This window comes from Streptomyces sp. NPDC007983, assembly GCF_042958345.1.
GTDB lineage: Bacteria > Actinomycetota > Actinomycetes > Streptomycetales > Streptomycetaceae > Streptomyces.
Map to the genome: position 1 here is coordinate 1 of NZ_JBIBJI010000041.1, position 45,650 is coordinate 45,650.

Genomic DNA, 45,650 nt, shown 5'->3' on the forward strand with positions numbered 1-45,650 from the left:
TACGGCTCGATGAACTCCCATTGCTCGTCGCTGAGTTGCCTACGTGTCACACCCAGCGTCCTACCAGGTCCTGCCCCCGCAAGGGACCAAAACCCCGAGATTGATCACGACCTCACACAGGCCCTAGCGGCAGTGGCTTTGGCCGGTGGCCCCGATCGCGTGCATCCGTTGGAAAGAAGCGGAAGGTCACCCGGGGAGATCGATCCAGGTGGTCGCCAGGTCGTCGGCCTGCGCCCCTGATACCGCCTCAGCTCTTCACCATGCTCCGGCAGCACCTCGACACCTTCGACACGGCTGATGGTGGGCGGTTGTTCACCAATGAATGCGGGGGAGTGGTCGGCTCGTTCACGTTCTACCGCGTTTGGCAGGAGGCCCGTGCGCTGGCGCTCCCGCCAGCGGGGATTGCTTCTCGGCCATACGACCTCCGGTGCTCGGTCGCTGTTGACCTGGCTCGACCCCGGAGTAGACCGAGCTGAGGTCGTCGAGCGCACGCCTCGGCTTCCGCGTCCTTCGATTAGGCGGAGTACTTCGTGAGGTTGACGGCGATGTCTACACAAGTCTTGCCGAATTTGAAATCTGTGCCCATGAAGGCCTCGCGGGCCCTCGGCGCGGTCACGGGGTAGAGCTTGCGCATGAAGCTATGCGCCTGTTCCTCCGCCTCCATACCGCTGAGCTTGTCATCCAGCGGTTCGGAGACGTGGGCCCTGATCAAAGTGTGGTACCAGCGGTTCATCGCCCCGATGTGCTGGTTCAAACGAGCCCACGGATCGGCGCTATAGCCGATCTTGATGTGCGGGTGGCTGCCAGCGACCTCCAGGACATAGAGACGATGTTCACGGAATCCGTCTTCGCTGAGGAAGTCCCGGACTCTCTCACGGGCTCGGTCTTGGACGCGCAGCGCCAGAGCAGGCAACGGCCCATCCCCAGCGTTGCGCATGAGCCGGCGGACGATACCGTGAGGGTTTTTGATCAGTACCACCCTGCGTGGTGGTACAGGGGGAGGCACGGGCGGAGGGAAAGTGTTCACTGGCAGGCTCCGCGGACTCTGAGATTGGGTCGGATTGCCGTCAGGCAGGCACATCGCGAGTATGTCCCAACTTGCCGCCGCGGAGGGCCAGTTCGTACGAACGCGGTCCAGCGCCTGCTGCTGAGCAGGTTTCGGCTTGAGATCCTTGCGATCGGCCGGGAGCGCTGTGCACTTCCCGCGGTCTGACTTGGGCAGACGCTCCAAGATCCTTTCCACAAGTAGTGCACAGACCCCGTCAGAGGATCGCTCGGCGCTGCATCCGCCGCACATACGCGAAGACCCCGCACTCAGCGTCTCGGCTGATGGCGGGGTCTGCTGGCACCTACGGCGAGGTGCCCCCCGGCGAAGGACCCAGCACGTGGGGACGAACCGAACCATCGATGCATGGTGAGCTGGTGATTCAGATGACCGTCCCGGTGCCAATGCCCCGAGCGCGCACGTAACCGACCGGCACTCCGACCGCAGTGGACGGGGCCCGCCCCCAGCGCATCAGCGGCGGACCGGACGACCGGCGCCGTGTCGGCTCTCGCCTGGCGCACGTTCGGCAGGGCGTGAGGGGTGTGCCGTCAGATCTTGATGACGGTGACGTGTCCGCCGCACAGCGCCGTGAGGTCTTCGGGGTCGGAGGTGAGCACTGTGGCGGGCCCGGGGGCGGCGAGGGCGGTGGCGCTGAGCATGGCGTCGATGGCGTACTTGTGCCCGTGCAGGCCGGTGTCGGCCAGGAGGGTGGCGGCATGGCGGGCGACGGCGTCGGCGTCGGTGACCGGTTCGATGACGGTGCGGGAGAGGGGTCACTCCAGCGCCGGCCGGTTGATCCGGGGATGGACGGCTTCCACGAGGGTGGCGGCGCTGATGATCACTCGGAGGTCGTCGGCGCGGGCCAGGCGAGCCATCGGGTGACCCCGCGGTCCCCGCAGTACGGCCTTGGCGAGTCCCTCGCTGTCGAGGACCAGGGATCCGCCGGGTACGGCAGCGGATGATCGCGTCACGCCGCGTTCGCTCCCCCGGGTGTCTGCTGCTTACGGGCCTGCTGGAGTTGGTCCCGGAGCCCTTGGACCTCCTCGTCGGTGATCGGTCCGTGTTCGGCCTCGGCCACAGTGGTGAGCTCGTTGAGGTTGTCGCGCTCGATCTGGCGGGCCACGGCCGCGGCGACGTATGCGGACGGGCCGGACGGCCCGCTGCGAGCGCGAGCGGCTTCGGCGATATCCCGTGGCATCGTGATCGAGTACTTCTGGGTGGGCTCGGACATGCTCCTTACGTTACTGCGCATGCTCCGAGCGATCCCGTGAGTTGTCAGGGTGCGAGGTCGGTCAGGAGATCGTCGAGGACGGTTTCCTCCTCGACGCGTACGCCGAATTCGCTGAGGGCGGCCCGCAGGTCCGGGTCCCAGGGAGCGGTGGCAGGTGTGCCCGTCAGGGATGGTGTCAGGGGGCTTCTGCCGGCGGCGGCGCGGTAGTCGACGGTGGTGTAGCGCCAGGGGCGCCAGGGCACGCGCTGCAGCAGGGCGGCGGCGATGCGTATGCCGCCCCAGTCGAAGTCGCCGTGGTAGAGCAGCTTCGCCCGGTGGGAGTGCAGGTGGCGCAGGAGGGTGAGGGCGGCGGCCGAGGGCTGGCCCTGGAGGCAGACCAGGGGCGGGCAGGCGGGGCCGTAGGTGTCGGCCGCGGTGGCGAGCACGGCCGGGTTCTCGCAGACGCGCACCACCGGGGGCGTCGCGCGGGGAGGGGTGCGGGTGAGCTGGCGCAGGGTGAGCACGGCGGGTTCCCCGGTGCCGGTGGCCCAGTCGAGCGCGGGTGTGCCGCGCAGGCCCAGGGTCAGGACGGTGGAGGACAGGGCGTCCTTGAGGAGGCCCGCGGAGGCCCATGCTTCGCGGCGCCACTCGGCTCCGGTGCCGTCGGGGAAGCCGGTCAGGGCGCGGATGCCGGAGTGGACGAGGGTGGCGAGCGGGGTGCCGTCGTCGAGGGCGTGGGCGTCGCCGAGGGTGCGGGCGGCGAAGGCCGGGAGGGAGACGGCCGGATCCGTGGGCAGGCTCCGCAGCGCCGTCGCGGTGGAGGTGAGCAGGGCCCTGGCGGTCTCCGGGTCGCGTGCGAGGCGGCGGACGAGGCCGCTCACGCGTAGGTGCTCGCCCCAGTCGGTCAGTTCGGGCCGCTCGGAGCACAAACCGGTGAGCGGGGTGTACGCGTCCTGCCAGGCGTCCGCCTCCCGCCGGCGCGCGTCGCTGAGGAGGGTGACGGGTCCGGTGAGGGCGATGACGGCGGTGGCGAGGCCGTCGGGGCTGACGCCGGAGCGGCGCAGGATGGTGTCGACGGCGTCGAGCCGGATGCTCAGCGAGCGCCCGCCGCCGGGGGCCCGGCCCAGCAGGCGCTCGGCGGCGGCCCGCTCGCCGTCGGTGGGCGCGGCCAGGATGACCGGGCCGGTGAGTGGCTCGGCGCGTTCCATGCGGCGGCGTATCCGGTCCAGCAGCCAGGCACAGCCCGGGTCGCCGAGGAGGCGGGTGAGGCGGTCGCGGTCGACGCGCCCGGCGGGGGCATCGGATGCGCTCATTTGGGGGTCGTCCCCCTTCCTCGCCACGGTGGGTCCTTCCCTTCCACGGTCGGTCCCGCCTCCCTGCCTCAGGCCCACAGGGCGTTCTGGCCGGACGCGGGGGCCTCGGCGGGGGCCGGGCCGGGTTCCCCCGGAGAGTGCGCCGGTGCGGGGACGGTCGCCGTGCGCCGGTCGGGTTCGGGGGCCCGCGCCCGCTCGGCGCCGTCCCACTGCCAGCGGGTCACCAGGACCGCGTCGATGTCGTCGACGCGGGAGAGCTGGGCGATGGCGATGCCGGGTACTTGTGGGTAGCACGCCCATTCACGCTCGCTGGTCATCACCACGTCCAGGTCGAAGGCGTGGAGCAGGCCCAGGCACTTGGCGCGGGAGTCGTCGTCGACGCCGGCGAAGGCTTCGTCCAGGGTGACCAGGCGCGGGGCGTGGGGAGCGGCGGTGGCGTAGTGAGCGGAGGCGGCGGCGAACAGGGGTACGGAGACGGCCAGGACGCGTTCGCCGCCGGATGCGGGCCCGGTGGCGGGTACCCAAGCGCCGTGCTGGTGGCGTTCGATGCCGAATTCGTGCCAGGCGCGGTAGTCGAGCGCGGTGGTGAGCACTTCCAGCCAGCTGCCGGTGGCGTTCTCGGCCTGCGCGCGGGCGATCTGGGCTTGCAGGAACGCGCCGACCGCCGCCCGGTCCTCGGCCGCCCAGGCGTCGGCGGACTGGCGCAGCCGTGTCCGCGCCTGAGCCAGGCCGGCCGGTGCCTTGCGGGAGGGCCGCCACATCAGGCGCAGCGTCATTCCGGTGGAGGTGGGCCGCTGCTCAAGTTCGGTGTTCATGGCGTGTACCTGGCGCTCGGCTGTGCCGATCAGCTCTTGCAGGGTGCCGGCGACCTCGGTCAGCAGGTGGGTCTCCAGGATTTCGCGTTCGTGCGCCGACAGAATGCGGGACAGTTCCTCGACCTCGGTGGCCAGGGCCCCGGCCAGCTCGGGCACCGCCCGCTCGCGGCCCTGGTAGACGAGGTCGACGATCATCCCGTCCTCGGTCATGCGCGCCGTGGCGCGGTGGCCGCCCCGGGAGAGGACGTCCTGGAGCTTCTTGTACTCCTCGCTGAGCCGCTTCTGCACGCGTTCCCAGGCGCCGTCGGAGTCGTCCGTGCCGGACAGGGCCGCCTCGACCGCCCGGGAGAGCGCGATCGCCGGGGTGGCGGCCCAGACGTCGCCGTCCAGCGGTGGCACGGGAGCCTCGGGCAGGGCGACGGTCAGCAGGCCGGTGGCCGCGAACCGCTGGAGCGCGGCGATGGCCTCGGCGCGTGTGGCCGCCGCTTCGTGGACGTCCTTGTCCAACTGTTCGATGCGGCCCTCGGCACGGCCGGCCTGGCGGTCCGCGGCGGAGTACGCGTCACGGGCCTGCTTCTGGTCCCGCTCGCATGAGGCGAGGGCATCCGCGGTTTCGGTCAGACGGCGCTCCAGATCGGCGACGGCCGCGCCGACGGTCGAGCGGAGCGTGGTGTGGTGTTCGTCCGCGGCGGCGGCGAGCCGGGCCGCCTCGGCCGTACGCCGGTCCAGTTCGGCCACCCGTTCCCCGGTCCGGTCGGCTTCCGCCCGCTCGTCGGTGACAGCGCGTCGCGCCTCGGCGCGGTCGCGGAGGGATGGCCACAGGGCGGCGAGGGCGGCTGTGTGGTCGGCCAGGGACCGGCGGACGGCCGTGAGGGACGGCCGGTCGGCGGGCAGGTTCACGGCGTCGGCCGTCTCGGTCAGCGCGGTGACCGCTCCGGCCTCGCGGTGGGCCGCCTCGGTGAGTTCGTCCGCGCGCTCCTCCTGGCGGGTACCGGCCCGGTGGGCGGCGTCCGCCGCCGCGGCGGCCACCGCGTGGGCGTGGCGCAGGGGAGCGTCGTCGGGGACGGCGGCGAGTTCGGCGTCCAGGGTGCGCCGGCGTGCGGCCACCGTGGCGCGTTCGGCTTCTTGGCGTGCCGTGCTGTCGGCCAGGGCGTCCAGTTCGCCGCGCAGGGTGGCGATCCGGGCGCGGCGTGCTTCCTCGCGAGCGCCTTCACCCACGTACACGGCTGCTTCCTTCGACCAGCTGCCGGTCAGCGCGCCGATGCGGAAGTGACCGTCCGCCGCCACCCAGGTGCCGGGCGCACCGGTATCCCCGAGACCGATGGCCGCCAGGAGAGCGGACACGGCCGGTTCACCGACCTGCGTGGCCCGGGGATCGCCGTGGTCGACGGCGGGCCGCAGTGCGTCGGCGAGCACGGCGCCTGCCCGCGACGCGTGCGAAGGCAGCGGGGACAGCAGCACGTCGTGCCCGCTCGCCTCCAGCATGGTGCCGTCCGGGCACACCCACGCGTCCAGGAGCCCGGACGCCTCCAGCGCGGCCTCCAGCCCGGCCCGTTCGTCCGCAGTGACGTGCTCGTGGAAGTCGACCAGCCTCCACAGAGGGGCCCCGGGAGTCCGGTCGCGCAGGCCCGGGGTACGGGTGTGGGGTGCCTCCGGCCCGTGCTGACCACCGGCCTCCAGCTCCGCCAGCTCCCTTCTCGCCTCGGTGCGCCGCCCGGCCAGTTCGGCCAGCCGCTGGCCGAGTGCGGCGGCCTGGTCGGCCAGGTCTGCGGCCTGCCCGCGGTGGGCCGCCGCGGCCTGTTCCCGGGCGGGGCCGGGGCCGTGCAGATGCGTGGCCCAGTCGTGCAAGGCGTCCAGGAGCCCCGTCGGATCGGGAAGACTCAGCTCCGTGCACCGGTCGAGGTGTTCGCGTACGGCACCCACCAGGTCCCGGCCCGCCTGTGCGGCGGACGCCTCCGCCTGGGCCTGGCGTTCGGCGGTGTGGGCGGCCTCGGCCTGGGCCTCGTCCAGGCGGCGGGCGGCGGCCCGCCGTTCACCGGCGGCCTGTTCGGCTTGCCCGGCCAGCTCCTCCACGTGGTCGAGGGTGCGCCTCCGGCGTGCCACCGACTCCTCGGCCGCGTGGCGCAGTTCCGCCTCCGGGACCGCGTCGTGGGGCCCCAGTACGTCGTCGAGCCGGGCCGCCCGGGCCGTCTCCCGCGCCTGCCGCAGCGTGGTCCCGACCTGCTGCTCGGCCGCCGCCAGCCGCCCTTCGGCACTCGTCAGGCGGCCGAGGGCCCGGGAGTTCGCCTGGGCGGCCTGGTCCCGGTCCGCCTCCGCACGGGCCCGCTCGCCGGCGGTGCGCCGTGCGTCGGCCGCCGCCTGCTCCAGCTCCCGGGCGCTGCGCATCTCCGGCCCCGCGCGCAGCGCGGTGTCCTGGGCCGCCAGCCGCACGGCCGTCTCCTCCAGCCGGGCGATCCGCTCCGCGGCCTCGGCCCGCTGCCGCTCGGCCTCTTCCCGTTCGGTCCGCGCCTGGGACAGGTCACGGTGCAGCTGTTCGTAGCGAGCGTGTTCGCTGCGCGGCAGCCGGGCCCGTCGGCGAGTGGCCACGCGGGCGTAGCGGCGGTAGTGGTCGAGGAAGGCGGAGGCGGCCCGTTCGGCCTCACTCGCCGCCCGCAGTTCCTCCTTCTCCTCGTCCAGGGAGCGGAACGCCTCGGCCACATCGGCGATCACCGCCTGGTCCATGGGCGGCAGCGCCTCGGTCAGCGCGCGGGACAGCGCCGTCTCATTGGGGCGCTTGGACAGCTGGGGCTGGCGCAGCTGGATGAGCAGGTCGACCAGGGCGGCGTAGCGCCGTTCGCCGAGCCCGAACAGCGCCTCGTCGACCGCCCTGCGGTACGCCTTCGCCTGGTCGTGGACCACGCCGCGGCCGGCGACGGCCTCGGCCAGGCGGTCCCGCGACAGCGCGGTGCCGGTGGCGTCGAGCAGGGTCAGCTCCTCGCCGACGCGCTGGTCGGTGACCGCGTACCAGTGGCGGGCGATGCCGCGGCCCGTTACCGCCTTCAGCCCGCACAGCAGCGTGCGGAAGTGCGCCCGGCCCGAGTCCTGGTCGCGGCGGCCGAATTCGATCCAGGTGTAGCCGAGCCGCTCCGGGTGCGGGTGCCGGCCGCCGAGCAGCAGGTTCCACTCCATGCGCTTGCCCGGGTCGGCGTCGGGTTCCACCCGGCGCGCGGACAGGTCGCCGTCCAGGAGGAAGGGCAGGGTCAGGGCGAGCACCTTGGACTTGCCGGTGCCGTTGTTGCCGCGCAGCAGCAGGCGGCCGTCACGGAACCAGAACTCCTCCGCGTCGTAGTGGAAGAGGTCGACCAGGCCGATGCGCAGCGGCTGCCACCGGCCGGGTGTCGGGTCGGGCAGGGCGGTCACGACTGCGGTGCCTTTCGCTTGGGTGTGCGGGGCGTGCGAGGAGCACGGGGTGTGCGGGAGGATGCCTGTCCCGGTTCCGTCACGACGGTCTCGCCGACCGCGTACCGCGCGAGCGCGGGCAGCGGGACGATGCCCTTCGGGGTGGCCGCGACCAGGCCGAGCGCGGTGAGCCTCTCCAGCGCCCGGCCGACCAGCTCCGCCTCCGCGCCGGGCTGCTTGGCGCTCTTCGACCAGAACGCACCGTGTTCTGCGGCCAGCTCCTGAACCTTGCGTTCGAGGTCGGCGCGGCTCACTTCGCCGTCCGTGGCCGCCAGGTGTTCGGCGAGCAGCAGGGTGACGTGCCCGTGCGTGCCCTGCTCCGGCATCCGTACGTCGGTCAGATCGTCGTGCGGGTCCACCATGGCGATGCCTTCGGCCCGCACTTCGGCGACCAGGCCGGTCAGTTCGGTGATGCGAGCGGTGAGGAAGGCGCGCTGGCGGGTCAGGTAGGCGAGTTCCTCGTCGGTCAGCTCGTCGTAGTACAGCACCGGGTCGTCCAGCAGCCTTCGGGTCAGCCGCTGGCGGATCGCGCGGAAGCGGAGCTCGTCGCTGTCCAGCGCGCTCTCGGCGGTCAGCTCGGCCAGCCGGTCCTCGAACTCCTCGGCGATGATCGTCGACGGGCCCCGGCGGGTGGCCAGGAGCCCGGCTAGGACGCGCCGCTGCACGTCGTAGAGCACGTCGCCGCTGCCGCTGACGTACGCCTCCTCCTCGCCGGCCACCCGCCGCAGCACCCCATGGCGCAGCAGCAGCCGCACGACCGCCGCCAGGTCCAGGCGTTCGTCGCGGCGCTCCATGGTGAACTCCACCCCGGCGGCGGCCAGATGGGGATCGGCGGCGTCCAGCACCACCTGCTCGGCCAGCCGGCCCAGGGCGATCTGCGCCTCACCCCGCTCCAGCGCGGCCAGGGCCAGACACAGCAGCACATACCGGCGGCGTGTGAACGCGGCGCGGCCGCGGGACGCCTCGCGCGCCGGATGGGTGGGATCGCCCAGGGTGCCGGGCATCCGGGCCAGCCGGGCGGCCTCCGCGTCCACCCGCAGCGACCAGCCCGTGTTGCGGTCGAACCAGTCACGCAGCTCGGAAGCGTGCTGCCGCACCAGCCGGAACTCGTCCGCGTGCGGACCCCGCGCCAGTAACAGCGGCTCCTTCAACAGCATCCGGGCCGCCTTGTGCACCTCGGCCGTGCGCCGGCCGTCCAGCACCTCGCCCAGGGGCGTGGTCATGGCTCCCCCTCAATGGTCTCGGCCGGTGTGTGGCCGTCCCGCGCGGCCGGGCCGGTGAGGTCGGTGATCCCGACCAGGTGGTCGGGGCCGCGGAAGGTCCCGCCCGGCGTGCGGATGTCGGCTGTCGTCCCGTCGGCGAGCGCCGTCAGCCGGATCTCCATCGAGCCGTCGTTGCTGGTCGCCACGGTGCTCGTCATACCGGGCCGCCACGTGGCCAGGGCATCGCCGAGCAGCTGGAGGAACAGCCCGAAGGCCACCGGGTCGAGCTCTCCCAGCGCGGACAGCCGCGTGGTGCCGTCCGTCGCGAGCCGGGCCCGAGCGGCGGCGATCTCCTCGGCCTGCCTGGCGGCGATCTCGGCGAGCCGGTGTCGCTGCTCGGAGCGGTCCCGCACCCGGCGGGCCCGGCCGCGGCGCTCGTAGCTGCCGGTACGGCGCAGTTGCGGGCTGATCCGCAGCGGCTCGGCCTCGGCCCACGGCGTGGACGCGGGCACCGGGCGGGCCGTGCGCTCGGCCAGCGTATCGGCGTCCACGGTCAGATGACGCGCGGAGTACAGGCCGAAGGCGGCGCGCCACAGCCGGTGCCGCGCCCCGTCGTCCGGGGCCTCGGCGAACCAGCGGGCCAGGGTACGGAAGTCCGCGGACCGGTCCGAACGCCCGGCCCGCCGCTCGTTCAACTGCCTGACCACCGCCAGGAGCTGCGGGATCGCCCCGAGGGCCCGCCCGCGCAGCAGCCGGGCCTGCGACTCACGGCCGTCCGCCGAGACGAACCAGGCGGTGAGCCCCGACCACTTCGCCGCCCACCGCTCGTACGCCTGCTCCTCGGCGCTTTCGGCGTCCTCGGGCGCGGCGTCGGCCGCCTCACGGGCCGCCGCCAGCCGCAGCAGCACACCGGCCCGCCCGTCCTGCTCCAGCTCGCCGATGAGCACCGCGATCCGCCCGCCCAGCGTGATCAGGTCCTGGATGAACCGCTCCAGGTACTGGATCAGCCGGTCCTTGTAGGCGAGGAACACCTCGACCTCCACACCGTGCAGATCCATGGTGCGCTGCAGCGACCCCATGAACGCCCGCGCGTTCTCCGCCAGCGCCTCGAACCGGCCCGTCAGCGCCGACAGCGCCAGATGCGCCTTCGCCGCGTCCGGCCCGCCCTCCTCCCGCTCGGCCGCGATCACCAGAAGGGCCCGCAGCTGCGTGATGATGTCGTGCAGCGCCACCGCCTGCAGCGCACCGCGCCGCCCCAGCGCCTCGTCGTACACCGACAACGCCTGCTCGGCGGCCTCCCCGGCCTGCGTGAGCTGGTAGATGAACCGCTTGCGGTAGAAGTCCTCGACCGCGGTGACCCGGGAGGTGTCCGGATCCGCCCGCAGATTGCCCCACTCCACGAGACGGTCCAGCGCCTGCACCACCGCGTCCAGATCGGTCGGCCGGTGCTCCGGCAGCAGTGCGGCGTACACGTCCTCGGGCCGCAGATGCACCGCGAACCGCTCCTTCGCCGCGAGGAACGCACACATCACCTGACGGTACAAAGCCGCGTTCGGCACGGTCAGATGGATGAACGGCGCGTGCTCGCTGTCGCGCGGACCGGAAGCTGGTGACGTCATCGTCCCGGCATTCTTCCCGACACGTACACCAGGGCGGAAATCCCCGCCGCGGGTATTGACAGGATGCCCTGCCGCTTACATGTCACCACACTGACCCCCACCGAGAGCACGACGACGCGACGTACCGCTTCGACAGCCGGCTCCACCCGAGGGACGTCACCGACCACGAAGAAGACCGTACGACGCACCACTGACAGACGACGGAGAGCGGGTCTGGGGCGACGCGTCGATCTCTCCAGTCATCGCCCGCAGTCGCCCAGAAGAAGTAAGCTTGCATCTAAGTAAGATTCAATCTACGTAAAATCAAAACTATGTTTGATAGGGAGAGGCGGGGTCGGGATGGAGTTCAAGGGCAGGGTCGCTGACCTCGACCTGCTGACCAGGCAGCTGGGCCTCGTGACCGGGGGCGCGGGGGCCACCCGGGGCCAGGCTGTGATCATGACGGGGCGGCGTCGGGTGGGGAAGTCTCGCCTGGTCCAGGAGTTCTGTGACCGGTCCGGCGTTCCGTATGTGGTCTTCCAGGCGACCCGGGGCCGTAACGCCGTCGCCGAGCGGGCGGACTTCTCCGCGGCGCTCGCGCAGTCCCCGCTGCCCGGTGCGGAACTGGTGGCCGGACTGCACGCTGCGGACTGGAACCAGGCGCTGCGTTCCCTGGCCGTCGCCGTCCCGGACGATGCCCCGAGTGTCGCGGTGATCGACGAAGTGCCGTGGCTGGTGGAGCAGGACCAGGAATTCGAAGGGGCGCTGCAGACGGTCTGGGACCGCCACCTGTCTGCCAAGCCGGTCCTGCTGATCCTGGTGGGCAGCGATATGTCAGTGATGGAGGCGCTGCAGTCCTACGGCCGTCCGTTCTTCGGCCGGGCCGCGAAGATGACCGTACGGCCGCTGCACCTGGCCGACGTGCAGGTGATGACGGGCCTGGACGCGGCGGACGCCGTGGACGCCCTGCTGATCACCGGAGGCTTCCCCGAGATCGTCCAGTCGTGGCGGCCTGGGATGGGGCGTACGGACTTCCTACGCGAGGCCGTGGCCAGCCCGCTGTCCCCGCTGCTGGTAGCGGGCGAACTGTCGCTGCTGGGGGAGTTCCCTTCAGGCTCGCACGCGCGGGCGGTGCTGGAGGCGGTCGGCAGTGGCGAGCGGACCTTCTCCACCATCGCCGCGCAGGCCGGCGGCGCTGGCGCGCTGCCCTCGGGGACGCTGTCCCCGTTGCTGCAGACCCTGCAGGCCAAGCGCGTCCTCGCCACCGACCTGCCGCTGTCGGCCAAGGCCGACACCAAGAACAAGCGCTACCGCATTGCTGACCCCTACCTCCGCTTCTGGCTGGCCTTCCTGCAACGGGGAATCCCGCTGATCGAACGCGGCCGCGGGGATCTCGCCCTGGAGCGCATCGAGCGCTCGTGGACCACCTGGCGAGGACGTGCGGTCGAGCCGGTCATCCGTGAGTCGCTGCTGCGCCTGCTCCCCGATGACAGATGGCCCCACACGGAAGCGGTCGGCGGCTGGTGGAACCGGCAGAACAACCCCGAGATCGACCTGATCGGTGCCGACCGCGAACCGGTGGCGAGCGCGGTGCACTTCATCGGCTCCATCAAGTGGCTGGAGTCCCAGCCTTTTGGCCGACGCGAGTACGACTCCCTGGCCCGGGACATGCTCGCGGTGCCCGGCGCCGAACCGGACACCCCGCTCGTCGCCGTCTCCCGCTGCGGCATTGAGGACGGCCTGCCGCTCGCGGCGCACTGGGGCCCGGAAGACATGGTCCGCGCGTGGCAGTAACCCGGGGGAGCGGCGGGCAAGCCTCCTGGAGAGCGGCTGCTGGGGCAGCGGACGGCACGAGCGCGGAGGAAGGTCATGGAAGGGTTCAGTGAGTCGGCTCTGCGGGCGTTGGCCGGTCCACGCTCCTTCGAACGGGGGCTCGGCTACCTGGACGCGGTGTCCGGAGTCGAGGTCGGTGCCAGCTGGGTCACCGCGAGTGTCCATGGCACGGAGCGGTACGAGGTGGCGTTGGCGCTGGACGGGCCCGGCGGGCTGTCCGGCGAGTGTGACTGCCCGTACGGTATGGAGGGCAACTTCTGCAAGCACCTGGTCGCCCTCGGCCTGACCATGCTCGCCCAACGGGAGAGCCTGCCGCGGCAGCGAAAGGCGGCCCAGGACCGTGCGCAGGACCTTGACGGGTGGCTGTCCGACCTGTCCAAGGATGAGTTGCTCGCTCTGATGCGGGAACAGATCGGCGAGGACCGGCAGTTGCGGCGCCGCCTGCAGCTTCGAGCCGCCAGCGCTCGCGGAGACCTCGCCGCGGTCCGCGCCCGTATCCGCGTTCTGCTGGACATCTCACCGTTCGCGCAATATGGGTACGTCGAGTACGCCGACGCCCGCGCCTACGCCGACCAGGCCGGGCAGGCGGTGTCCGCGATCGGCGCGCTCACCGGTTCGGGCCGGGCCGACGACGCGATCACCCTGGCGCGGGAGTCGATGAAGCTGCTCGCCGACGCGGTGGAGAACGTCGACGACTCCGACGGCTGGCTCGGGCAGGTCGGTACAGGCCTCGCCGACGCCCACCTCGAAGCCTGCCGTGCGGCACGCCCTGATCCCGAGGAGCTCGCGCGCTGGCTGGTCGGTCATGCGCTCGGCGACGTGGACGACGGCCTCACGGACATCGATCCGCTCGACTACGAGGAAATCCTCGGCGGCACGGGAATGACCGTCCTGCGGAAGTCGGCGGTCAAGGCGTGGCAGGGCAACCGCCGCGGCTGGGCGGAGAAGTACCTGATGGAGCGTGTGGCCAAGGCGGGAGGTGACGTCGACGCGGTGATCGCCGTGCACGCGTCCGACCTGTCACCGAACGGCCACACGCATCTGGTCATCGCCCAAGAGCTGGACACCGCCCGGCGCCCCGACGAGGCCCTGCGCTGGGCGGAACGCGGCATCCAGGACGCCCGTGACCTCGCCGCCGTCGACACCGCCCTCGTCGACTACCTCTGCGGCCGCTACACCCAGGCGGACCGGCTCGCCGATGCTGTTGTCCTGCGCCGCGACCACTTCGGCGCCTGCCGCACCCTGCTCGCGTACCAGCAACTGCGAGCCGCTGCCCGGGCTGCGGACTGCTGGCAGGCCGAGCGTGAGGGGGCGCTCGCCCTGCTGCGTGCCGATGCGGGGCGGCGCCAACAGGGCCGGTACGGCGGCCCCCTCTTGATCGATGCCCTGCTCGATGACAAGGACGTCGACGCCGCCTGGGAGGCCGCCACCGAGACCGACGCCGACGACCGGCAGTGGCTCACGCTCGCCGACCAGGCCCGCCCCACCCGCCCCGCCGACGCGCTCGGCGTCTACCTGCGCCTGATCGATCCGCTGACCAAGCAGACCGGCAACGCGATCTACGAGGAACTCGTCAGTCTGCTGCTGAGCATCCGCGACTGCCACCGCCGCCTCGGAACACCGGAGGAGTTCACCGCGTACGCCACTGCCCTGCGCACCGCCCAGAAGCGCAAACGCAACCTGATGCGGCTGATGGAGGCACACGGTCTCTGAGCCGATTGCCACCACGGCGGGCCAAATGTCGGCAAGGACCTCGGGAGGGAGCCTGACCTGGTGTTCCTGCACAAGCCGGAACACTGCCTCCGCGAGGCTGGCCCTCATGACCGGGACAGGCTGGCGCGGTCCTGCACAGGCCCTGACCCTTGGTCCTGGACACACGAGACACTGAAACCTGAGGATCCGAGAGAGGACTCGGCTACGGACTCACCGGTGAGGAGAGACGTGTAAACGCGTCGGCTCCGCGAGGACAGCGCGGGCTCCGTCGAAGTCTGCGAGGCGGGCGGCCAGGGTCGCTGTCGCCAGGCGTTCGGGAAGGGCGGCGGAGAACTTCAAGCCGCTCACTGCCCGGCGGTCGACATCTGGGAGAACGAGAAGTCCTCCCGCATCGGTGGCCTCGCGGGCAGTGGTCCACATCTTCGGGTCGAGGTCTTCTCGAAGGCGTACATAGCAGGGTGCGCCGCGTCCCCCCCTCGAAGCGATAGTGCCCGCACGCGGGGGTCCGTCAGGCCGGGCTCGGCCATCTCCCGGCTGAGCAAGGCGAAGGGCCGGGAGTGGGCGGACATGCTCACTGGGTATTCCAGAACCGCATCGCTCAGGTCCACGGCGGCGTGCCGAAGCCTCAGCGCGCCAGTGGATGCCCACCGCGTTCGTCGGCAGTGCAAGACCGCCGTTGCGGCCTCGATGGTCACGGCGCTCTCGAAGACCGCCTCCGACAGGTCTAGCGTTCCTGTGCATACTAGCGGCCCCACCGCCGCGGTGCCCACAAATCTCCCCCTCCGAAAACTGGCGCCGACGCCGATCTCCGCCCCCTCGAACCACGCTGAGCCGCCGATCTTCGCCTCATCGAATCGGGCGTCGCCCAGGCAAGGTCGGTCTGTGGATGGGTCCTTCAGCGAGGCGAGCAGTTCGCTCAACAGTTCTTCAGTGAAGAGGGTGCCACGGTGGTCCAGGTGGGCACCGGGCTGCAGGCCAGCGAGATAGGCGGAGCGGTCGTCGTCGCTGAGGTGGGCCAGGCATGCGGTGTAGGGCTCGACGCTGCGACCGCGGCAACCGGCGCCGCCCGGCGGAGCGCCGTGCCCGCAGTGCGGCCAGGAAGGTATGCCGAGGGTGGTCACGTCGAATGAGGTAGCACACATATCCCGGGGACGCGGAGGGACAGGTAGTCGGTTGCGGTGCCCGCTCGAGCCCCCAGCGACCGCACTTGCCAGCCCCGGCGCACCTCACCCCACATCAGTCGGGGCGGGCCTTCGGCCGCGGCCCGGCGTTTCGGAGGTGGTACTCGACGAACACCGGGACAAGTCCTGGTTCGGCGGCCATCCCAAGAGTTTGTGGGTCCGGGAAGAGGTCTTGATCACATCCGTCTCCCGCTTCTTCGCCACTCGCGTCTTCGGTCCCGACCGGCGCACCCATCTCGGAGCCGCGCTCGAAGCCGCCCGGCTCGCGGACGAGCCCGGCGACCGCACCGCGAAGGAACGCGCCGCGCTGGAGCAGGCCATCAAGGCCATCGGCGAGCGCCAGGCCCGGCTCATCCGCACTCTCGCCGATGGGTTTGGTGATGACGAGCGGGCCAGCGGGGTCGACCCGGAACAGGAGAAGGAGTTTCGCGACGCGATCCGCCGGGAGCACGCCGCCCTGGGCAAGCAGCGCACAGAGCTCGCCGAGCAGCTGGCCCGGCTGGAAGCCCCGAAGCCGGAGGTACGGTCCGTCGACAGCGCGGCTCTGCTGGACGCGCTCCCGCGCCTCGACATCGACCTCGCCTTGGTCCCGGAGGAGATCCAGCGGCGGCTCTACGACGCTTTCGGGCTGGAGGTCCGTTACAGCCGGCCTCGCGATGAGGTGACCCTACGGGTGACGATCCCGGGGCATCTGCTTGACGGACTGGTGGCCGTCACCCGTGAGCTGGACCCATGGAACAAAAAATCGGGCGCCCGCACCGAAGTGCTGGCACCCGATCATGACACCCGGGGCGGACAAACGCGGCAAAACCGTCGCGTTCATTCCCATCCTCTGAGTGCCCCCGGCAGGATTCGAACCTGCGCACACGGCTCCGGAGGCCGTTGCTCTATCCCCTGAGCTACGGGGGCTTGCCCGTCGCTGCTCTCTCGCGGCGACAGGTAGAACACTATCAGCTCCCAGAGGGTGGTCATGAATGCTTATCGGGAGAGGGGCGGGAGAGGGCGGAGAGCAGGGCGGGTGGCGGCGGAGGGGCGTATACCGCATGTGGAGGGCGGGGCGCAGGGGAGTGAGGGAAAGGTCCCTCGCACGTGGCGGAAGTGGGCAAAACGCGGACGCGGGGGCGGGGGCGCGCCTACTCTTCAGGGTGTGCCTGGCTTGTCCGGCCGGGTCCTTGTCGTCGACGACAACAAGGTCATCCGGCAGCTGATCAGGGTCAACCTCGAGCTGGAGGGCTTCGAGGTCGTGACCGCGGCCGATGGTGCCGAGTGCCTGGAGATCGTTCACCAGGTGCGGCCCGATGTGATCACTCTCGACGTCGTGATGCCCAGACTGGATGGGCTGCAGACGGCGTCCAGGTTGCGTGCTGATGCGCGGACCCGGCAGGTGCCGGTCGCGATGATTAGTGCGTGTACGCAGGTGGAGGTGGACCGGGGGCAGGCGTTGGGGGTGGATGCCTTTCTGGCGAAACCCTTCGAGCCCGCCGAGCTGGTGACGCTCGTGGGGCGGCTGATGAAGCGAGGGACCGCTGGGGCGGCGGCGCCCGGTGATGCTGAGCCGGCTGTGGGGCCCACCGGCTAGCCGAGGTCGTGGGTTGGTCGGTGGGCCTCCTGAGCCCACAGCCGCCGCGAGACGGTGCGTGGTGGTCCGAGGGGCGAAACCGGTTCGCGGAGGCACCCCCCTCCTCCCATACGCTGGTGCCGTGACACCCGCCCAGCTCTCCCGCACTGTGCTGCACACCGTGCGTCGCGCCGTCGAGGCCGACGAGCTGTGTGTCGATGTGCCGGAGCGGGTGAAGGTGCAGACCCCGCCGCGGCCCGGGTGCGGGGATTACGCGACCAACGTGGCGTTGCAGCTCGCTCGGGGGCGGGGGGCAGGGGCTGCCGCGGGCATTGCTGAGGTTTTGCGGCGGCGGCTCGTCTCCGCGCCCGGGATCGCGGCCGTGGGGATCGCTGGGCCTGGGTTCTTGAACATCACCCTCGAGGCCGGGGCGCATGAGCAGCTGCTCGGGGGCGTGCTGGAGCAGGGGGCTGCGTACGGGCTGGGGGACGGGCTCGCGGGGGTGCGCGCGCGCTTCGCGCCCGCCGACGAGGTGCGGGCGGCGTTGGTGCTGCATGTGGTCGTCGGGCTTGTTGAGGGGTGTGGGGGGTCCGCCGACGTAGAGGTCGGCGGGGAGGTCGTTGCTGTGCGGGGTGCCGGGGTCGACGGGCGTGAGCTGCTGACTCGGCTGGGGAGCGATGCCGCTCGGTGGGCCTTGCTGCGGGCTGCCGCGCATGATCTTCCGGATCTTGATCCCGGTCGTCTGCTGTCGCAGCGGGAGGGGAATCCGCTTTTCCGGGTGCGGTACGCGCATGCCCTCGCCCATCGGGCCGTCGAGGGTGCGGTCGACGGTGGAGAGGGTGCGGACGACGCCGTGCTGCTTGGATTGCTCGGCGACTTTCCTCGTGTCGTCGAGGCTGCTGCCCGGCACCGTGCGCCCGATCGGGTCGCGCGGCATCTTGTTGTCACCGCTGACGCCTTCCTTGCTGGTACGCGGCGAAAACGTCTTGCCGAGGCCACCGGCATCGTGCTCGCCAATGGCCTCCGCCTGCTTGGCATCAGCGCCCCGAAACGCATTTGATCAATGAGAGAGACAGCATGAGCCGTTCCGCCCACCCCGCCGGGCCCCGTCACGCCGATGTTCTGCCCGAGGGGCACTACGCCGCGCCGCCCGCCGATCTCAATCAGCTCGATGCTCGGGTCTGGTCCCGGACGGTGACCAGGAATGACGAAGGAGTGGTGAGCGTCGGCGGGATCGACGTCGCCACGCTCGCCGAGCGGTTCGGGACGCCCGCGTACTTCCTCGACGAGGACGACTTCCGCGCCCGATGCCGGGCCTGGCGGGAGGCGTTCGGGGAGGACGCGGACGTGTTCTACGCCGGGAAGGCGTTCCTCTCCCGCGCCGTCGTGCGCTGGCTGCACGAGGAGGGGCTGAACCTCGACGTCTGCTCCGAGGGGGAGCTGGCCACCGCGCTGGCCGCCGGGATGCCCGCCGAGCGGATCGCGCTGCATGGGAACAACAAGAGCAGCAGGGAGATCGAAAGGGCCGTAAGCGCGGGCGTCGGGCGCATCGTGCTCGATTCCTTTCAGGAGATCGTCCGCGTCGCCCACATCGCGCAGCGGCTGGGCAAGCGGCAGAAGGTGCAGATCCGGGTCACGGTCGGCGTCGAGGCGCATACGCACGAGTTCATCGCGACCGCCCACGAGGACCAGAAGTTCGGGATTCCGCTGGCGGGCGGGCAGGCGGCCGAGGCGGTGCGGCGGGCGCTGAAGCTCGACGGGCTCGAGCTGATCGGCGTGCACTCGCACATCGGGTCGCAGATCTTCGACACCTCCGGCTTCGAGGTCGCCGCGCACCGCGTCGTGGGGCTGCTCAAGGAGGTACGGGACGAGCACGGGGTGGAGCTGCCCGAGATCGACCTCGGCGGCGGCCTCGGCATCGCGTACACGCCGGACGACGATCCGAGCGAGCCGCAGGACATTGCCAAGGCGTTGCGGGAGATCGTGACCCGGGAGTGTGCGAGTGCCGGGCTCTCGGTGCCGCGGCTGTCCGTCGAGCCGGGGCGGGCGATCGTCGGGCCGACGGCGTTCACGCTGTACGAAGTGGGTACGGTCAAGGAACTGCCCGGGCTGCGGACGTACGTCAGTGTCGATGGGGGCATGTCCGACAACATCCGTACGGCGCTCTACGATGCGGAGTACTCGGTGGCGCTGGTCTCCCGTTCGTCCACGGCCGAGCCGATGGTGTCCCGGGTCGTCGGCAAGCACTGCGAGTCCGGCGACATCGTCGTACGGGACGCCTTTCTGCCCGCCGACCTGGCGCCCGGGGACCTGATCGCCGTCCCGGCCACGGGTGCGTACTGCCGCTCGATGGCCAGCAACTACAACCACGCGCTGCGTCCGCCGGTCGTCGCCGTCCGGGGTGGTGAGGCGCGGGAAATCGTCCGCCGGGAGACGGAGGAGGATCTTCTGCGGCTCGATGTCGGCTAGCGGGGCCGGTCGGCGGGGCCGGTCGGCGGGGCCGGTCGGCGAGGTCGGTCAGCGAGATCGTCAGCGTAAATCGGTCGGCGTAGATCGATCGGCGAGAAAGAAATCTCGGATACTGGACCCGGGGCCTGGAAACCCCATCCAGTGCATGAGACTGGTGCACCACCTAGATGGATGAGAAGCGAGGTCGGATGATGCGTACGCGTCCGCTGAAAGTGGCGCTGCTGGGCTGTGGAGTCGTCGGCTCAGAGGTGACGCGCATCATGACGACGCACGCGGACGACCTCGCGGCGCGCATCGGCGCTCCCGTCGAGCTGGCCGGGATCGCGGTGCGCCGCCCGGGGCGGGTGCGGGAGGGCGTACCGGCCGAGCTGGTGACCACCGACGCGACCGCCCTGGTCAAGCGCGGGGACATCGACGTGGTCGTCGAGGTCATCGGCGGGATCGAGCCCGCCCGTACGCTGATCACCACCGCCTTCGAGCACGGCGCGAGCGTGGTGTCGGCCAACAAGGCGCTGGTCGCCAAGGACGGCGCGGCGCTGCACGCCGCCGCCCAGGAGCGCGGCACGGACCTCTACTACGAGGCGGCCGTCGCGGGCGCGATCCCGCTGGTGCGGCCGCTGCGCGAGTCGCTGGCCGGCGACAACATCAACCGCGTCCTCGGCATCGTCAACGGCACCACGAACTTCATCCTCGACCGGATGGACAGCAGCGGAGCCGGGTATTCCGAGGCGCTGGACGAGGCCACCGCGCTCGGGTACGCCGAGGCCGACCCGACCGCCGACGTGGAGGGCTTCGACGCCGCCGCCAAGGCCGCGATCCTGGCCGGGATCGCCTTCCACACCCGGGTCACCCTCGACGATGTGCACCGTGAGGGCATCACCGAGGTGACCGCCGCCGACATCGCCTCCGCCAAGCGCATGGGGTGCACCGTCAAGCTGCTGGCGATCTGTGAGCGGGCCGCCGACGGCCGGTCGGTGACCGCGCGGGTGCATCCGGCGATGATTCCGCTGGCCCATCCGCTGGCCTCGGTCCGCGAGGCGTACAACGCGGTCTTCGTGGAGGCCGACGCCGCGGGTCAGCTGATGTTCTACGGACCGGGCGCGGGCGGTTCGCCGACCGCCTCGGCCGTCCTCGGGGACCTGGTCGCGGCGTGCCGCAACAAGCTGGGGGCCACCACCGGGCCGGGCGAGTCGGCGTACAGCCAGCTGCCCGTGAGCCCCATGGGGCAGGTCGTCACGCGCTACCACATCAGCCTCGATGTCGCGGACAAACCGGGTGTTCTCGCTCAGGTCGCGACAGTCTTCGCCGAGCACGGCGTGTCGATCGATACGGTCCGCCAGCAGGGGAAGGACGGCGAGGCGTCCCTCGTGGTCGTGACCCACCGCGCGAGCGATGCCGATCTCTCGGCGACCGTCGAGACACTGCGCCGGCTCGACACCGTCCGTGATGTCGCGAGCATCATGCGGGTCGAGGGCGAGTAGCGGGCCGATAGCAGGCCAGAGGCGGAGCAGAGGCCGAGTAGAGGCGAGCGGAGAAAAAGGGAAATCATGAACGCAATTGCTGACGCCGGGCCTCGCACGTCCGGCACCCGCCAGTGGCACGGCTGGCGCGGCATCATCGAGGAGTACCGCGATCGCCTCCCGGTCGGCGAGACGAGCCCTGTCGTCACCCTCCGCGAGGGCGGGACGCCGCTGGTGCCCGCGCAGGTGCTCTCCGAGCGCACCGGCTGCGAGGTCCACCTCAAGGTCGAGGGTGCCAACCCCACCGGGTCCTTCAAGGACCGCGGCATGACGATGGCGATCAGCGCGGCCAAGGAGGCCGGTGCGAAGGCCGTCATCTGCGCCTCCACCGGAAACACCTCGGCCTCGGCCGCGGCGTACGCCGTACGCGCCGGGATGGTCTGCGCGGTGCTGGTCCCGCAGGGCAAGATCGCGCTGGGCAAGATGGGCCAGGCGCTGGTGCACGGCGCGAAGATCCTCCAGGTCGACGGCAACTTCGACGACTGTCTGACGCTCGCGCGCGGCCTGTCCGAGAAGTACCCGGTGGCGCTGGTCAACTCGGTCAACCCGGCCCGTATCGAGGGGCAGAAGACCGCGGCCTTCGAGATCGTCGACATGCTCGGCGACGCGCCCGACATCCATGTGCTGCCGGTCGGGAACGCGGGCAACATCACCGCCTACTGGCGCGGCTACCAGGAGTACGCGGCCGAGGGCGGCCCGGCCTCCCGCACCCCCCGGATGTGGGGCTTCCAGGCGGCGGGCTCGGCTCCGATCGTGCGCGGTGAGCCGGTCAAGGAGCCGGCCACCATCGCCACCGCGATCCGGATCGGCAACCCGGCGTCCTGGACGCAGGCCGAGCGGGCGCGGGACGAGTCGGGCGGGTTCATCGACGAGGTGACCGACCGTCAGATCCTCGCCGCCTACCGGATGCTCGCCTCCCAGGAGGGCGTCTTCGTCGAGCCCGCCTCCGCGGCGAGCGTGGCCGGGCTGCTGAAGGCGGCCGAGCAGGGCAAGGTCGACCCGGGTCAGCGCATCGTGTGCACGGTGACCGGCAACGGCCTGAAGGACCCCGACTGGGCGGTCGCGGGCGCCCCGCAGCCGGTCATCGTGCCGGTGGACGCCGACGCCGCGGCCGTACGGCTCGGGCTGGCGTAGCACGCGCGCCGGGCCGGGGTGCCGTCCTGGGCGGCCCCGGCCCGGCCCGTGGATCTCCGCGTCAGGGGCGGTGTGGTCCCGGACCGGAGGGCGCGCGGGGTCCGCGCCTTAAGGTCCGCGATCCCGGCTGCGGCCCACGTCAGAGGGCGTGTGCCCGCTTCCTGTCGCCTCCCCTCCATGGGGTGATCTCAAGATCCACTCGAGTGGTGGACGAGATGCGCAGGAACGATGAGGGCATGGGAAACCCTCCAGTAGAGTGGACCCGGTCGACGACAGGGAGTGCGACACGCATCGTGCGCCTCCCGTGCGCCCTATGTCGCCACAGAACCTTCCTTCGATAGGCTGTACTGAATCCGCCCCGACGCAGAGCGTTCATGGCGTCGCCGTCCCGTCACGGTGGCCCCCGCGGTGTTCCGTACCTCTTCGAGCAATCTCACGTCACACAAGGAGAGTCATCGAGCGATGGCCGGTCCAGCGTTCCGCGCCGCCGCCGTCCGAGTGCGCGTCCCCGCCTCGAGCGCCAATCTCGGTCCCGGCTATGACGCCTTCGGTCTCGCCCTGGGGCTCTACGACGACGTGGTGGTCCGGGTGGCCGACTCCGGTCTGCACGTCGACATCGCGGGCGAGGGCGCCGAGAGCCTGCCGCGCGACGAGAGCCATCTGCTCGTACGGTCCCTCCGTACCGCCTTCGACCTGCTGGGCGGGCAGCCGCGCGGCCTCGAGGTGGTCTGCGCCAACCGCATTCCGCACGGCCGCGGGCTCGGCTCCTCCTCCGCCGCCATCTGCGCCGGGATCACCGCCGCGCGCGCCGTGACGATAGGCGGCGCCGAGAAGCTCGACGACGAGGCGCTGGTGGAGCTGGCCACCGAGATCGAGGGCCACCCCGACAACGTCGCCGCCTGTCTGCTCGGCGGCTTCACCCTCGCCTGGACGGACGCGGGAGCCGCCCGGGCGATCAGAATGGACCCTGCCGATTCCATCGTTCCGGTGGTCTTCGTGCCCGGGAAGCCGGTGCTCACGGAGACCGCCCGCGGACTGCTGCCGCGCACCGTCCCGCATGTGGACGCGGCCGTCAACGCGGGGCGGGCGGCCCTGCTCGTGGAGGCCCTGACCAGGCGTCCCGAGCTGCTGCTCGCGGCGACGGAGGACCGGCTCCACCAGGAATACCGCGCTCCGGCGATGCCCGACAGCGTGAGCCTGGTGCACCGACTGCGTGCGGACGGCGTCCCCGCGGTCGTCTCCGGCGCGGGCCCCACGGTGCTCGCGCTGGTCGAGGACGGTGCGGCCGACAAGGTCGCACGGCTGGCGGGCGATGGGTGGGCGGCCAACCGGCTGGCTCTCGACGCCGGGGGGGCGAGCGTCCTGCCGCTCAGCTGACCAGCCGCCCGGGGCGTCCCCGGGCCACGCACAACTCGATTGCCGGTTGGAGAGGGGGAATGTTTGTTGGATCCGGTAGTGTTAACCTCAAGTCTGCACTTGAAGCCTCTTGGATGTAAGCGGAGGCGCAGTGCTCAGTGTCCCCATCCGGGACCACCCTTCTTCCGGGAGCCTCCCACACTGCCTGAGCAGCCTGCCTGAGCAGTGTCGTGCACGCACCGGAATCGGCGTGGCGGATTCGAGTGAACCACTCCGTCTCGTCGGAACCATGAATGTTCTCTCCGCCGTACCGGCGGACCACCGCCCCGGCCCGGTCCGTAACGGAAGGACCACAGCCGGACAGCACAACCGGTCGCCGAGCCAGACAGGCCGACGCCCGCTCCAGGGAAGGACCCTTCGTGAGCGACACCACCGATCTGATGGGCGTGAACGCCTCCGGCACCTCCGACAGCGGTGTCGGCAATGCCGCCGCGCCCGCTACGGACGCTTCCGCGCCTGCCACCGGTGCTGCCACTGGCACTGCCCCGCGGCGACGCCGCTCGGGCACCGGCCTTGACGCCATGGTCTTGGCAGAGCTGCAGCAGCTCGCCTCGGGCCTGGGCATCAAGGGCACCGCGCGGATGCGCAAGAGCCAGCTGATCGAGGTCATCAAGGAGAAGCAGGCCGCATCCGGCGGCGGAGCCCAGGGCTCCGAGGCCGCCCCGTCCGCCGCCGAGGGGGGGACCAAGCCGAAGCGCCGCGCGACCTCCAAGGCCCGTACGGGCGACGACAGCGCGGACGCGGGTAAGCAGGAGAAGACCGACAAGGCCGCCAAGGACGAGAAGGCCGACCAGGCCGCGGATGCCGAGAAGTCCGGCAAGGGCGGTAAGGGCGGCAAGGCGGACAAGGCCGCAGCGCAAGCGCAGATCGACATCCCGGGCCAGACCGGGGAGTCGGCCGCCGACGAGCAGCCGGCCGGTGAGCGCCGTCGCCGCCGGGCGACCGCGCCCGCCACCGCCACCGCCGAGGCGGGGGGCACGGCCACCGCGGTCGACACCCGCACGGAGACCCGGACCGACACCTCGGCCCGCTCCGAGGCCAAGGGTGACGCGGCGGCGGACACCGCCGAGGGCAAGGGCGCCAAGGGCGGCGACCGTCAGGACCGCCAGGAGCGCGGCCAGAAGGGCGACCGCCGTGAGCGCGGCGGCCAGCGTGACCGGGGCCGCGGCGGCAAGGGCGACGACGGCCAGCAGGGCGGTGGCGGCCGTCAGCAGCGCGACGGGCGCGGCCAGGGCCAGCAGCGCTCCGACGACGGGGACGACGACTTCGAGGGCGGGCGCCGCGGGCGCCGCGGCCGCTACCGCGACCGCCGTGGCCGCCGGGGCCGTGACGACTTCGGCAACGAGCCGCAGGTCTCCGAGGACGACGTCCTGATCCCGGTCGCGGGCATCCTCGACATCCTCGACAACTACGCGTTCATCCGGACCTCCGGCTACCTGCCGGGCCCGAACGACGTGTACGTCTCGCTCGCCCAGGTCCGCAAGAACGGTCTGCGCAAGGGCGACCACGTCACCGGTGCGGTCCGCCAGCCGCGCGAGGGCGAGCGCCGCGAGAAGTTCAACGCGCTGGTGCGGCTCGACTCGGTCAACGGCATGGCGCCCGAAACCGGCCGTGGGCGGCCCGAGTTCGGCAAGCTGACGCCGCTTTACCCGCAGGACCGGCTGCGTCTGGAGAGCGAGGCCGGCGGCCTGACGACCCGGATCATCGACCTGGTCGCGCCGATCGGCAAGGGCCAGCGCGGTCTGATCGTGGCCCCGCCGAAGACCGGTAAGACCATGATCATGCAGGCGATCGCCAACGCGATCACCCGCAACAGCCCCGAGTGCCATCTGATGGTCGTCCTCGTCGACGAGCGGCCGGAAGAGGTCACCGACATGCAGCGTTCGGTCAAGGGCGAGGTCATCTCCTCGACCTTCGACCGTCCCGCCGAGGACCACACCACCGTCGCCGAGCTGGCGATCGAGCGGGCCAAGCGGCTGGTGGAGCTGGGCCACGACGTGGTCGTGCTGCTGGACTCCATCACCCGTCTGGGCCGCGCGTACAACCTGGCGGCGCCGGCCTCCGGCCGCATCCTGTCCGGTGGTGTCGACTCGACCGCGCTGTACCCGCCGAAGAAGTTCTTCGGTGCCGCGCGGAACATCGAGGACGGCGGCTCGCTGACCATCCTGGCCACCGCGCTGGTCGAGACCGGCTCGCGCATGGACGAGGTGATCTTCGAGGAGTTCAAGGGCACCGGCAACATGGAGCTCAAGCTCGACCGGAAGCTCGCCGACAAGCGCATCTTCCCGGCGGTCGACGTCGACCCGTCGAGCACCCGTAAGGAAGAGATCCTGCTGGCGCCGGAGGAGCTGAACATCGTCTGGAAGCTGCGCCGGGTGCTGCACGCGCTCGACTCGCAGCAGGCGATCGAGCTGCTGCTCGACAAGATGAAGCAGACGAAGTCGAACGCCGAGTTCCTGATGCAGATCGCCAAGACCACGCCCACCCCGGGCAACAACGGCGACTGACCGCGTACGGACTCCAGGGGCCGATCACGCTCCGTCGACCGAGGCCTCCCCGCAGTGCGGGGAGGCCTCGGTTTTTTGTGAGAGGTGAACCACACCAAAAGGGACAGTCGCGGAACGGTCTCGATGCCCTTATCACCTGCGAAAGCGCAGGTGAGAGCGGTAAGGCGGACGAACGGGACGAAGGGCGCCCCGGTCGGCCCAGATGAAAACCAGCCGAACTCCGTATGCAACCCTGGCGCTCGGCCTGTCATCTGTCAGGTCGAATCCGCGACGCCACGCCTGACCGTGACGGCAGGGGGTACCCGGGATACGAGGACTGAGGAGCACATGGCTGACGACCAGCAGAGCACGCCGGTGAACCCGGGCCGCCACCGAGCCCGCGGAGGCGCCTCCAGCCGCCCCTCCGGTCGCCGCCGGAAACGGCCCAGCGCCCGCCGCAGGGCCACGCACATCACCGTCTTGTCGGTCGCCTCCGTCCTGGTCCTCGGCGGCGCCGGGGCCGGGTACCTCTACTACAAGCTCAACGGCAACCTCACCGGCGTCGACGTCAACGCGGCCCTGGGGTCCGACCGCCCCAAGAACGTCGACAACGGCTCCATGGACATCCTCGTCCTCGGCTCCGACTCCCGGGCCGGGAAGAACGCCAAGTACGGCACGGACGAGGGCACCTCGCGCTCCGACACCGCGATGATCGTCCACGTCTACAAGGGCCGTAAGAAGGCCAGCGTGATCAGCGTCCCGCGCGACACGCTCGTGCACCGCCCCTCGTGCCTCAAGGACGGCAAGCAGACCCCCGCCGTCCAGGAGGCGATGTTCAACAGCGCCTACGAGGCGGGCGGCCCGGCCTGCACCATCAAGACCGTCGAGGCCATGAGCGGCATACGCATGGACCACTTCCTCGAGGTCGACTTCTCCGGCTTCCAGCAGCTGATCGACGACCTCGGCGGCGTCGACATCACCACCACCCAGCCGATCCACGACCCCAAGAGCCACCTCGACCTGGACGCGGGCCCGCACACCCTCAACGGCGAGCAGTCGCTGGGCCTGGTGCGGACCCGGCACGGCGTCGGCGACGGCAGCGACCTCGGCCGGATCAAGCTCCAGCAGGCGTTCGTCAAGGCGCTCCTGGACCAGATCAAGCACGTCGACCTCTTCGGCAACCCGAAGAAGCTGTACGACCTCGCGAACACCTCCACCAAGGCGCTCACCACCGACTCGGAGCTGGCCTCGGTCAACAAGCTGTCGGGCTTCGCCAAGAGCCTCCAGGGCATCGGCTCGGGCAACATGAAGATGACCACGCTGCCCGTCCAGTACGACCCGAACGACCCGGCCCGGGTGCTGCCCATGGAGTCCAAGACCAGGCTGATCTGGAAGGCGCTGCGCGCGGACCAGCCGATCCCGGCGGCCGCCACCAAGGGGTCCGCGGGCGACGCGAACGACGCCGGCAAGGTGGTCAAGTAGGACCACGCGGCGGATGTCGGACGGGGCCGGGAATATCCCGGCCCCACCCCCGGTTTTGGGGGATGCGGCCAGTGCTGGCAAACTGGATCGTCGGCCCCGGTTCACGACGTGCAAACCCGCCCGTCGACCCGGAGCCCTCCCGAGAAACCAGGAGAATCCCTTGAAGCGCGACATCCACCCCGAGTACGTCGAGACCCAGGTCAGCTGCACCTGTGGCGCGTCCTTCACCACCCGCAGCACCATGAGCGGCGGCACCGTCCGTGCCGACATCTGCTCCGAGTGCCACCCGTTCTACACGGGCAAGCAGAAGATCCTCGACACCGGTGGCCGTGTGGCGCGGTTCGAGGCCCGCTTCGGCAAGAACGCCGGGTCCGCCAAGAAGTAGCGACCCGCACGGCGCCGGTCCTCGGTCGCCCCCGCGCAGGGGCGACCGGACCGGCGTTTTGCGTCGGCCGACCCGTCGCCCGGTCCGCCACGCGGCCCGTCGATTGGCCCGTCGGCCGTCGCGTCCGGCCCGTACCCCCCCGCGTCCACGCAGACCCACCCAGGGAGCCCTCATGTTCGAGGCGGTCGAGGAACTGATCGGCGAACACGCCGACCTCGAAAAGCGGCTCGCCGACCCCGCGGTCCACGCCGACCAGCGCGAGGCGAAGCGGCTCAACAAGCGCTACGCCGAGCTGACGCCGATCATCGGCACCTACCGCGACTGGAAGCAGGCCGGGGACGACATCGGGACGGCCCAGGAGCTGGCCCAGGACGATCCGGACTTCGCCGACGAGGTCAAGGAGCTGGAGCTGCGCCGCGCGGAGCTGACCGACAAGCTGCGGCTGCTGCTGGTCCCGCGCGACCCCAGCGACGACAAGGACGTCATCCTCGAGGTCAAGGCGGGCGAGGGCGGCGAGGAGTCCGCGCTGTTCGCCGGCGACCTGCTGCGGATGTATCTGCGGTACGCCGAGCGGATCGGCTGGAAGACCGAGATCATCGACGCCAACGAGTCCGACCTCGGCGGCTACAAGGACGTCCAGGTGGCCGTGAAGGCCAAGGGCACCATCGAGCCCGGCCAGGGCGTGTGGGCCCGGCTGAAGTACGAGGGCGGGGTGCACCGCGTGCAGCGGGTGCCCGCGACCGAGTCCCAGGGCCGCATCCACACCTCCGCGGCCGGTGTGCTGGTCACGCCCGAGGCCGAGGAGGTCGAGGTCGAGATCGGCCCCAACGACCTGCGCATCGACGTCTACCGCTCCTCGGGACCGGGCGGGCAGTCGGTGAACACCACCGACTCCGCGGTGCGCATCACCCACCTGCCCACCGGCATCGTCGTCTCCTGCCAGAACGAGAAGAGCCAGCTCCAGAACAAGGAGCAGGCGCTGCGCATCCTGCGCTCGCGGCTGCTGGCCGCCGCCCAGGAGGAGGCCGAGCGGGAGGCGTCGGACGCGCGCCGCAGCCAGGTCCGCACCGTCGACCGCTCCGAGCGCATCCGTACGTACAACTTCCCGGAGAACCGCATTTCGGACCACCGGGTCGGTTTCAAGGCGTACAACCTGGATCAGGTGCTCGACGGAGAGCTGGCGCCCGTCATCCAGGCGTGCGTCGACGCCGACGCGGCGGCGAAGCTCGCGGCGGCCCAGTAGGACTTCCTCTTCGCAACTACGGACCGGCTGGAGGAAAATTCAGTGAATGTGCTGCTCGCCGAGGTGGCCCAGGCCACCCAGCGGCTGGCTGACGCGGGCGTGCCCTCCCCGCGCTTCGACGCGGAGGAGCTGGCCGCCTTCGTGCACGGCGTCAAGCGGGGGGAGCTGCACGGCGTCCCCGACGCCGACTTCGACGCCCGCTACTGGGAGGCGGTCGCCCGCCGCGAGGCCCGCGAACCCCTGCAGCACATCACCGGCCGCGCCTTCTTCCGCTACCTGGAGCTCCAGGTCGGCCCCGGCGTCTTCGTCCCCCGCCCGGAGACCGAGTCGGTCGTCGGCTGGGCCATAGACGCGGTCCGGGCCATGGACGTCGTCGAACCCCTCATCGTCGACCTGTGCACCGGCTCCGGAGCCATCGCCCTGGCCCTCGCCCAGGAGGTGCCCCGCTCCCGGGTGCACGCCGTCGAGCTGGACGAGGGCGCCCTGCAGTGGGCCCGCAAGAACGTCGAGGGGTCCCGCGTCGTTCTCCAGCGAGGAGACGCGTTGACGGCCCTGCCCGAGCTGGACGGGCAGGTGGACCTCGTCATCAGCAACCCCCCGTACATCCCGCTGACCGAGTGGGAGTACGTGGCACCGGAGGCGCGCGACCACGACCCCCAGCTCGCGCTCTTCTCCGGTGAGGACGGCCTCGATGTGATCCGCGGCCTGGAGCGTACGGCCCACCGGCTGCTGCGCCCGGGTGGCGTCGTCGTCATCGAGCACGCAGACACCCAGGGCGGCCAGGTGCCGTGGATCTTCACGGAGGAGCGTGGCTGGGCGGACGCCGCCGACCACCCCGACCTGAACAAACGGCCCCGATTCGCCACCGCGCGGAAGGCCATGCCGTGACCGCGGCACCGCACCACACACTGGCCACGTACGAGGAGGACCGATAATGGCACGGCGATACGACTGCGGGGACGCGACCGACCGCAAGACCGGCCTGCGCGAGGCCGCGTCCGCCGTCCGCCGCGGCGAACTGGTCGTGCTGCCCACCGACACCGTCTACGGCATCGGTGCGGACGCCTTCAACGCGGAGGCGGTCGGTGATCTGCTGGAGGCCAAGGGCCGGGGCCGCAACATGCCCACCCCCGTCCTGGTCGGCTCCCCGAACACCCTGCACGGCCTGGTCACCGACTTCTCCGAGATGGCCTGGGAACTGGTCGACGCCTTCTGGCCCGGCGCGCTCACCCTCGTCGCCCGGCACCAGCCGTCGCTGACCTGGGACCTGGGCGAGACCCGGGGCACGGTCGCGGTACGGATGCCGCTGCACCCGGTCGCGATCGAGCTGCTGACCGACTTCGGCCCGATGGCGGTCTCCAGCGCCAACCTCACCGGACACCCGTCCCCGCAGGACTGCGACGCCGCGCAGGACATGCTGGGCGACTCCGTCTCGGTCTACCTCGACGGCGGCCCGACCCCGGCGGCGGTGCCCTCCTCCATCGTCGACGTCACCGGCAAGGTCCCGGTGCTGCTGCGGGCGGGCGCGCTGACCGCCGAGCAGCTCCGTGAGGTCGTACCCGACCTCGAGGTGGCGAATTGACAGCCCCTGAGACGGGCCGTGGCATAGCGGAACACCGGGCGAAGCACGCCGAGACCTCGTTCCGCATCCTCCACGTCAGCACCGGCAACGTCTGCCGCTCGCCGATCACCGAGCGGCTGACCCGGCATGCCCTCACCCACCGGCTCGGCACCGCCCGCACCAGCGGGCTGATCGTGGAGAGCGCCGGCACCTGGGGCCACGAGGGCGCGCCGATGGAGGCGCACGCCGCCACCGTCCTGACCGACTTCGGCGCCGACCCGGACGGCTTCCTCGGCCGGGAGCTGCTGGACGAGCACGTCATCCGCGCCGACCTCGTGCTGACCGCGACCCGCGACCACCGGGCCCAGGTCATCTCGATGGGCCACTCGGCGGGCCTGCGCACCTTCACGCTCAAGGAGTTCACCCGGCTGGTACGGGCCATAGACCCCGCGACGCTGCCCGACCCGGAGGAGGCGGGCGGCGTGGTCGAGCGCGCCCGCTCCCTGGTCCAGGCGGCGGCCGCGCTGCGCGGCTGGCTGCTGGCGCCGAACGAGGAGGCGGACGAGGTGCACGACCCGTACGGGGCGCCCATCACCTTCTTCCGCTCCATCGGCGACGAGATCAACCAGGCGCTGGACCCGGTCGTCACCGCTCTCACGGGAGTTCCGGCCCCGGCGTAGCCCCCCGGCTCCGGTCGCGGCGCGCGCTGCTTCGGTTGCGGGCCTACATTGGGGGTGACGCCCGACGAATGTGAGCACGCGATGGCCGTCAGCGCGGTGCCCTGGGGACCCGACTTCGGCGAGCTGGCCCGGCAGGACCCCGAGCTGGCCGGGATCATCATGAGCGAGCTGGAGCGCGTCCGGGGCGGTCTGCAGCTGATCGCCGCGGAGAACCACACCTCGCGGGCCGTGCTGGCCGCGCTGGCCTCGCCGCTGGCCAACAAGTACGCCGAGGGCTACCCCGGGGCCCGCCACCACGGCGGCTGCGAGCAGGTCGATGTCGCCGAGCGGGTGGCCCAGGGCCGGGCGACGGCGCTGTTCGGCGCGAGCCACGCCAATGTGCAGCCGCATTCGGGCTCCTCCGCGGTGCTCGCCGCGTACGCCGCGCTGCTGCGGCCCGGCGACACGGTGCTGGCGATGGCGCTGCCGCACGGCGGCCACCTCACCCATGGCTCCCCGGCGAACTTCTCCGGCCGCTGGTTCCACTTCATCGGCTACGGCGTCGACCCGGCCACCGGGCTGATCGACTACGACCGGCTGCGCGAGCTGGCGCTCGCCCACCGCCCGAAGGCGATCGTGTGCGGTTCGATCTCGTACCCCCGTCATCCGGACTACGCCGCCTTCCGGGCCGTCGCCGACGAGGTGGGCGCGTATCTCGTCGCCGACGCCGCGCACCCGATCGGCCTGGTGGCCGGGAAGGCGGCGCCGAGCCCGGTGCCGTACGCGGACGTGGTGTGCGCCACCACGCACAAGGTGCTGCGCGGGCCGCGCGGCGGCATGCTGCTGTGCGGCGCGGACCTGGCCGAGCGGGTCGACCGCGCCGTGTTCCCCTTCACCCAGGGCGGCGCCCAGATGCACACGGTGGCGGCCAAGGCGGTGGCGTTCGGCGAGGCCGCCACGCCCGCGTTCGCCGCGTACGCCCGGCAGGTCGTCACCAACGCGCGCACCCTCGCCGACGGGCTGGCCGCGGCGGGGCTGACGGTGGCCACCGGCGGCACCGACACCCACATGATCACCGTCGATGTGTCCCCGCTGGGGCTCGACGGACGTACGGCGAAGGCCCGCTGCGCGGCCGCCGGGATCGTCCTGGACACCTGTGCGCTGGCCTCGGCCACCGAACCCGGCGGCTGCGTCCGGGGGCTGCGGCTGGGCAGCGCGGCGGTCACGACGCAGGGCATGGGGGAGATGGAACGCATCGGCGCGCTGCTGACGATCGCCCTGCGCGAGGAGGAATCCGCGCCCAGGACGCGCGGGGTGCGCGCGGAGGTCAGGGAACTGGCCGCCGCTTTTCCTCCGTACCCCCTGTGATCATCCGCCGCGAACTCCCTTGCGGAGGAAGTGGGTTGGCCTTGCGTCGCGGTGAGGTCCGGTGGTCGACAAGGCGTTCGCCCGGCTGCTGGACACCGTCGAACAGCTCGGGGACGGCGACCATGACGACTGACCACCGTGGGCACCATCACACTCGACGCCCACACCCAAGCGGGCGCGCCCGGTCACCTCCGCCGGGTTGCTGGAGGATCTGTCGTACATGCGCAGAAGGTTCGGCGAGGTGGCCGTGGAACACCGTGCGCCACTGCCGGTCCCCGGCACATCGGGAACCGGAGCAGGCTAGGGTGAGGTCTCCTAGGGTGTGGCCCTGATCTGCCTCGCGACGTCTGGGGAATAGGTGCGTGAATACCTGCTGACTCTGTGCATCGTGGCCGCGGTGACGTATCTGCTCACCGGGCCGGTTCGGAAGTTCGCCATCGCCGCTGGTGCGATGCCGGAGATCCGGGCCCGCGATGTGCACCGTGAGCCCACTCCGCGACTCGGAGGCATCGCCATGTTCGGCGGCCTCTGCGCGGGGTTGCTGGTGGCCGCTCACCTCACGAACCTCAAGGACGTCTTCGAGTCGTCCAACGAGCCGCGCGCGCTGCTCTCCGGCGCCGGGCTCATCTGGCTGCTCGGCGTGCTGGACGACAAGTGGGGCGTGGACGCGCTCATCAAGCTGGGCGGCCAGATGATCGCCGCCGGTGTGATGGTGCTCCAGGGTCTGACCATCCTGTGGCTGCCGGTGCCCGGTGTGGGACCCGTCTCACTGACGCCCTGGCAGGGCACGCTGCTGACGGTGGCTCTGGTCGTCATCACTATCAACGCGGTCAACTTCGTCGACGGGCTGGACGGTTTGGCGTCCGGCATGGTGTGCATCGCCGCCGCCGCGTTCTTCATGTACGCGTACCGCATCTGGTTCGGCTACGGGCTGGAGGCCGCCGCCCCCGCGACCCTGTTCGCCGCCGTCCTCATGGGCATGTGCCTGGGCTTCCTGCCGCACAACGCCCACCCCGCGCGGATCTTCATGGGCGACTCGGGCTCGATGCTCATCGGGCTGGTGCTCGCGGCGGGTGCGATCTCCATCACGGGCCAGGTGGACCCGGACGCGATGAAGCTGTTCGCCGGATCCGAGACGGCGGCGGTGCACGCCACCGTGCCGGTCTACATCCCGCTGCTGCTGCCGCTCACCGTCATCGCGGTGCCCTTCGCGGACCTGGTGCTCGCCATCGTCCGGCGCACCTGGCGCGGCCAGTCGCCGTTCGCGGCGGACCGCGGCCATCTGCACCACCGGCTGCTGGAGATCGGCCACTCGCACAGCCGGGCCGTGCTGATCATGTACTTCTGGTCGGCGCTGATCGCCTTCGGCGCGGTCGCCTACTCGGTGAACTCGGCCGGTGTGTGGTTCGTGCTCGCGATCGTCGTGCTGAGCGCGGTGGGGCTGGTGCTGTTGCTGCTGCCGCGGTTCACCCCGCGCGTGCCGCGGTGGGCGGAGTCGTTCGTTCCGCCCCGTTACCGCCGCCGGGTCGCGACGGAGCGTACGGCCGTGACCACCCCGGTGGCGGCCCGGGCGGAAGAACCCGAGCCGGCCGAAGCGTCCGAAGCGGGTGAACCGGGGCAGCCGGAGACGGTTGCGCCCGAGCCGCTGTCCGCCGGGCTCAACGGCGCCACGGCGATCGGCGACCGGTCCCGTTTCACTCATCGCAGGAAGATCGGAACTCCGCAGTAACAGTGACGCGCTGCGTCAACGCGTACGCAGCGCGTCACTCGCACGTGTGACGTGCAGCACATCGAACGGGTAAAGACCTCATCAAATAGTTTGTGATACCGTTCACTAAACCCGGTGCTAGAGCCCAAGGACCGTAGTGCGACGGTCCTTCGCCGTGAGGTTCTTCCCTTCCCCGGGGATACGCTCGTCCACGACGAATCGTTGCTTCCGACTCTTGCCGGAGAAACCCTTCATGCAGTCCAACGACGCCAGAACGCTGCTCAGTTGCGCCGTGCCCACCGCCGTGGTCGGGGTGGTCGCCGTTGCCGCCAGTTCTGTGCTCGCCGGTGGAAAGGGCGCGATCGGGGCCGCTTTCGGGACAGTTCTCGTGGCCGCGGTCATGACGATCGACCTGATCGTGCTCGTGCGCACCGCGAAGTACCTTCCGCAGCTGTTCCAGATGATGGGGCTCGCCCTCTACATGGTGCAGTTCCTGCTGATCGCCGTGCTGCTGGCCGTCTTCAAGGACACCACCCTCTTCAACACCCGGGCGTTCGCGTTCTCCCTGCTTGCTGCGACACTGACATGGATCGCGGCGCAGACCCGTGCTCACATGAAGGCCAAGATTCTTTACGTGCAACCGGAAGCCGAGGACGAACAGAAGCCGGCGAGGGAGAAGGAAGCCTCCCCCGCCGGGTCCGCACCGTGATCTGTAGGGCCGCTATAAAGACGCCCGCGCTCACCTGCTATCGTCCGGTTTCATCTGAGGCACAGCGGGCGCAGGCGGCTGAACCCCCGGATTCCACGGGACGGAATCGGCGGCCCATGCAGCTGCTGCCCGTGAGCCCATCGGTCTTGTGCACACAAGCCGCCCCCACATTCGTAAGAACCAGTCCAGTGCCGTTCCGTGGCCATGCGCCGCGCCGACACATCGAGGTTGCCGTACCCATGCGCCACGCTGAAGGAGCTCGCGGTGAGTCCTGACCAGACGCTCGCCTTCGAGACCGATTGCCACATCTTCGACGGGTGCGGCTTCCCGGCCCCAGGGCTTCACTCGTTCACGTTCGAGCCGATCGCGACGATCGGCGGCTTCGAGTTCAACAAGCCGATGCTGCTGGCCCTGCTGGGGACCGTCGTCGTCGTGGCGTTCTTCTGGGCCGCCTTCGGGAAGGCCAAGGTCGTCCCCGGCAAGCTCCAGATGGTCGGCGAGGCGGGCTACGACTTCGTGCGCCGCGGCGTCGTCTACGAGGCCCTGGGGAAGAAGGAGGGCGACAAGTACGTCCCCCTCATGGTCTCCCTGTTCTTCTTCATCTGGATCATGAACCTCTGGTCCGTGGTCCCGCTGGCCCAGTTCCCGGTGACGTCGATCATCGCCTTCCCTGCGGGACTCGCGGCGATCGTCTACATCCTGTGGGTCAGCCTCACCTTCAAGAAGCACGGCTTCGTCGGTGGCTGGAAGAACATCGCCGGTTACGACAAGTCGCTCGGCGGGGTCCTGCCGGTGGTCATGGCGCTGGAACTGCTCTCCAACCTGGTCATCCGGCCGTTCACCCACGCCGTCCGGCTCTTCGCCAACATGTTCGCGGGCCACGTGCTGCTGCTGATCTTCACGATCGCCAGCTGGTACCTGCTGAACGGCATCGGGATCGCCTATGCGAGCGTCTCGTTCGTCATGACCATCCTGCTGACCGCCTTCGAGCTGTTCATCCAGGCCCTTCAGGCCTACGTCTTCGTCCTGCTGGCCTGCAGCTACATCCAGGGTGCTCTCGCCGAGCACCACTGAGTACCACGTCAGCTCCCGTCCTAAAGGGTGTCCGGTGGCCAACCCCCACCGGTCCGTGAAAGAGAAGGAAGAAACGGCATGTCCGCTCTCGAGACGTCCCTCGCCGCTGTCCAGCTCAAGGGCAACCTCGGTTCGATCGGTTACGGTCTCGCCGCGATCGGCCCCGGTGTCGGCGTCGGCATCATCTTCGGTAACGGCACCCAGGCCATGGCCCGCCAGCCCGAGGCTGCCGGTCTGATCCGCGCCAACCAGATCCTCGGCTTCGTGCTCTGTGAGGCGCTGGCCCTGATCGGTCTGGTTATGCCGTTCGTCTACCCGACCAGCTGACGCTTCGGCCTAAGCCCAGCTGAATCCGACGAAAGGCAATGATGTGAACGCCCTGGTACACCTGGCGGAGGAGCAGGAGAACCCGCTCATCCCGCCGATCCCAGAGCTTGTCATCGGCCTGATCGCCTTCGCCATCGTTTTCATCTTCTTCGCCAAGAAGCTCCTCCCGAACATCAACCGTGTTCTGGACGAGCGCCGCGCGGCGATCGAGGGCGGAATGGAGAAGGCCGAGGCAACTCAGGCCGAGGCGCAGCAGGTCCTCGAGGACTACCGCGCCCAGCTCGCCGACGCCCGTCACGAGGCCGCCCGACTGCGCCAGGAGGCGCAGGAGCAGGGTGCCGCGCTCATCGCGGAGATGCGTGCGGAGGGTCAGCGGCAGCGCGAGGAGATCGTCGCCGCCGGTCACGCCCAGATCGAGGCCGAGCGCAAGCAGGCCGGTACGGCGCTGCGCCAGGACGTGGGCAAGCTCGCCACCGACCTGGCCGGCAAGATCGTCGGCGAGTCCCTCGAGGACGTCGCCCGGCAGAGCCGCACCATCGACCGTTTCCTCGACGACCTCGAGGCCAAGGCGGCCGACGGCTCGAAGGCCGAGGCCGGACGATGAACGGAGCGAGCAGGGAGGCACTGGCTGCCGCGCGCGAGCGCTTCGACGCGCTGACGGACAACACGTCCGTCGACGCGGCGAAGCTCGCCGACGAGCTGGCCGCCGTCACCGCGCTGCTCGACCGTGAGGTCTCGCTGCGCCGGGTCCTCACCGACCCGGCGCAGTCCGGCGAGGGCAAGGCCGAACTGGCCCGGCGCCTGCTGAGCGGGCAGGTCGGCGGCGAGGCCCTCGACCTGGTCTCCGGCATGGTCCGCTCCCGCTGGTCGCGCTCGCGCGACCTGGCGGACGCGGTCGAGGAGCTGGCGAGCAGCGCCGACCTGGTGGCGGCCCAGCGGGCCGGCACCCTCGACAACGTAGAGGACGAGCTGTTCCGGTTCGGCCGGATCGTCTCCTCCTCGTCCGAGCTGCGGTCGGCTCTGGCCGACCGGCGTGCGAGCGGTACGGCCAAGGCCGGACTGGTGCGCGAGCTGCTGGGCGGCCGGGCGGACCGGGTCACCGAGCGGCTTGTCGTGCGTCTTGTGACCCAGCCGCGCGGACGTAGCCTGGAGGCGGGTCTCGACGAGCTGTCCAGGCTCGCCGCGGCGCGCCGGGACCGGATGGTCGCGGTCGTCACCTCGGCGGTGCCGCTCAGCGACCGGCAGAAGGAGCGCCTCGGGGCCGCCCTGGCGGCACTGTACGGACACCAGGTGCACCTCAATCTCGACGTGGACCCGGAGGTCCTCGGCGGGATCGTCGTGCGCGTCGGCGACGAGGTCATCAACGGGACCATCGCGGACCGCCTCGAAGAGGCGAGCCGGCGGATGGCCGGCTGATACAGCCACCAACTCAACAAGCATGTAAGCGGCCCGAGTTGGGCCGTAGTCACTTACTTCGGGCCCAACAAGGAGAGCAGGGAACCCAGATGGCGGAGCTCACGATCCGGCCGGAGGAGATCCGGGACGCGCTGGAGAACTTTGTCCAGGCGTACAAGCCGGACGCGGCCTCGCGCGAGGAGGTCGGTACGGTCAGCGTTGCCGGCGACGGCATCGCGAGGGTCGAGGGTCTTCCCTCGGCCATGGCGAACGAACTGCTGAAGTTCGAGGACGGAACCCTCGGCCTCGCCCTCAACCTCGAGGAGCGCGAGATCGGTGCCGTTGTCCTCGGCGAGTTCAGCGGCATCGAGGAGGGCCAGCAGGTGCACCGCACCGGCGAGGTCCTTTCGGTAGCCGTCGGCGAGGGCTACCTCGGCCGCGTCGTCGACCCGCTGGGCAACCCGATCGACGGCCTCGGCGAGATCGAGACCGAGGGCCGCCGAGCCCTCGAACTGCAGGCCCCCACGGTGATGCAGCGCAAGTCGGTGCACGAGCCGATGGAGACCGGCTACAAGGCCGTCGACGCCATGACCCCGATCGGCCGCGGCCAGCGTCAGCTGATCATCGGCGACCGGCAGACCGGCAAGACCGCGCTGTGCGTCGACACGATCATCAACCAGCGTGACAACTGGCGCTCCGGCGACCCGAAGAAGCAGGTCCGCTGCATCTACGTCGCCGTCGGCCAGAAGGGCTCCACCATCGCGTCCGTGCGCGGCGCGCTGGAGGAGGCCGGTGCGCTGGAGTACACGACGATCGTCGCCGCCCCGGCGTCCGACCCGGCGGGCTTCAAGTACCTGGCGCCCTACACCGGCTCGGCCATCGGTCAGCACTGGATGTACGAGGGCAAGCACGTCCTGATCGTCTTCGACGACCTGTCCAAGCAGGCCGACGCGTACCGCGCCGTGTCGCTGCTGCTGCGCCGCCCGCCGGGCCGTGAGGCCTACCCGGGTGACGTCTTCTACCTGCACTCCCGGCTGCTGGAGCGCTGCGCCAAGCTCTCCGACGAGATGGGCTCCGGTTCGATGACCGGTCTGCCGATCGTCGAGACCAAGGCGAACGACGTGTCGGCGTTCATTCCGACCAACGTCATCTCCATCACCGACGGTCAGTGCTTCCTCGAGTCCGACCTGTTCAACGCCGGTCAGCGGCCGGCCCTGAACGTCGGTATCTCGGTCTCCCGAGTCGGTGGTTCCGCGCAGCACCGGGCCATGCGCCAGGTCTCCGGCCGGCTCCGCGTGGACCTCGCCCAGTACCGTGAGCTGGAGGCGTTCGCCGCCTTCGGTTCCGACTTGGACGCGGCCTCGAAGGCGTCGCTGGAGCGCGGTGCGCGCATGGTCGAGCTGCTGAAGCAGGGCCAGTACGCCCCGTTCTCCACCGAGGACGAGATCGTCTCCGTCTGGGCCGGCACCAACGGCAAGATGGACGACGTGCCCGTGGAGGACGTCCGCCGCTTCGAGCGTGAGCTGCTGGACTACCTGCACCGTGAGCACAAGGGGCTGCTGACCAGCATCGTCGAGGGCGGCAAGATGTCCGACGACACGATCGCGGCGCTGGGCGAGGCCGTCGACGGCTTCAAGAAGCAGTTCGAGACCTCGGACGGCAAGCTGCTGGGCGAGGGCTGAGTATGGGTGCCCAGGTCAAGGTCTACAAGAGGCGGATCAAGTCCGTCTCCGCGACCAAGAAGATCACCAAGGCGATGGAGATGATCGCCGCCTCGCGCGTCGTCAAGGCGCAGCGCCAGGTGGCCGCGTCGACCCCGTACGCCACCGAGCTGACCCGCGCGGTCGGCGCCGTGGCCAAGGGCTCCACCACCCAGCACGCGCTGACCACGGAGGCCAAGAACCCGACCCGCGCCGCGGTGCTGCTCATCACGAGCGACCGCGGACTCGCGGGCGGCTACTCCTCCAACGTCATCAAGGCGGCCGAGCAGCTCACCGAGCGGCTCACCGGCGAGGGCAAGGAGGTCGACACCTACATCGTCGGCCGCAAGGGCGTCGCCTACTACGCCTTCCGTGAGCGCAAGGTCACGGAGTCGTGGACGGGCTTCACCGACAACCCGACCTACGCCGATGCCAAGAAGATCGCCGGACCGCTGATCGAGGCCGTGCTCCAGGAGACGGCCGACGGCGGCGTGGACGAGCTGCACATCGTGTTCACCGAGTTCGTCTCGATGCTGACGCAGACCCCGGTCCAGGACCGGCTGCTGCCGCTCAGCCTCGAGGAGCAGGCGGAGGAGCAGGAGAAGAAGGGCGAGCTGCTGCCGCTCTTCGAGTTCGAGCCGTCGGCCGAGGACGTCCTCGACGCCCTGCTGCCGCGGTACGTCGAGTCTCGGATCTACAACGCCCTGCTGCAGGCCGCCGCCTCCAAGCACGCGGCCACCCGGCGGGCGATGAAGTCGGCGACCGACAATGCCGATGAACTCATCAAGTCGCTCACGCGGCTTGCCAACGCGGCCCGCCAGGCCGACATCACCCAGGAAATCAGCGAGATCGTCGGTGGCGCGAGCGCTCTGGCCGACGCCTCTGCGGGGAGTGACTGACAACTATGACCACCACTGTTGAGACGGCCACGGCGACGGGCCGCGTCGCGCGGGTCATCGGCCCGGTCGTCGACGTGGAGTTCCCCGTCGACGCGATGCCGGAGATCTACAACGCGCTGCACGTCGAGATCGCCGACCCGGCCGAGGACGGGGCGAAGAAGACCCTGACCCTCGAGGTCGCGCAGCACCTCGGCGAGGGCCTGGTGCGCTCCATCTCCATGCAGCCCACCGACGGCCTGGTCCGCCAGGCCCCGGTGACCGACACCGGCGCGGGCATCACCGTGCCCGTCGGCGACGTCACCAAGGGCCGGGTGTTCAACACCCTCGGGCAGATCCTCAACGAGCCCGAGGCCGAGTCCGAGGTCACCGAGCGCTGGTCCATCCACCGCAAGGCCCCGGCGTTCGACCAGCTCGAGTCCAAGACCGAGATGTTCGAGACCGGCCTGAAGGTCGTCGACCTGCTGACCCCGTACGTCAAGGGCGGCAAGATCGGTCTGTTCGGCGGCGCGGGCGTCGGCAAGACCGTCCTCATCCAGGAAATGATCATGCGTGTGGCCAAGCTGCACGAGGGCGTTTCCGTGTTCGCCGGTGTCGGCGAGCGCACCCGTGAGGGCAACGACCTGATCGAGGAGATGGCCGAGTCCGGCGTGCTCCCGCAGACCGCGCTGGTCTTCGGCCAGATGGACGAGCCCCCGGGCACCCGTCTGCGCGTCGCCCTGGCCGGTCTGACCATGGCGGAGTACTTCCGCGATGTGCAGAAGCAGGACGTGCTGTTCTTCATCGACAACATCTTCCGCTTCACCCAGGCCGGTTCCGAGGTCTCGACCCTGCTCGGCCGCATGCCCTCTGCGGTGGGCTACCAGCCGAACCTGGCCGACGAGATGGGCATCCTCCAGGAGCGCATCACCTCGACCCGCGGTCACTCGATCACCTCGATGCAGGCGATCTACGTCCCCGCGGACGACCTCACCGACCCGGCCCCGGCGACCACCTTCGCGCACCTCGACGCGACCACGGTGCTCTCCCGGCCGATCTCGGAGAAGGGCATCTACCCGGCGGTGGACCCGCTGGACTCGACGTCCCGGATCCTGGACCCGCGCTACATCTCGCAGGACCACTACGACTGCGCCTCGCGCGTGAAGTCGATCCTGCAGAAGTACAAGGACCTCCAGGACATCATCAACATCCTGGGCATCGACGAGCTCGGCGAGGAGGACAAGCTCACCGTCTTCCGCGCCCGCCGCATCGAGCGCTTCCTGTCGCAGAACACCCACGCGGCGAAGCAGTTCACCGGTCTCGACGGATCGGACGTGCCGCTGGACGAGTCGATCGCCGCGTTCAACGCGATCGCCGACGGTGAGTTCGACCACTTCCCGGAGCAGGCGTTCTTCATGTGCGGTGGCCTGGACGACCTGAAGGCGAAGGCCAAGGAGCTGGGCGTCTCCTGAGCGTCCTAGCTCCGGAGAGGGGTGGGCCCGGTCCCGCCCCTCTCCGTACGCCCGTTATTCTTTGACGAAAGCCCTGCCGTCCCCGGCAGGTTTCAGACCCGAGGAGCCACGTTGGCTGCTGAGCTGCACGTCGAGATGGTCGCGGCGGACCGTAGTGTCTGGTCCGGCACGGCCACCTTGGTCATCGCGCGCACCACATCGGGTGACATCGGCGTCATGCCCGGCCACCAGCCGCTGCTCGGTGTGCTGGAGTCCGGCCCGGTGACCATCCGTACGAGCGAGGGCGGGACGGTCGTCGCCGCGGTGCACGGCGGGTTCATCTCGTTCGCGGACGACAAGCTCTCGGTGCTGGCCGAGATCGCGGAGCTGTCCGACGAAATCGATGTCAAGCGCGCGGAGCGGGCGCTGGAGCGCGCCAAGTCGGCGGCGGACGCCGCCGCCGAGCGGCGCGCCGACGTCCGGCTGCGTGCGGTGGCGGGAGTGCACTGAGCCTGTCACGTACGGTCGGAAAACCTCAGCCGCGGACCTCGCTGGAGCTCCTCTTCAGCGGTCCGCGGCTGAGGCGATGCAGGTGCGGTTTTTCCGGATGAGGCGAGGAGGTCGGTGAAGATGGTCCTCGCTCTGCTCGTGAGCGGCGTGGTCGTCGCGCTGGTGGTGGCGGGACTCTTCGTCTTCGGGCTGCGGCGGCGGCTGATCCAGCGGTCCGGCGGCACCTTCGACTGTTCCATGCGCTGGGGCGCGCCCGGACCCGAGGCGGAGCCCAGCGGTAAGGGGTGGGTGTACGGGATCGCCCGCTACAACGGTGACCGGATCGAGTGGTTCCGGGTCTTCTCGTACGCGTTCCGGCCTCGGCGGACGCTCGAGCGCGCCTCGATCGAGGTGCTGGAGCGGCGTACCCCCAAGGGCGAGGAAGAGCTGGCCCTGCTCTCCGACGCGGTGATCCTGGCCTGCCGTCACAGCGGTACGCGGCTGGAGCTGGCGATGAGCGACGACGCCCTGACCGGCTTCCTGGCCTGGCTGGAGGCCGCCCCGCCCGGCCAGCGCGTCAACGTCGCCTAGAGGGTTCCGTCATACCCCCAATTCCTGCGCCAGAACGGCCGCCTGGACCCGGCTGCGCAGGTCCAGCTTGCCGAGCAGCCGGCTGACGTGGGTCTTCACCGTCGCCTCCGCCATGGTCAGGTGCGTCGCGATCTGCGCGTTCGACATCCCCCGGCCCAGACAGCCCAGCACCTCGCGCTCGCGCGGGGTGAGCGCGGCGAGCACGGCGGGATCAGCCGCCGTCCCGGCGCCGGATCTGGCGAACTCCGCGATCAGCCGACGGGTCACCGCGGGCGCGATCAGCCCCTCACCGCGCGCGACCGTACGGACCGCCTCGACCAGCCGTGCCGCGTCGCTGTCCTTGAGCAGAAACCCGGCCGCCCCGGCGCGCAGCGCCCCGAAGACATACTCGTCCAGGTCGAACGTGGTCAGCACCAGCACGTCCGCCAGCCCCTCGGCGACCACCTGACGGGTCGCGGAGACCCCGTCGAGCCGGGGCATCTGGACGTCCATCAGCACCACGTCGGGGCGGAGCGCCCGGGCCCGTGCCACGGCCTCCTCGCCGTCGGCGGCCTCGCCGGCCACCTCGATGCCGGGCGCCGAGCGCAGGATGAGCACGAGCCCGGAGCGGACCGCGGCCTGGTCCTCGGCGACGAGCACCCGGATGGGTTCCTCGGGTTTCGGATTCACCGCGACTCCTGTGCGGTTGTGGATGGTCGTCATGCCTTGTCCCCCAGGGGGAGGGCGGCCCGGACCCGCCACACCGTGCCGGAGGGGCCGGGGGCGGGCCCCGCGTCGAGGGTGCCGCCGAGCAGCGTCACGCGTTCCCGCATCCCGATCAGCCCGGTGCCGGAGCCGGGCGCCCGGGGCGCGGGGCGCTCGCCGTACGGGCTGGTCACCCGGACCTCCAGGGCACCGTCCGCACCGCAGGGGAGCTGCGTCAGCGTCACGTCCACCCTGCCGGGCCCGGCGTGCTTGAGGGCGTTGGTCAGCGACTCCTGGACGATGCGGTACGCGGCGAGTTCGACCGGGGCGGGCAGCGGGGCGGAGCCCGCCGGGCGTTCGTCGTACAGGACGAAGTCCTGCCCGCCCGGTGAACTGGTGCTCCTGGCCTGCTCCAGCAGGGTGTCCAGCGCGTCGAGGGTGGGCGCGGCGGACGGCCGGTCCGCGTCGCGCGTGTCCCGCAGCAGCCCGATCAGCCGCCGCATCTCGGCCAGTCCGCGCACGCTGTTCTCCCGGATGACCCCGAGCGCCTCCTCCGTCGCGGCCGGGTCCTTGAGCGACTGGGCGGCGGTGGAGTGGATGGCGATCGCGGAGAGGTGGTTGGCCACCATGTCGTGCAACTCGCGGGCCATCCGGGCCCGCTCGGCGGTGACCGCCTCCCGGCGGTCCAACTCGGCCAGCAGCGCGGTCTGCTCGGCGCGCAGCCGCTCGGCCGCGGCCTCCTCCCGGTGGTTGCGGACCAGCACCCCGGTCCACGCCGGGCTGATGGTGAACACCGCGACCAGCATGCCGATCAGCAGCGTCTCGGGCTCCTGGAAGACCGCCAGCGGCACGGCCGTCGCCAGCGCCGTGGCCAGCACGCACAGCCGGGGGACGCGGCGGGCGGTGGCGGGGGTGCCGTACATGACGCACGCGTAGATCAGGTCCGTGTACATCAGGAGCGTCGCGGCCAGCCCGCCGCTGCACAGGTCCACGGCCACGGCGACGGTCCCGATGCCGAGCCCCACGACCGGCGCGGTACGCCGCAGCAGCTCCGCCCCCGAGATGACGGCCAGGGCGACCAGCCCGGGCCACTGGGGCGTACCGAAGAACGGCGGATTGTTGTGCAGCCCCAGCGCCCACAGCAGCACCCCGCCGAGCACCCCGGTGAGGCCGATCAGCATGTCGTCGCGGTGGGGGCGGGCAGGCATGGCTCCATCACAGCATGCGGCACGCGGCCCGGGCCTCCCCTCGGGGTCGGTCCTCCTCGCACCCGTCGTACATCGAAGGATGCACCCGGGTCTCGTCACGGGCGACGAGGCGAAGGCCCCGATCGCACGGAACGGTGGGGAGGAGGAACGGAGAGGAGCGAACCGTGATCGTCGCGCTGATCATCGCCTGTGAGGTCGGCTTCTGGGTCCTGCTGGCCGTGGGGCTCGCGCTGCGGTACGCCGCCAGGATGCCGCGTGCGAGCGTGGCCGTGCTGCTGTGCGAACCGCTGCTGGAGCTGGTGCTGTTCGTGGCGACGGCGATCGACCTGAAGAACGGCGCCGAACCGGACGTCAAGCACGGCATCGCCGCCGCCTACATCGGCTTCTCGATCGCCCTGGGCCACCAGACGATCACGTGGGTCGACGCGAGGGTGGCCCACCGCTTCTTCGGCGGCCCGCCGCCGGTGAAGCCGCCGAAGTACGGCATGGCGCGCGCGGCCCACGAATGGAAGACCGCCGCCCGCTGGATCCTGGCGGCGGTCATCGCGATGGCGCTGCTGCAGGCGGCGATCTGGTACGTCGGCGACGACGGCGACATCGGCTCGCTGCGCGACTGGCAGGGGAAGATGCTGTTCGTGATCGGCATCAACGTGATCATCGCGCTGAGCTACACCCTCTGGCCCAAGCGCGAACGCTCCGACTCCGCCACGGGGTAGCCCCCGTTATCTTCTTCGCGGTCCTGCAAGGGGACCGCTGGCCTCCGGGCCCGGCATGACTGTTCCCCCCTGTCGAAGGGATGACCTGGGGGGT

General features: G+C 70.8%; 38 protein-coding genes, 1 tRNA gene and 1 pseudogene. 28 read left to right on the plus strand and 12 right to left on the minus strand.

The features are described 5' to 3' along the window. Nucleotides 1-514: 514 nt before the first annotated feature. From ACFZCY_RS44615 to ACFZCY_RS44645, 7 genes and pseudogenes are all read right to left on the minus strand, one after another. Nucleotides 515-979 carry a hypothetical protein gene (locus ACFZCY_RS44615; protein WP_391187429.1) on the minus strand — a complete coding sequence of 155 codons (465 nt, stop codon included), beginning with the start codon at nucleotides 977-979 and terminating at the stop codon, nucleotides 515-517. Nucleotides 980-1,593: 614 nt separating this feature from the next. Next, nucleotides 1,594-2,016: pseudogene (locus ACFZCY_RS44620) on the minus strand (type II toxin-antitoxin system VapC family toxin). Further along, on the minus strand, nucleotides 2,013-2,276 hold the full coding sequence (locus ACFZCY_RS44625; RefSeq protein ID WP_391187431.1) for a CopG family transcriptional regulator: 264 nt from the start codon (nucleotides 2,274-2,276) through the stop codon (nucleotides 2,013-2,015). The pseudogene ACFZCY_RS44620 and the gene ACFZCY_RS44625 overlap by 4 nt, the downstream one beginning before the upstream one ends. A gap of 44 nt (nucleotides 2,277-2,320) precedes the next feature. After that, nucleotides 2,321-3,568: a TIGR02679 family protein gene (locus ACFZCY_RS44630; RefSeq protein WP_391187433.1), complete on the minus strand. Its 1,248-nt coding sequence runs from the start codon at nucleotides 3,566-3,568 to the stop codon at nucleotides 2,321-2,323. A 68-nt stretch (nucleotides 3,569-3,636) separates the two neighbouring features. Continuing rightward, nucleotides 3,637-7,782, minus strand: a complete 4,146-nt coding sequence (locus ACFZCY_RS44635; RefSeq protein ID WP_391187436.1) for a TIGR02680 family protein — start codon at nucleotides 7,780-7,782, stop codon at nucleotides 3,637-3,639. After that, the gene (locus ACFZCY_RS44640) at nucleotides 7,779-9,044 is read right to left on the minus strand and encodes a TIGR02678 family protein (protein WP_391187438.1); all 1,266 of its coding nucleotides are present in this window, start codon (nucleotides 9,042-9,044) and stop codon (nucleotides 7,779-7,781) included. The genes ACFZCY_RS44635 and ACFZCY_RS44640 overlap by 4 nt, the downstream gene beginning before the upstream one ends. Continuing rightward, nucleotides 9,041-10,642, minus strand: coding sequence for a TIGR02677 family protein (locus ACFZCY_RS44645; RefSeq protein ID WP_391187440.1), 1,602 nt, complete (start codon nucleotides 10,640-10,642; stop codon nucleotides 9,041-9,043). The genes ACFZCY_RS44640 and ACFZCY_RS44645 overlap by 4 nt, the downstream gene beginning before the upstream one ends. Before the next feature lie 339 nt (nucleotides 10,643-10,981). Here ACFZCY_RS44645 and ACFZCY_RS44650 point away from each other — a divergent pair, with 339 nt between their 5' ends. Continuing rightward, nucleotides 10,982-12,415 (plus strand): DUF234 domain-containing protein, encoded by a 1,434-nt coding sequence (locus tag ACFZCY_RS44650; RefSeq protein WP_391187441.1) that lies wholly within the window; start codon nucleotides 10,982-10,984, stop codon nucleotides 12,413-12,415. Between the two features lie 75 nt (nucleotides 12,416-12,490). After that, nucleotides 12,491-14,167, plus strand: a complete 1,677-nt coding sequence (locus ACFZCY_RS44655; RefSeq protein WP_391187443.1) for an SWIM zinc finger domain-containing protein — start codon at nucleotides 12,491-12,493, stop codon at nucleotides 14,165-14,167. 344 nt (nucleotides 14,168-14,511) lie between these two features. On the opposite strand, the gene ACFZCY_RS44660 is transcribed toward ACFZCY_RS44655, so the two are convergent. The 3 genes from ACFZCY_RS44660 to ACFZCY_RS44670 all read right to left on the minus strand — a co-directional run bounded on the left by ACFZCY_RS44660 (nucleotide 14,512) and on the right by ACFZCY_RS44670 (nucleotide 16,257). Then, nucleotides 14,512-15,288 (minus strand): hypothetical protein, encoded by a 777-nt coding sequence (locus ACFZCY_RS44660; RefSeq protein WP_391187445.1) that lies wholly within the window; start codon nucleotides 15,286-15,288, stop codon nucleotides 14,512-14,514. A gap of 115 nt (nucleotides 15,289-15,403) precedes the next feature. Further along, entirely contained in the window at nucleotides 15,404-15,799 is a 396-nt protein-coding gene (locus ACFZCY_RS44665) for a hypothetical protein (protein ID WP_391187447.1), read from the minus strand. A 386-nt stretch (nucleotides 15,800-16,185) separates the two neighbouring features. Next, a tRNA-Arg gene (locus ACFZCY_RS44670) sits at nucleotides 16,186-16,257 on the minus strand. A gap of 238 nt (nucleotides 16,258-16,495) precedes the next feature. Here ACFZCY_RS44670 and ACFZCY_RS44675 point away from each other — a divergent pair. The 25 genes from ACFZCY_RS44675 to ACFZCY_RS44795 all read left to right on the plus strand — a co-directional run bounded on the left by ACFZCY_RS44675 (nucleotide 16,496) and on the right by ACFZCY_RS44795 (nucleotide 42,948). Next, complete coding sequence (locus ACFZCY_RS44675) at nucleotides 16,496-16,927, plus strand: response regulator (RefSeq protein ID WP_234356823.1); 432 nt, start codon at nucleotides 16,496-16,498, stop codon at nucleotides 16,925-16,927. A gap of 121 nt (nucleotides 16,928-17,048) precedes the next feature. After that, nucleotides 17,049-17,966: an arginine--tRNA ligase gene (locus tag ACFZCY_RS44680; protein ID WP_391187450.1), complete on the plus strand. Its 918-nt coding sequence runs from the start codon at nucleotides 17,049-17,051 to the stop codon at nucleotides 17,964-17,966. Nucleotides 17,967-17,983: 17 nt separating this feature from the next. Beyond that, a complete protein-coding gene (gene lysA, locus ACFZCY_RS44685) occupies nucleotides 17,984-19,375 on the plus strand; it encodes a diaminopimelate decarboxylase (RefSeq protein ID WP_391187452.1) in 1,392 nt (463 codons plus the stop codon). A 188-nt stretch (nucleotides 19,376-19,563) separates the two neighbouring features. Next, a complete protein-coding gene (locus ACFZCY_RS44690) occupies nucleotides 19,564-20,856 on the plus strand; it encodes a homoserine dehydrogenase (RefSeq protein WP_391187454.1) in 1,293 nt (430 codons plus the stop codon). A gap of 66 nt (nucleotides 20,857-20,922) precedes the next feature. Further along, nucleotides 20,923-22,029, plus strand: coding sequence for a threonine synthase (thrC, locus tag ACFZCY_RS44695; RefSeq protein ID WP_361476280.1), 1,107 nt, complete (start codon nucleotides 20,923-20,925; stop codon nucleotides 22,027-22,029). Between the two features lie 462 nt (nucleotides 22,030-22,491). Then, nucleotides 22,492-23,406, plus strand: a complete 915-nt coding sequence (thrB, locus tag ACFZCY_RS44700; RefSeq protein WP_391187456.1) for a homoserine kinase — start codon at nucleotides 22,492-22,494, stop codon at nucleotides 23,404-23,406. Between the two features lie 398 nt (nucleotides 23,407-23,804). Further along, nucleotides 23,805-25,952 (plus strand): transcription termination factor Rho, encoded by a 2,148-nt coding sequence (gene rho / locus ACFZCY_RS44705; RefSeq protein WP_391187458.1) that lies wholly within the window; start codon nucleotides 23,805-23,807, stop codon nucleotides 25,950-25,952. A 327-nt stretch (nucleotides 25,953-26,279) separates the two neighbouring features. Further along, nucleotides 26,280-27,413 carry an LCP family protein gene (locus tag ACFZCY_RS44710; protein WP_391187460.1) on the plus strand — a complete coding sequence of 378 codons (1,134 nt, stop codon included), beginning with the start codon at nucleotides 26,280-26,282 and terminating at the stop codon, nucleotides 27,411-27,413. A 160-nt stretch (nucleotides 27,414-27,573) separates the two neighbouring features. Then, nucleotides 27,574-27,798: a 50S ribosomal protein L31 gene (rpmE, locus tag ACFZCY_RS44715; RefSeq protein ID WP_055547732.1), complete on the plus strand. Its 225-nt coding sequence runs from the start codon at nucleotides 27,574-27,576 to the stop codon at nucleotides 27,796-27,798. Between the two features lie 172 nt (nucleotides 27,799-27,970). Next, complete coding sequence (prfA, locus tag ACFZCY_RS44720) at nucleotides 27,971-29,041, plus strand: peptide chain release factor 1 (RefSeq protein ID WP_391187463.1); 1,071 nt, start codon at nucleotides 27,971-27,973, stop codon at nucleotides 29,039-29,041. A 42-nt stretch (nucleotides 29,042-29,083) separates the two neighbouring features. Beyond that, nucleotides 29,084-29,929: a peptide chain release factor N(5)-glutamine methyltransferase gene (gene prmC, locus ACFZCY_RS44725; protein WP_055547728.1), complete on the plus strand. Its 846-nt coding sequence runs from the start codon at nucleotides 29,084-29,086 to the stop codon at nucleotides 29,927-29,929. Nucleotides 29,930-29,975: 46 nt separating this feature from the next. Next, nucleotides 29,976-30,623, plus strand: coding sequence for an L-threonylcarbamoyladenylate synthase (locus ACFZCY_RS44730; RefSeq protein ID WP_014054918.1), 648 nt, complete (start codon nucleotides 29,976-29,978; stop codon nucleotides 30,621-30,623). Continuing rightward, a complete protein-coding gene (locus ACFZCY_RS44735) occupies nucleotides 30,620-31,282 on the plus strand; it encodes a low molecular weight phosphatase family protein (RefSeq protein ID WP_009715055.1) in 663 nt (220 codons plus the stop codon). The genes ACFZCY_RS44730 and ACFZCY_RS44735 overlap by 4 nt, the downstream gene beginning before the upstream one ends. 81 nt (nucleotides 31,283-31,363) lie before the next feature. After that, entirely contained in the window at nucleotides 31,364-32,629 is a 1,266-nt protein-coding gene (gene glyA / locus ACFZCY_RS44740) for a serine hydroxymethyltransferase (protein WP_391187491.1), read from the plus strand. Between the two features lie 358 nt (nucleotides 32,630-32,987). Further along, on the plus strand, nucleotides 32,988-34,358 hold the full coding sequence (locus ACFZCY_RS44745; protein ID WP_391187467.1) for an MraY family glycosyltransferase: 1,371 nt from the start codon (nucleotides 32,988-32,990) through the stop codon (nucleotides 34,356-34,358). Between the two features lie 232 nt (nucleotides 34,359-34,590). Next, nucleotides 34,591-35,046, plus strand: a complete 456-nt coding sequence (locus tag ACFZCY_RS44750) for a hypothetical protein (RefSeq protein ID WP_391187469.1) — start codon at nucleotides 34,591-34,593, stop codon at nucleotides 35,044-35,046. Nucleotides 35,047-35,310: 264 nt separating this feature from the next. Then, the gene (gene atpB / locus ACFZCY_RS44755) at nucleotides 35,311-36,120 is read left to right on the plus strand and encodes a F0F1 ATP synthase subunit A (RefSeq protein ID WP_391187471.1); all 810 of its coding nucleotides are present in this window, start codon (nucleotides 35,311-35,313) and stop codon (nucleotides 36,118-36,120) included. Between the two features lie 78 nt (nucleotides 36,121-36,198). Beyond that, a complete protein-coding gene (gene atpE / locus ACFZCY_RS44760; protein ID WP_055547701.1) occupies nucleotides 36,199-36,447 on the plus strand; it encodes an ATP synthase F0 subunit C in 249 nt (82 codons plus the stop codon). Between the two features lie 43 nt (nucleotides 36,448-36,490). Continuing rightward, nucleotides 36,491-37,051: a F0F1 ATP synthase subunit B gene (locus ACFZCY_RS44765; RefSeq protein WP_391187474.1), complete on the plus strand. Its 561-nt coding sequence runs from the start codon at nucleotides 36,491-36,493 to the stop codon at nucleotides 37,049-37,051. Further along, nucleotides 37,048-37,863: a F0F1 ATP synthase subunit delta gene (locus tag ACFZCY_RS44770; protein WP_391187476.1), complete on the plus strand. Its 816-nt coding sequence runs from the start codon at nucleotides 37,048-37,050 to the stop codon at nucleotides 37,861-37,863. The genes ACFZCY_RS44765 and ACFZCY_RS44770 overlap by 4 nt, the downstream gene beginning before the upstream one ends. Nucleotides 37,864-37,952: 89 nt before the next feature. After that, a complete protein-coding gene (gene atpA, locus ACFZCY_RS44775; protein ID WP_391187477.1) occupies nucleotides 37,953-39,524 on the plus strand; it encodes a F0F1 ATP synthase subunit alpha in 1,572 nt (523 codons plus the stop codon). A 2-nt stretch (nucleotides 39,525-39,526) separates the two neighbouring features. Beyond that, entirely contained in the window at nucleotides 39,527-40,441 is a 915-nt protein-coding gene (locus tag ACFZCY_RS44780; RefSeq protein WP_361476310.1) for a F0F1 ATP synthase subunit gamma, read from the plus strand. Between the two features lie 5 nt (nucleotides 40,442-40,446). Next, complete coding sequence (atpD, locus tag ACFZCY_RS44785; protein WP_391187480.1) at nucleotides 40,447-41,889, plus strand: F0F1 ATP synthase subunit beta; 1,443 nt, start codon at nucleotides 40,447-40,449, stop codon at nucleotides 41,887-41,889. A gap of 111 nt (nucleotides 41,890-42,000) precedes the next feature. Beyond that, on the plus strand, nucleotides 42,001-42,378 hold the full coding sequence (locus ACFZCY_RS44790; protein WP_391187482.1) for a F0F1 ATP synthase subunit epsilon: 378 nt from the start codon (nucleotides 42,001-42,003) through the stop codon (nucleotides 42,376-42,378). 120 nt (nucleotides 42,379-42,498) lie between these two features. After that, complete coding sequence (locus ACFZCY_RS44795) at nucleotides 42,499-42,948, plus strand: DUF2550 domain-containing protein (RefSeq protein ID WP_361476316.1); 450 nt, start codon at nucleotides 42,499-42,501, stop codon at nucleotides 42,946-42,948. A 9-nt stretch (nucleotides 42,949-42,957) separates the two neighbouring features. On the opposite strand, the gene ACFZCY_RS44800 is transcribed toward ACFZCY_RS44795, so the two are convergent. Together ACFZCY_RS44800 and ACFZCY_RS44805 are read right to left on the minus strand one after the other, a co-directional pair. After that, complete coding sequence (locus tag ACFZCY_RS44800) at nucleotides 42,958-43,650, minus strand: response regulator (protein WP_391187484.1); 693 nt, start codon at nucleotides 43,648-43,650, stop codon at nucleotides 42,958-42,960. After that, entirely contained in the window at nucleotides 43,647-44,840 is a 1,194-nt protein-coding gene (locus tag ACFZCY_RS44805; protein WP_391187486.1) for a histidine kinase, read from the minus strand. Before ACFZCY_RS44805 ends, ACFZCY_RS44800 begins: the two co-directional genes overlap by 4 nt. A gap of 164 nt (nucleotides 44,841-45,004) precedes the next feature. Between ACFZCY_RS44805 and ACFZCY_RS44810 the strand changes: the two genes are divergently transcribed. Next, nucleotides 45,005-45,556 (plus strand): hypothetical protein, encoded by a 552-nt coding sequence (locus ACFZCY_RS44810; protein WP_391187489.1) that lies wholly within the window; start codon nucleotides 45,005-45,007, stop codon nucleotides 45,554-45,556. Nucleotides 45,557-45,650 lie beyond the last annotated feature (94 nt).

Coding starts and splice junctions, on each gene's coding strand:
- ACFZCY_RS44710 (WP_391187460.1), top strand. CDS start 26,280: ATGGCTGACGACCAGCAGAGCACGCCGGTGAACCCGGGCCGCCACCGA.
- ACFZCY_RS44655 (WP_391187443.1), top strand. CDS start 12,491: ATGGAAGGGTTCAGTGAGTCGGCTCTGCGGGCGTTGGCCGGTCCACGC.
- atpA (WP_391187477.1), top strand. CDS start 37,953: ATGGCGGAGCTCACGATCCGGCCGGAGGAGATCCGGGACGCGCTGGAG.
- ACFZCY_RS44630 (WP_391187433.1), bottom strand. CDS start 3,568: ATGAGCGCATCCGATGCCCCCGCCGGGCGCGTCGACCGCGACCGCCTC.
- ACFZCY_RS44805 (WP_391187486.1), bottom strand. CDS start 44,840: ATGCCTGCCCGCCCCCACCGCGACGACATGCTGATCGGCCTCACCGGG.
- ACFZCY_RS44640 (WP_391187438.1), bottom strand. CDS start 9,044: ATGACCACGCCCCTGGGCGAGGTGCTGGACGGCCGGCGCACGGCCGAG.
- ACFZCY_RS44650 (WP_391187441.1), top strand. CDS start 10,982: ATGGAGTTCAAGGGCAGGGTCGCTGACCTCGACCTGCTGACCAGGCAG.
- ACFZCY_RS44780 (WP_361476310.1), top strand. CDS start 39,527: ATGGGTGCCCAGGTCAAGGTCTACAAGAGGCGGATCAAGTCCGTCTCC.
- atpD (WP_391187480.1), top strand. CDS start 40,447: ATGACCACCACTGTTGAGACGGCCACGGCGACGGGCCGCGTCGCGCGG.
- ACFZCY_RS44750 (WP_391187469.1), top strand. CDS start 34,591: ATGCAGTCCAACGACGCCAGAACGCTGCTCAGTTGCGCCGTGCCCACC.
- ACFZCY_RS44690 (WP_391187454.1), top strand. CDS start 19,564: ATGATGCGTACGCGTCCGCTGAAAGTGGCGCTGCTGGGCTGTGGAGTC.
- ACFZCY_RS44770 (WP_391187476.1), top strand. CDS start 37,048: ATGAACGGAGCGAGCAGGGAGGCACTGGCTGCCGCGCGCGAGCGCTTC.
- ACFZCY_RS44625 (WP_391187431.1), bottom strand. CDS start 2,276: ATGTCCGAGCCCACCCAGAAGTACTCGATCACGATGCCACGGGATATC.
- glyA (WP_391187491.1), top strand. CDS start 31,364: ATGGCCGTCAGCGCGGTGCCCTGGGGACCCGACTTCGGCGAGCTGGCC.
- prfA (WP_391187463.1), top strand. CDS start 27,971: ATGTTCGAGGCGGTCGAGGAACTGATCGGCGAACACGCCGACCTCGAA.
- ACFZCY_RS44645 (WP_391187440.1), bottom strand. CDS start 10,642: ATGACGTCACCAGCTTCCGGTCCGCGCGACAGCGAGCACGCGCCGTTC.
- ACFZCY_RS44800 (WP_391187484.1), bottom strand. CDS start 43,650: ATGACGACCATCCACAACCGCACAGGAGTCGCGGTGAATCCGAAACCC.
- thrB (WP_391187456.1), top strand. CDS start 22,492: ATGGCCGGTCCAGCGTTCCGCGCCGCCGCCGTCCGAGTGCGCGTCCCC.
- lysA (WP_391187452.1), top strand. CDS start 17,984: ATGAGCCGTTCCGCCCACCCCGCCGGGCCCCGTCACGCCGATGTTCTG.
- ACFZCY_RS44730 (WP_014054918.1), top strand. CDS start 29,976: ATGGCACGGCGATACGACTGCGGGGACGCGACCGACCGCAAGACCGGC.
- ACFZCY_RS44795 (WP_361476316.1), top strand. CDS start 42,499: ATGGTCCTCGCTCTGCTCGTGAGCGGCGTGGTCGTCGCGCTGGTGGTG.
- thrC (WP_361476280.1), top strand. CDS start 20,923: ATGAACGCAATTGCTGACGCCGGGCCTCGCACGTCCGGCACCCGCCAG.
- atpE (WP_055547701.1), top strand. CDS start 36,199: ATGTCCGCTCTCGAGACGTCCCTCGCCGCTGTCCAGCTCAAGGGCAAC.